Source organism: Stenotrophomonas sp. TWI377, assembly GCF_039674525.1.
Classification (GTDB): Bacteria; Pseudomonadota; Gammaproteobacteria; order Xanthomonadales; family Xanthomonadaceae; genus Stenotrophomonas.
The window spans coordinates 632,280-688,853 of record NZ_JBDJNT010000001.1; the positions used below are offsets into that span (position 1 = coordinate 632,280).

The 56,574-nt window shown below is 66.7% G+C and carries 55 protein-coding genes and 1 tRNA gene (2 of these 56 running past the window's edge); 31 read left to right on the forward strand and 25 right to left on the reverse strand.

The features are described from left to right. Positions 1–43, reverse strand: the 5' portion of a protein-coding gene (locus tag ABE546_RS02715) for a GAF domain-containing protein (protein ID WP_346462621.1). The gene continues 953 nt to the left of window position 1, outside the view; 43 of the gene's 996 nt are visible here — the first part of the coding sequence; its start codon is at positions 41–43; its stop codon lies beyond the left edge, outside the window. Between the two features lie 160 nt (positions 44–203). On the opposite strand from ABE546_RS02715, the gene ABE546_RS02720 reads away from it, so the two are divergent. The 3 genes from ABE546_RS02720 (at position 204) to ABE546_RS02730 (ending at position 4,691) form a co-directional block, all read left to right on the forward strand. Then, the gene (locus ABE546_RS02720; RefSeq protein ID WP_313211127.1) at positions 204–422 is read left to right on the forward strand and encodes a hypothetical protein; all 219 of its coding nucleotides are present in this window, start codon (positions 204–206) and stop codon (positions 420–422) included. A 163-nt stretch (positions 423–585) separates the two neighbouring features. Then, a complete protein-coding gene (locus tag ABE546_RS02725) occupies positions 586–1,800 on the forward strand; it encodes an MFS transporter (protein ID WP_313211126.1) in 1,215 nt (404 codons plus the stop codon). A gap of 146 nt (positions 1,801–1,946) precedes the next feature. Then, positions 1,947–4,691 carry a UvrD-helicase domain-containing protein gene (locus ABE546_RS02730; RefSeq protein WP_346462622.1) on the forward strand — a complete coding sequence of 915 codons (2,745 nt, stop codon included), beginning with the start codon at positions 1,947–1,949 and terminating at the stop codon, positions 4,689–4,691. Between the two features lie 18 nt (positions 4,692–4,709). On the opposite strand, the gene ABE546_RS02735 is transcribed toward ABE546_RS02730, so the two are convergent. From ABE546_RS02735 to ABE546_RS02775, 9 genes are all read right to left on the reverse strand, one after another. Then, a complete protein-coding gene (locus ABE546_RS02735) occupies positions 4,710–5,498 on the reverse strand; it encodes a CHAD domain-containing protein (protein ID WP_346462623.1) in 789 nt (262 codons plus the stop codon). A gap of 55 nt (positions 5,499–5,553) precedes the next feature. Further along, a complete protein-coding gene (locus tag ABE546_RS02740; protein WP_346462624.1) occupies positions 5,554–7,497 on the reverse strand; it encodes a response regulator in 1,944 nt (647 codons plus the stop codon). Next, positions 7,484–8,344: an ATP-binding protein gene (locus ABE546_RS02745; RefSeq protein WP_313218699.1), complete on the reverse strand. Its 861-nt coding sequence runs from the start codon at positions 8,342–8,344 to the stop codon at positions 7,484–7,486. Before ABE546_RS02745 ends, ABE546_RS02740 begins: the two co-directional genes overlap by 14 nt. Beyond that, positions 8,341–9,357 carry an ATP-binding protein gene (locus ABE546_RS02750; RefSeq protein ID WP_346462625.1) on the reverse strand — a complete coding sequence of 339 codons (1,017 nt, stop codon included), beginning with the start codon at positions 9,355–9,357 and terminating at the stop codon, positions 8,341–8,343. The genes ABE546_RS02745 and ABE546_RS02750 overlap by 4 nt, the downstream gene beginning before the upstream one ends. Further along, the gene (locus ABE546_RS02755; RefSeq protein ID WP_346462626.1) at positions 9,348–9,749 is read right to left on the reverse strand and encodes an anti-sigma regulatory factor; all 402 of its coding nucleotides are present in this window, start codon (positions 9,747–9,749) and stop codon (positions 9,348–9,350) included. Before ABE546_RS02755 ends, ABE546_RS02750 begins: the two co-directional genes overlap by 10 nt. Further along, on the reverse strand, positions 9,746–10,117 hold the full coding sequence (locus ABE546_RS02760) for an STAS domain-containing protein (protein WP_019184175.1): 372 nt from the start codon (positions 10,115–10,117) through the stop codon (positions 9,746–9,748). Before ABE546_RS02760 ends, ABE546_RS02755 begins: the two co-directional genes overlap by 4 nt. A gap of 1 nt (position 10,118) precedes the next feature. Then, positions 10,119–10,979: an STAS domain-containing protein gene (locus ABE546_RS02765; RefSeq protein ID WP_313212650.1), complete on the reverse strand. Its 861-nt coding sequence runs from the start codon at positions 10,977–10,979 to the stop codon at positions 10,119–10,121. Between the two features lie 355 nt (positions 10,980–11,334). Continuing rightward, positions 11,335–12,372, reverse strand: a complete 1,038-nt coding sequence (locus tag ABE546_RS02770) for a hypothetical protein (protein ID WP_313212651.1) — start codon at positions 12,370–12,372, stop codon at positions 11,335–11,337. Positions 12,373–12,488: 116 nt separating this feature from the next. Beyond that, positions 12,489–13,121, reverse strand: a complete 633-nt coding sequence (locus ABE546_RS02775; RefSeq protein ID WP_346462627.1) for a hypothetical protein — start codon at positions 13,119–13,121, stop codon at positions 12,489–12,491. Between the two features lie 65 nt (positions 13,122–13,186). Here ABE546_RS02775 and ABE546_RS02780 point away from each other — a divergent pair, with 65 nt between their 5' ends. The 11 genes from ABE546_RS02780 to ABE546_RS02830 all read left to right on the forward strand — a co-directional run bounded on the left by ABE546_RS02780 (position 13,187) and on the right by ABE546_RS02830 (position 26,046). After that, entirely contained in the window at positions 13,187–13,474 is a 288-nt protein-coding gene (locus tag ABE546_RS02780) for a hypothetical protein (protein ID WP_313212653.1), read from the forward strand. After that, entirely contained in the window at positions 13,471–14,820 is a 1,350-nt protein-coding gene (locus tag ABE546_RS02785) for a TlpA disulfide reductase family protein (RefSeq protein WP_313212654.1), read from the forward strand. The genes ABE546_RS02780 and ABE546_RS02785 overlap by 4 nt, the downstream gene beginning before the upstream one ends. Before the next feature lie 116 nt (positions 14,821–14,936). Then, complete coding sequence (locus ABE546_RS02790; protein ID WP_346462628.1) at positions 14,937–15,518, forward strand: YceI family protein; 582 nt, start codon at positions 14,937–14,939, stop codon at positions 15,516–15,518. Continuing rightward, a complete protein-coding gene (locus ABE546_RS02795; protein ID WP_346462629.1) occupies positions 15,515–15,964 on the forward strand; it encodes a protein-disulfide reductase DsbD domain-containing protein in 450 nt (149 codons plus the stop codon). Before ABE546_RS02790 ends, ABE546_RS02795 begins: the two co-directional genes overlap by 4 nt. 13 nt (positions 15,965–15,977) lie before the next feature. Continuing rightward, positions 15,978–16,979, forward strand: coding sequence for a cytochrome c peroxidase (locus ABE546_RS02800; protein ID WP_346462630.1), 1,002 nt, complete (start codon positions 15,978–15,980; stop codon positions 16,977–16,979). After that, the gene (locus tag ABE546_RS02805) at positions 16,976–17,512 is read left to right on the forward strand and encodes a TlpA disulfide reductase family protein (protein WP_346462631.1); all 537 of its coding nucleotides are present in this window, start codon (positions 16,976–16,978) and stop codon (positions 17,510–17,512) included. Before ABE546_RS02800 ends, ABE546_RS02805 begins: the two co-directional genes overlap by 4 nt. Positions 17,513–17,656: 144 nt before the next feature. Beyond that, complete coding sequence (locus ABE546_RS02810) at positions 17,657–20,221, forward strand: TonB-dependent receptor (RefSeq protein WP_346462632.1); 2,565 nt, start codon at positions 17,657–17,659, stop codon at positions 20,219–20,221. A gap of 176 nt (positions 20,222–20,397) precedes the next feature. Then, positions 20,398–22,635: an ATP-binding protein gene (locus ABE546_RS02815; RefSeq protein WP_346462633.1), complete on the forward strand. Its 2,238-nt coding sequence runs from the start codon at positions 20,398–20,400 to the stop codon at positions 22,633–22,635. Then, positions 22,632–23,105 (forward strand): response regulator, encoded by a 474-nt coding sequence (locus ABE546_RS02820; RefSeq protein WP_313212661.1) that lies wholly within the window; start codon positions 22,632–22,634, stop codon positions 23,103–23,105. The genes ABE546_RS02815 and ABE546_RS02820 overlap by 4 nt, the downstream gene beginning before the upstream one ends. After that, positions 23,098–25,521: a PAS domain-containing protein gene (locus tag ABE546_RS02825; protein WP_346462634.1), complete on the forward strand. Its 2,424-nt coding sequence runs from the start codon at positions 23,098–23,100 to the stop codon at positions 25,519–25,521. The genes ABE546_RS02820 and ABE546_RS02825 overlap by 8 nt, the downstream gene beginning before the upstream one ends. A 177-nt stretch (positions 25,522–25,698) precedes the next feature. Further along, positions 25,699–26,046, forward strand: a complete 348-nt coding sequence (locus ABE546_RS02830) for a response regulator (RefSeq protein ID WP_346462635.1) — start codon at positions 25,699–25,701, stop codon at positions 26,044–26,046. A 15-nt stretch (positions 26,047–26,061) separates the two neighbouring features. Here ABE546_RS02830 and ABE546_RS02835 read toward each other — a convergent pair whose 3' ends face one another. Continuing rightward, positions 26,062–28,941, reverse strand: a complete 2,880-nt coding sequence (locus ABE546_RS02835) for a PAS domain-containing protein (RefSeq protein ID WP_346462636.1) — start codon at positions 28,939–28,941, stop codon at positions 26,062–26,064. Positions 28,942–29,224: 283 nt separating this feature from the next. On the opposite strand from ABE546_RS02835, the gene ABE546_RS02840 reads away from it, so the two are divergent. The 3 genes from ABE546_RS02840 (at position 29,225) to ABE546_RS02850 (ending at position 31,321) form a co-directional block, all read left to right on the forward strand. Then, positions 29,225–30,184, forward strand: coding sequence for a cation diffusion facilitator family transporter (locus tag ABE546_RS02840; RefSeq protein ID WP_313212511.1), 960 nt, complete (start codon positions 29,225–29,227; stop codon positions 30,182–30,184). 75 nt (positions 30,185–30,259) lie between these two features. After that, the gene (locus tag ABE546_RS02845; RefSeq protein ID WP_346462637.1) at positions 30,260–31,003 is read left to right on the forward strand and encodes an SOS response-associated peptidase family protein; all 744 of its coding nucleotides are present in this window, start codon (positions 30,260–30,262) and stop codon (positions 31,001–31,003) included. Between the two features lie 147 nt (positions 31,004–31,150). Then, positions 31,151–31,321: a CsbD family protein gene (locus ABE546_RS02850; protein WP_019184192.1), complete on the forward strand. Its 171-nt coding sequence runs from the start codon at positions 31,151–31,153 to the stop codon at positions 31,319–31,321. A 51-nt stretch (positions 31,322–31,372) separates the two neighbouring features. Here ABE546_RS02850 and ABE546_RS02855 read toward each other — a convergent pair whose 3' ends face one another. Both ABE546_RS02855 and ABE546_RS02860 read right to left on the reverse strand, forming a co-directional pair. Then, positions 31,373–32,059, reverse strand: a complete 687-nt coding sequence (locus ABE546_RS02855; RefSeq protein WP_313218723.1) for a class I SAM-dependent methyltransferase — start codon at positions 32,057–32,059, stop codon at positions 31,373–31,375. 60 nt (positions 32,060–32,119) lie between these two features. Continuing rightward, positions 32,120–33,031, reverse strand: a complete 912-nt coding sequence (locus tag ABE546_RS02860) for an NAD(P)/FAD-dependent oxidoreductase (protein WP_346462638.1) — start codon at positions 33,029–33,031, stop codon at positions 32,120–32,122. A gap of 166 nt (positions 33,032–33,197) precedes the next feature. On the opposite strand from ABE546_RS02860, the gene ABE546_RS02865 reads away from it, so the two are divergent. The 6 genes from ABE546_RS02865 to ABE546_RS02890 all read left to right on the forward strand — a co-directional run bounded on the left by ABE546_RS02865 (position 33,198) and on the right by ABE546_RS02890 (position 38,674). After that, on the forward strand, positions 33,198–33,746 hold the full coding sequence (locus ABE546_RS02865; RefSeq protein WP_346462639.1) for a DUF805 domain-containing protein: 549 nt from the start codon (positions 33,198–33,200) through the stop codon (positions 33,744–33,746). 80 nt (positions 33,747–33,826) lie between these two features. Next, complete coding sequence (locus tag ABE546_RS02870; RefSeq protein ID WP_313212506.1) at positions 33,827–34,753, forward strand: DUF6624 domain-containing protein; 927 nt, start codon at positions 33,827–33,829, stop codon at positions 34,751–34,753. Between the two features lie 143 nt (positions 34,754–34,896). Continuing rightward, positions 34,897–36,996: a TonB-dependent siderophore receptor gene (locus ABE546_RS02875; protein ID WP_346462701.1), complete on the forward strand. Its 2,100-nt coding sequence runs from the start codon at positions 34,897–34,899 to the stop codon at positions 36,994–36,996. 8 nt (positions 36,997–37,004) lie between these two features. Then, on the forward strand, positions 37,005–38,135 hold the full coding sequence (locus ABE546_RS02880; protein ID WP_346462640.1) for a PepSY-associated TM helix domain-containing protein: 1,131 nt from the start codon (positions 37,005–37,007) through the stop codon (positions 38,133–38,135). After that, positions 38,132–38,257, forward strand: coding sequence for a hypothetical protein (locus tag ABE546_RS02885; RefSeq protein ID WP_313212503.1), 126 nt, complete (start codon positions 38,132–38,134; stop codon positions 38,255–38,257). Before ABE546_RS02880 ends, ABE546_RS02885 begins: the two co-directional genes overlap by 4 nt. A 54-nt stretch (positions 38,258–38,311) precedes the next feature. Continuing rightward, entirely contained in the window at positions 38,312–38,674 is a 363-nt protein-coding gene (locus ABE546_RS02890; RefSeq protein WP_346462641.1) for a hypothetical protein, read from the forward strand. Between the two features lie 5 nt (positions 38,675–38,679). On the opposite strand, the gene ABE546_RS02895 is transcribed toward ABE546_RS02890, so the two are convergent. Further along, positions 38,680–39,363 (reverse strand): thermonuclease family protein, encoded by a 684-nt coding sequence (locus tag ABE546_RS02895; protein WP_346462702.1) that lies wholly within the window; start codon positions 39,361–39,363, stop codon positions 38,680–38,682. A 139-nt stretch (positions 39,364–39,502) separates the two neighbouring features. Next, the gene (locus ABE546_RS02900) at positions 39,503–40,747 is read right to left on the reverse strand and encodes an MFS transporter (protein ID WP_346462642.1); all 1,245 of its coding nucleotides are present in this window, start codon (positions 40,745–40,747) and stop codon (positions 39,503–39,505) included. A gap of 104 nt (positions 40,748–40,851) precedes the next feature. On the opposite strand from ABE546_RS02900, the gene ABE546_RS02905 reads away from it, so the two are divergent. Then, positions 40,852–41,823, forward strand: coding sequence for an AraC family transcriptional regulator (locus tag ABE546_RS02905; RefSeq protein ID WP_346462643.1), 972 nt, complete (start codon positions 40,852–40,854; stop codon positions 41,821–41,823). Positions 41,824–41,852: 29 nt separating this feature from the next. On the opposite strand, the gene ABE546_RS02910 is transcribed toward ABE546_RS02905, so the two are convergent. Together ABE546_RS02910 and ABE546_RS02915 are read right to left on the reverse strand one after the other, a co-directional pair. Next, positions 41,853–41,942: transfer RNA gene (locus tag ABE546_RS02910), tRNA-Ser, on the reverse strand. Between the two features lie 154 nt (positions 41,943–42,096). Further along, entirely contained in the window at positions 42,097–43,089 is a 993-nt protein-coding gene (locus ABE546_RS02915) for a LysR substrate-binding domain-containing protein (RefSeq protein WP_019184298.1), read from the reverse strand. Positions 43,090–43,212: 123 nt separating this feature from the next. Here ABE546_RS02915 and ABE546_RS02920 point away from each other — a divergent pair, with 123 nt between their 5' ends. Beyond that, on the forward strand, positions 43,213–43,794 hold the full coding sequence (locus ABE546_RS02920; RefSeq protein WP_346462644.1) for an NAD(P)H-dependent oxidoreductase: 582 nt from the start codon (positions 43,213–43,215) through the stop codon (positions 43,792–43,794). Between the two features lie 103 nt (positions 43,795–43,897). Here the strand turns inward: ABE546_RS02920 and ABE546_RS02925 are convergent, their stop codons facing one another. Further along, positions 43,898–44,551, reverse strand: a complete 654-nt coding sequence (locus ABE546_RS02925) for a hypothetical protein (RefSeq protein WP_346462645.1) — start codon at positions 44,549–44,551, stop codon at positions 43,898–43,900. A 320-nt stretch (positions 44,552–44,871) separates the two neighbouring features. On the opposite strand from ABE546_RS02925, the gene ABE546_RS02930 reads away from it, so the two are divergent. Then, entirely contained in the window at positions 44,872–45,231 is a 360-nt protein-coding gene (locus ABE546_RS02930) for an SH3 domain-containing protein (protein WP_346462646.1), read from the forward strand. Between the two features lie 125 nt (positions 45,232–45,356). On the opposite strand, the gene serS is transcribed toward ABE546_RS02930, so the two are convergent. Next, positions 45,357–46,637: a serine--tRNA ligase gene (serS, locus tag ABE546_RS02935; RefSeq protein ID WP_346462647.1), complete on the reverse strand. Its 1,281-nt coding sequence runs from the start codon at positions 46,635–46,637 to the stop codon at positions 45,357–45,359. 112 nt (positions 46,638–46,749) lie between these two features. Here serS and ABE546_RS02940 point away from each other — a divergent pair, with 112 nt between their 5' ends. Together ABE546_RS02940 and ABE546_RS02945 are read left to right on the forward strand one after the other, a co-directional pair. Next, positions 46,750–47,385, forward strand: a complete 636-nt coding sequence (locus ABE546_RS02940; protein WP_313212492.1) for an energy transducer TonB — start codon at positions 46,750–46,752, stop codon at positions 47,383–47,385. A gap of 172 nt (positions 47,386–47,557) precedes the next feature. Further along, positions 47,558–48,112: an energy transducer TonB gene (locus ABE546_RS02945; RefSeq protein ID WP_346462703.1), complete on the forward strand. Its 555-nt coding sequence runs from the start codon at positions 47,558–47,560 to the stop codon at positions 48,110–48,112. A 162-nt stretch (positions 48,113–48,274) separates the two neighbouring features. Here the strand turns inward: ABE546_RS02945 and aroA are convergent, their stop codons facing one another. The 4 genes from aroA to ABE546_RS02965 form a co-directional block, all read right to left on the reverse strand. After that, on the reverse strand, positions 48,275–49,588 hold the full coding sequence (gene aroA, locus ABE546_RS02950; RefSeq protein ID WP_313212490.1) for a 3-phosphoshikimate 1-carboxyvinyltransferase: 1,314 nt from the start codon (positions 49,586–49,588) through the stop codon (positions 48,275–48,277). A 117-nt stretch (positions 49,589–49,705) separates the two neighbouring features. Next, positions 49,706–50,902 carry a prephenate dehydratase gene (pheA, locus tag ABE546_RS02955; RefSeq protein WP_346462648.1) on the reverse strand — a complete coding sequence of 399 codons (1,197 nt, stop codon included), beginning with the start codon at positions 50,900–50,902 and terminating at the stop codon, positions 49,706–49,708. Positions 50,903–50,953: 51 nt separating this feature from the next. Next, the gene (serC, locus tag ABE546_RS02960) at positions 50,954–52,039 is read right to left on the reverse strand and encodes a 3-phosphoserine/phosphohydroxythreonine transaminase (RefSeq protein ID WP_346462649.1); all 1,086 of its coding nucleotides are present in this window, start codon (positions 52,037–52,039) and stop codon (positions 50,954–50,956) included. 252 nt (positions 52,040–52,291) lie between these two features. Beyond that, the gene (locus ABE546_RS02965) at positions 52,292–53,092 is read right to left on the reverse strand and encodes an FHA domain-containing protein (protein ID WP_346462650.1); all 801 of its coding nucleotides are present in this window, start codon (positions 53,090–53,092) and stop codon (positions 52,292–52,294) included. Between the two features lie 121 nt (positions 53,093–53,213). Here ABE546_RS02965 and ABE546_RS02970 point away from each other — a divergent pair, with 121 nt between their 5' ends. From ABE546_RS02970 to ABE546_RS02980, 3 genes are all read left to right on the forward strand, one after another. Further along, on the forward strand, positions 53,214–53,489 hold the full coding sequence (locus ABE546_RS02970; RefSeq protein WP_313210757.1) for a polyhydroxyalkanoic acid system family protein: 276 nt from the start codon (positions 53,214–53,216) through the stop codon (positions 53,487–53,489). Positions 53,490–53,587: 98 nt separating this feature from the next. Further along, a complete protein-coding gene (locus ABE546_RS02975) occupies positions 53,588–54,082 on the forward strand; it encodes a phasin family protein (protein WP_313210755.1) in 495 nt (164 codons plus the stop codon). Between the two features lie 274 nt (positions 54,083–54,356). Then, complete coding sequence (locus ABE546_RS02980; protein WP_346462651.1) at positions 54,357–55,370, forward strand: restriction endonuclease; 1,014 nt, start codon at positions 54,357–54,359, stop codon at positions 55,368–55,370. 3 nt (positions 55,371–55,373) lie between these two features. On the opposite strand, the gene hutC is transcribed toward ABE546_RS02980, so the two are convergent. Beyond that, the gene (gene hutC / locus ABE546_RS02985) at positions 55,374–56,102 is read right to left on the reverse strand and encodes a histidine utilization repressor (RefSeq protein WP_313210751.1); all 729 of its coding nucleotides are present in this window, start codon (positions 56,100–56,102) and stop codon (positions 55,374–55,376) included. A 27-nt stretch (positions 56,103–56,129) separates the two neighbouring features. Continuing rightward, on the reverse strand, positions 56,130–56,574 hold the 3' portion of the coding sequence (locus ABE546_RS02990) for a formimidoylglutamate deiminase (RefSeq protein ID WP_346462652.1). The gene runs 932 nt beyond the window's last position; the window shows 445 of its 1,377 coding nt (coding positions 933–1,377); its start codon lies off the right edge, out of view; its stop codon occupies positions 56,130–56,132.

Here is a 56,574-nt window from a genome sequence, read left to right on the forward strand (position 1 = left end):
GATCAAAGCCGATGAGCGCTGGAAAGCCCGTACTGATAGACATCACAACCCCTATGGCCACATGGCGCAGCCATCGACAGGTGGTGGCTTTGAAGGCAAATTGTCGCACGAATGAGCGAGACTGGCCTTGACCGAAGCCGCCCGAACGGTGCAGCGGCCATCATGCGCGCACGGACATCTCTGCCACTGACAAAGGAATGCACATGCTGGACGGTTTCTCGCTGTTGATTGGCCTCGGCTGGGCGCTGTTCGGGCTGCTGTGGATCTTCGTTCCCTTCGCCATCTTCGGCATCAAGGGGTTGCTGCGGGAGATCCTGGCCGAACAGAAGCGGACCAACGAGATTCTCAGCCGTGCGCATGGGGTCAGCCCCCCGCTGGACACGCCGGAGGGACTGCCGTTCAGGCCCGAGCGCTATCCGTGAAGACGCGACAACAGCCCATCAGCACGGGCGTCCCGGGCTCACCCGGATGCCCTTGCCGCAGGTGCGCAGTGTCCCGCGGATCCAGCGTTCTACCCAAGGGCCTGATTAATGTTGCGCCGCAGCAGTACAATGCCGCGCTCCCCCGATCGACGCCGCCGCCTGCATGAGCTCCTCCTCCGTCCCTCTGGCCGCCCGGCTCTCGCCGCGCGAGCGCACTCTGATTCTGCTGGCCTTGTCGCTGGGCGGCTTCGCCATCGGCACCAGCGAGTTCGCCAGCATGGGGCTGATGCTTGAGATCAGCCGTGGTCTGTCCATCAGCGAAACACAGGTCGGCCACCTGATCAGTGCCTACGCCGTCGGCGTGGTGGTCGGCGCACCAGTACTGGCCTTTGCCGGTGCCGGCTTCGCTCGCCGCAACCTGCTGCTGGCGCTGATGGGGTTCTATGCCATCGGCAACCTGGCCAGCGCGCTGGCGCCGAACTACGGCACGATGTTGCTGGCCCGCTTCGTCGCCGGTCTGCCGCATGGCGCGTATTTCGGCGTGGCAATGCTGGTGGCCGCCGCGATCAGTCCCCCGGCCCAGCGCGGCGCGGCGGTCTCGAAGGTGCTGCTCGGCCTGTCCGTTGCCATCCTGGTCGGCAACCCACTGACCACCTGGCTCGGCCAGCAGCTCAGCTGGCGCACTGCTTTCGCGGTGGTCAGTGTGTTGGCGATTGCCACCGTGGCCATGATCGCGCGCTTCCTGCTGCCCGATCCGGATGAAGTCCGCACCTCGCCGATGCGCGAGCTGCGCGCCTTCAACCGCACCCAGGTGTGGCTGGCGCTGGCGATCGGTTCGGTCGGTTTTGCCGGCATGTTCTGCGTGTTCACCTACCTCGCCCCGACCCTGGTGCAGGTCACCGGCCTGGCCGAATCGTGGATGCCGCTGGCGGTGGGCATTTTCGGCATCGGCGCGATCATCGGCAACGTGGCCGGGGGCTGGCTGGTGGACCGCTTCCAGTTCCGCGCCGCGGCCGTGGTGCTGGTCTGGTCGATCCTGGTGCTGCTCGCCTTCCCGCTGGCCGCGCAGTCGGTGTGGAGCGTGTTCCCGATGATCATTGCCGTCGGCACCATGGGCGCCCTGGCGGCCGTACTGCAGACCCGCCTGATGGATGTGGCGGGCGAAGCGCAGACGCTGGCGGCCGCCTCCAACCACGCGGCGTTCAACACCGCCAACGCACTGGGGCCGTGGTTCGGCGGCATGGCGATCGGCGCCGGCTTCAGCCCGGCGGTGACCGGTTACGTGGGCGCCGCCACCGCGCTGGGCGGCCTGCTGCTCTGGGGCGTGGCGATGCTGGTGGATCGCCGCTCGCGCAGCGTGCCGGTGCTGCAGCAGTAAGCGCACCGCCAGCCCCGTCGGCCAATTCAACTCCCTGCCCAGGCAGGGATTTTTTTTGGTTTCCCCTATCATGGGCATCCGATCAAACCGCGCCACCCGTGCTGTTCCGGCCACGGCCGCAACGATGGCCGCACCTGGATACACCGATGACGTACGAATGGGCCCCGAGCGACTGGGGTCAACGCCTCACGCGATCACCGCACTGGCGCCTGCGCCTGGAAGGCGACCAGCTTGTGCTGACCGTGGACGGCCGCCCCTGCCCCGCGCCGCTGGAGGCACTGCAGGTGCACCCGCGCCTGCCGTGGGCACGGCTTACCCTGCACCGCGACGGGCAGGCCCCGCTGACGCTCGGCGGCCTGAACGCCGCTTCGGCTCGACAGTTGGCCTCCACCTTGGCCGAGCTGCGCAGTGAACAGCGCCAGCGCGACCATGTCGCCCTGTTCCAGCAGGCCTACGCCGCGATCGAGCGCTGGCTTGGCCAGGTGCAGACCGCCACCGAACGGGCCGACGAGGAAGCGCTGTGGCTGACCCACGAGCAACAACAGGCGCTGCTGCAGGCGCGCCCCGCCCTGCCACTGGAGGAAGAGGCGCTGTGGGCGGTGTTCGACAACGCCGCGCTGCGCAGCCAACTCGAGGGTGATCCCGCTGCGATCGAAGCAACCTTGATGCTGTGGCTGGCCGACTGGCCAGCGATGTGGGCACGCCGCAATGAGGCCCATCAGGCGCGCGAGCGGATGGCCAGCCGTGCGTTGCTGGATCACGTGGAAAGCCGCCCGCTCACCGATGAGCAGGCCCGGGCAGTGATCTGCTTCGACAACCGCGTCCAGGTGGTGGCCGCCGCGGGTTCGGGCAAGACCTCGACGATGGTGGCCAAGGCGGCGTACGCGATCGAACGCGGCCTCGTCGCGCCAGAGCGCATCGTCATGCTCGCCTTCAACAAGGAGGCCGCCACGGAACTGCAGACACGCGCCGATCGCGCGTTCCATCGCATTGGCCTGGGCGAGGTCCGGGTGGAGGCGCGTACTTTCCACGCGCTGGGCCGGCACATCATCGCCCAGGCCACGGGGCGGATGCCGCAGGTGCCGGAGTGGGCCGTGGATGCCACGCAGGGCTTTCACCGGCTGGCCGAGATCATCGACCAGCTCAAGGACCGCTCTCTCCATTTCCGTACCCAGTGGGACCTGTTCCGGCTGGTGTTCGGTCGTGATCTGCCCGTCACCGGCGGGCCGCTGGATGCCGAGGAATGGGACAAGGATGGGCAGGGCTACGTGCGTACGCTGCAGGGTGAGCGCGTGCGCAGCATCGAAGAATGCGTGATCGCGGACTGGCTGTTCTACAACGGCGTGGACTATGCGTACGCCCGGCGGCACGCCTTCGATGCCGGCACGGACGAGTACCGCCAGTACCGGCCGGATTTCTGCTACCCGGGCATCGGGCTGAACCACGACCACCTCGCCCCGGATGGACACGGCCCGTCGCCAGCGCCGCCGGATGGCCACCCGCGCTCCCACGGCGCCGAGCGGATCGAGACCTCCTCGCACGAACTGCGCACGGGCGAACTGTTCCTGCGGCTGGGCGATGCACTGTCACAGCGCGGTCTCGAGCTCGACCCGAATCCCGACCGCGAACTGCCCGAGGGCGGCGCGACACCGATGCCGGATACCGACCTGATCGGCCTGGTCCGGACCTTCATCAGCCACGCCAAGAGCAACGGCCTGCACGTGCAGGACATGGTCGAGCGGCTGCGCGGGCTGCCGGACGATCACTTCAAACACCGTTACCGCCTGTTCCTCGAGCTCATCATTCCGATCCTGGACGGCTGGGACGATGCGCTGGTCGCGGAAGGTGGGATCGACTTCGAGGACATGCTCAACCAGGCTGCCGAGCACCTGGAACAGGGTCGCTGTGTCGCGCCGTTCGACCTGGTGATGGCCGACGAATTCCAGGATGCCTCGCGCGCCCGGGCGCGTCTGTGCCGCGCGCTGGTGCAGGCGCCGGGCAAACATCTGTTCGCGGTCGGTGACGACTGGCAGTCGATCAACCGGTTCGCCGGCGCGGACGTCTCGGTGATGACCGGCTTCCTGGATTGGTTCGGCCCGGGCCAGGTGCTCAAGCTTGAACAGACGTTCCGCTGCCCGCAGGCGCTGTGCGATGTCTCCAGTGCGTTCGTGTCACGCAATCCAACGCAGATACCCAAGCAGGTCCACTCGCTCACCCCGGCGTATGGCGCGGTGCTGCAGGCCTTCCAAGTGGCCTCGCGCGACCGGTTGGCCGGCGCGGTCGAGCAGTACCTCGAACGACTGCACCAGCAGCTGCTGACCGGCCAGGTACCCCCAGGCCGGGACGGCAAGGTCACCGTCTTCGTGCTGGGCCGCTACAACGCCGAGCGCGCGATGCTTCCGGCCAGCTGGAACGCGCGTTACGGGCAGCACATGCAGGTCAGCTTCCTCACCGCACACCGGTCCAAGGGCATGGAAGCGGACTACGTGATCCTGCCCGGCATGCTGGATCGCCGCTTCCCCAACGCGCGCGCGGATGACCCCGTACTGGCGCTGGCGATGCCCGACGGCGATGCGTACCCGCTCGGTGAGGAACGCCGGTTGTTTTACGTCGCGCTGACGCGCGCGCGCCGTTCGGTGGCGATGTTCACCGTGCAGGGCCGACGTTCGGCGTTCCTGACCGAACTGGTCAACGACGGCGCGGTACGCGTGACCTCGATGGCCGGAGACACGATCCACGAGCAGGCCTGTCCCGCCTGCAAGGTGGGGGTGATCGTGCCGCGCACCGGGCCGTATGGCGCGTTCCAGTCATGCTCGGCGTATCCACGCTGCGAGTACAAGCCGCCGAAGGCAGGGGGCCATGCCGGCGTGCGTACGGTCGCGGGGGCCTGAGGGATACGCTTGCCTTGCTCAGCCGAGCGCAGCGGCCAGTGCGGCATCGATCTGCGCAAGCAAGCCACGCCGTTCCGGTACGCCCGGCATCACCCGCACCAGGTTGCGGACCATCCGCAGGTCCTGTTGCCTGCCAAGCTGATCACCCAGCGCATGCAGCGCGCGCGCCTGGTGGCCCGGCCCTTTCCGTTTGATCGAGGCCGCAAGCGCACTGTCCAGCGCGGGCATCGCCTCCAGCTGCATCCGCAGGCGACGCACTCTGCGCCGCCAGCGATGCAGGTCCTGCGGATCTCCGGTGCGGGCAGCGCGCTTCTCCGCCTTGGCAGTACGGCGTTCACTGCGGGCCAGACCCCTGCGGAGATCGCGCCCGCTCAGCGCGTCCCATGGCTGCGCCTGGAGTTCGCCGGCGATACGCAGCAGCGCCGCGTGACGACGCGCAAACGCCGGGTCGCGCGCCAGCGCCCGGGCGAGCACTACGTCGCGCCGCGCCATCAACCGCCTGCACACCTCCGTCCACGGCGGGGCGGGCTGCTGCGCGGCGAGGTGCTGGCAGGTCTCCACCACCACATGGGCATCGCGCAAGGCCGACAACCCTTGCCCGAGCCGGCGCAGGCTCGCGTCGGTCCGGCCGGTCTCAAGGTCGCTGCTCTCCAGCACGGCGAGCAGCGCGCGAAGGCGGCGGATCGTCTTGCGCGCCCGATGCACGGCATCGTGGACATCGGGCTGAAGCGCCAGCGCAGCGGCGATGGCCCTGCACTCACGGTCTGCCAGTGCGCGGGCGGCAGGGCCGATGGCGGGTGGCGACATGGCGGTTTCCCCCGGAGGCGTCGGGGGATTGTACCCATGCCGGCGGTCCGCCAGCTCAGCCCGGGTTGAACATCTGCCGCACGCCCCGAAGCAGCTCGTTCACGCTGAACGGCTTGGGCAGCAATGACATGCCCTGCCCCAGGAATTCATTGCGGACGGCTGCACTCTCCGTGTAACCGGTGACGAACAGCACCGGCAAATGCGGGCGCAACACCCGAGCCGCATCGGCAAGCTCACGGCCGTTCATGCCCGGCAGACCCACATCGGACAGCAGCAGGTCCAGGTCACGGTCCGAATGCAGTTCCAACAGGGCCTGCTGTGCGTTGATGGCTTCCACGACCTGGTAACCGGCCTCGACCAGCATCTCCCGGACCATCATGCGTACCGAATCGGTATCGTCGACCAGCAGAATCCGCTCGGCGCTGCCACGGGTCAGCTGTGCGGGTGCCAATGTGTCGTGGGCCGCAGACTGGAGCTGCCCCTCGGGCAGCAGCAGCTCGATCTCGGTGCCCTCGCCACGTTCGCTGGCAATGCGCGCACTGCCACCGGACTGCCGCGCGAACCCGTAGGTCATCGACAACCCCAGCCCGGTGCCCTCGCCCTGCGGCTTGGTGGTGAAGAAGGGCTCGAATACCTTGGTCAACAGCTCCGCGGGTATGCCGACGCCATTGTCGAGCACCGTCACGGTGATGTAGTGGCCAGGCGCCAGCTCATGGTCGCGCTCGATCCGGGCACGCCCGGCGCGGATGCGGATCAGCCCCTGGCCCGCCAGTGCATCGCGGGCGTTGATGACCAGGTTGAGGATCACGTTCTCGAACTGGTTCGGGTCGGCGACCGCGATCAGGGGTTCAACGCCCAGTTCCAGCTCGAGTTCGATGTTCTCACCGATCGATCGCTGCAGCATGTCTTCCAGCGAGCGCACCCGCGCGACCACATCGAAGGTCTGCGGATCGAGCGGCTGCTTGCGGGCAAACGCCAGCATGCGCTGGGTCAGCGCAGCGGCACGGTGTGCCGAGCCCGTGGCGATCTCGACGTAGCGCGAAGCTTTGTCCCATTTACCGCTGGAGGCGGCGATCTCGATCATGTCCAGCCCGGAGATGATCGTGGTCAGCAGGTTGTTGAAATCGTGCGCGATGCCGCCGGTGAGCTGGCCCAGCGCGTCCATCTTCTGCGCCTGCATCAACTCGATCTCGGTGCGCTCGCGCTCGGCGATCTGGAACGCCAGTTCGGACGTGGCGCTTTCCAGTTCCTGGCGCTGCTCGTTGGCGCGCGCATGGTGTTCGGTGGTGTCTTCGATCAGCACCAGGCCCTGCCCGGCGGCCTGGTACGGGGTCACCCGCCATTCGGTCATGCGCAGGACCCCGCCGACCCGAAGGCTGAAGGTACCCCGCCAGCGCTCGCCTTCGGCCAACGCCACTTTCAATGCACTGAGCGGGGCGAGCTGATCCTGCAGCAGCTGATCGAGTTGGCCTGGTCCTGCCTGCTGACCCAGCAGACGGGTAAAGGCATCGTTGGCATCATGGGCGTTGAGCGACGCATCCAATACCGCGATCGGGGCATTGATGTGACGGAAGATTTCGCGGAACCGCGCCTCGGTATCGCGCAGGGCTTCCTCGGCACGACGGGCGCGCAGCAGGCTGCGCAGCGTCGCCAACAACACATCCGGATCGACCGGATGGATCAGATAGGCATCGGCGCCGGCGTTGAGGCCAGTGATCATGTCACCGGTCGCGATGGATGCGGCCGAGACGTGCACCACGGGAAGCAACTGCAGCCGCGCGTCCTCACGCAACTGGCGCACCACATCGAAGCCGCTCATGTCCGGCAGATTCACATCCAGCACCAGCGCGCCGAAATCATGCTCGGCCAGGCGCGCGAGCCCCTCACCGCCGGTGCCCGCTTCCTCGACATGGAACCCGTGGTGCTCGAGTACGCGGCGCACCGCGTAGCGGGTCGCCACATTGTCATCCACCACCAGGATGCGATCAGGGCTGGGCATGCGTGGCCTCCGTGGCCAGTGTCAGCGGCAGTACGACATAGAAGTCCGAGCCTTTACCGACGTCACTCTCGACCCCGACATGCCCACCCAGCAGCTCGGCAAATCGCTTGCACAGGGACAAACCAAGACCGGTTCCGCGCAGGCGCTTCTGCAGCGGGGTATCCACCTGCACGAAATCCTCGAACAGGGTCGACTGGAGTTCGGCGGGGATACCGATGCCGGTATCGCGCACGCTGAAGCGCACGGCGTTCTCACCTTCCAGCCGGGTTGATACCACCACCTGGCCATTGGGCGTGAACTTCAATGCGTTGGAAATGAAATTGCGCAGGATCTGCGCCAGCTTCTTGTCGTCGGTATAGAGCAGCGGCATGACCGGCGGGTCTTCGAATACCAGGTCCACCTGGTTGCCCTCCACCAGCGGGCGGAACATGCCACGCAGCGCAGAGAACAGGTCCATCAGGTCGAACCAGGCCGGTGAAATGGTGATGCGCCCCGCCTCGATCTTGGCCAGATCCAACAGGTCGTCCACCATCTCGCGCAGTTCACTGGTCGAGGCGCTGATGAAACGCACCTGCCGGCGCTGCTCCTCGGTCAGCGGGCCATCCATGCCGTCCTCCAACAGCCGCGTCATGCTCAGGATCGAGCCCAGTGGCGTGCGGAACTCATGGCTCATGTAGGACAGGAACCGACTCTTCAGCTCGGACACCTCGCGCAGCTGCTCGGCCTGCTCGTCCAGCTCGGCATACAAGGCGAGCACCCCCTGATTGGTTTCATCCAACTCAGCGCGCAGCGCATCGGCTTCCAGGCGCAGCCGTTGCAGCTCCTGATCATCGGGTGAAGCGCTCAATGCAGATCTCCAAGACGCAGGGCAACAATGCCGGCGTCATCCCGGCCACGATCGAAATCACGCTGCAGCACCGCCACGATCAATGCCGGGTGGCGGTGCAGCAGACCGGGGTAGTCACGCAGGCTCCAGCGTGCCTGCAGGCCATCACTATGCATGACCAGCAGCGTGCCTGCGGCCGCGTGAAAATGGAATGGTTGTGCCTTGCGGTACTGCACGCCCACGATACCCGGGTGTGACGCCAACCCACGCGAACCGGTGGGCTCGCACAGGCTCGCGGCGATATTGCCGATACCGGCAAACTCCACCTGCAGGGAGGCCACGTCCACGCAGGCAACGGCCGCTGCACCGCCCCGGGTGCCGGACATGCCCGCGTGCAGGACGCCGATCAACGCCGGTGCGCCGGCCGCGGCCGTGTGCGCGACCGCCTCCACGCCGGCCCGCGAGGCATCGGCGGCGGGAAGTCCATGGCCGAGTCCATCGATCACGGTCACCGCCACGGTCTGTCCGTCGGCGCGGATATGCCAGGCATCGCCGCAGGCCAGCTCGTGCCGCATCGGAATGCGCAGCGCACCGTAGGCCACATCGATATCGCGTGGCGCACGACTGGCGTAGATCCGCGCCACCACCACCGCTCCCTTGGCATCGGACCAGGCATCCAGCACGGTGGCCTGGCGCTGGATCGCACCCAGCCCCAACCCCTGGGTGCCCCCGGTCGAGTAGCCGTCTGGAAGACACTCGGCCAGGGAAAAGCCCGGACCGGTGTCCACGGTGCACAGCTCCACGCCGTTACCGCCGCGGCCACAGACCACGGACAGGTACATGCGTCCGCCGCGCCCATGCTTGAGCACGTTGGTCGCCATCTCCGTGGCCACCAACGCCGCGCGGCCGGCGTCCATTTCATCCAGGCCGACATGATCGGCCAGCGCCAGCGCTTCGCGCCGGGCCTGTCCGACCTGGGAGGTTTCTTCGACCAGCACGACCCGCGTTACCTGGCCGGCGAAGTTCAGCTCCATTTGGTGATCGTGATGCGGGTGCCCTGCCCCGGCGCACTCTCCAGTTCAAATTCATCCACCAGGCGACGCGAACCGGACAGCCCCAGGCCCATGCCCGAGCCGGATGACCAGCCATCGGTCAGGGCCTGCGCGACATCGGGGATGCCGGGCCCGCTATCGGCGAAGACCAGCCGGACGCCTTTGCGCAGGCCTTTCTCCACGACCTCCCAGTCCATGGTCCCGCCGCCGCCGTAGATCACGGCGTTGCGGGCCAACTCGCTGGCGGCCGTGACCAGCTTGGTCTGGTCGATCAGACGCAGCTTGCATGCCACGCAGATCTGGCGTGCGGCCTGGCGGGCCAGCACGACGTCCTGCTCGATGCGGATCGGCAGCGAACCACTGGACGCACTCATGAGGCAGCTTCGTCTTCGTCGGTACGCTGCAGCAGCTTCATGCCACGCTCCACATTGAGCGCGGTGCGCACGCCACTGAGCGTAAGCCCCAGCTCCACCAGCGTGATTGCCACGGCCGGCTGCATGCCCACCACCACGGTGGTGGCGTCCATGATCCGGGCCAGCGACGAAATGGTGGCGATCATGCGGCCGATGAACGAATCGACGATATCCAGTGCGGAAATGTCGATCAGCACACCGCGCGCGGAGGTGCTGCGGATCTTCTCGGTGAGGTCGTCCTGCAGCGTCAGCGCCAGCTGGTCATGCATGTCCACCTGGATCGTCACCAGCAGCAGATCGCCCATCTGCAGGATCGGGATGCGCTCCATCTCAGCGGGCGGTCCGGGTGACGGTCTGGCCGGTGCGCTTGAGCGCCAGCGCCAGTGCGTCGGCCAGATTGGCCTTGGTCACGATGCCCTGCAGGTCCAGCCCGAGGTGCACGATGGTCTGGGCGATCTGCGGCCGCACGCCGCTGATGATCGCATCGGCGCCCATCAGGCGGATGGCGGTGACAGTCTTCAGCAGATGCTGGGCCACCAGCGTATCCACGGTCGGCACGCCGGTGATATCGATGATGGCGATTTCAGAACCGGTATCCACGATGCGCTGCAGCAGCGACTCCATCACCACCTGGGTGCGCTGCGAATCCAACGTGCCGATCATCGGCAGCGCCAGCACACCGTCCCACAGCTTCACCACGGGCGTGGACAGCTCAAGCATTTCTTCCTGCTGGCGCTGGATCACGTCTTCGCGAGTTTTCTGGAACACGCTGACCGTGTGCAGCCCGAGCTGATCGATCAGCTCGGAGATCGCCCACAGCTGGTCGCCCAGGTGCGCCGGGTCATTGGCATACCCCTGCTGGATCACGTCGAACAGCGGTCGCTTCAGCGAGAAGATGAAGCTGGCGGTCTCCGCGGAATTGAATCCCTTCAGGACGCGCTCGCGCGACAGTTCCTCCAGGAAACGCCGGATATCCTGCCACTCTGCCCGCGCGACGGCACTCACGTCGGTGGCCGACAGCGCATCCAGGAACAGGCGCCAGAACTCGCGGACCTGGACATCCAGCTCGCGGGAGGAAAGGCGGCCGTCCTGCGCCTGGCTGGTACCGGCCAGATTGCCGGCCCATGCGGCGAGCACAGGCTCCTGGTGGCTGCGGATGAGATCGATCGTGCGCTGCTGCAAAGCCGCCATGGAGAGGGTCCTGGAAAAAGGGGGGATACGGGGGTGACGCGCGACCCATCTCCGATATGAATGGGGGCCGCAATGGTGAAAGCTTAAATGAATTCAGGAAGATTGGGCACGAAGGCCGATGCCCGCAACGTGAAGGTTTTCTCCACCTCCCTGACTCGTTCAGACAGCCACGCCGCAGCGAGCGCCCAGCGCCTCTACACCATCGGGTCCCTACAACGCATCAGGCCGCCCGAAGGCGGCCTGATGGGTGAGCGGTCAGCGCAGCAGCGCGAACAACAGCAGCAGCGGAATCGGAATCCCGAGCATCCACAGCAGAATGTACTTCATGGTGTTTCCTCCCTTGAGGTGGTCAGGATCACAGGTCGCGGCGACGGCCGCCCCAGGTGGCACTCAGGCTGGCGATGAACGCACCGATGAGCAGCGTGATGAACAGCCACAACGCGGCGTAGGCGGTTGCCTTGCGGGCATCGTCAGCCGCCTGCTTGGCCTGCACCTTGGCGTTGTCCAGCGCCGCACGCAGGCGGGTCTGCACATCGGTGACGCGGGCCTGTGCTTCGGCCTGGCTCATGCCGGTCTGCGCCGCCACCAGCTGCCCCAGATACTGGGTGTCGGCCGGGTCCATGGTGTCGGACTTCAGGCTGTTGAGGATGATGCGGTTGACCTCGGTACGCACTTCACGGCTGTCCGGACGACGGTCGGCACCCGGCATCGGGCGCGGCGGCGGCGGTGCACCGTTGGCGACCGGTGCCGGTGCCGACGCGTCGGCCGGGCCGGCCGGCGGCGCGGGCTGCGCAGCGGTCGGGTTGGCACGGAAGAGTGAATCCACCCAGTACTGCACGTCACCCTGGTCGCTGCCCATCGCAGCCGAGCCTGCACCGGCGGCAGCGATACCGCCTGCCGTCGAGGCGGCGGCACCGGCAGTGGCGCCGGCAACCTTGGCACCGGCGCCCAGGATGCCGCCGATGGCCGAGGTCAGCAATGCGGCAGTGAGCAACGTGGCCACCGCCCAGGAGACGAACCCATGCGCGGTGTCGCGGAAGTAGGTCTCATCCCCGTGGATGTTGCTCCACTTCGTGCGCAGGCGGCCAGCCAGATAGCCACCCAGACCGGACGCGGCGATGGCGGTAAAGGTCAGCCACGCGATGCTGGACCAGCCAAACGTTTCTGCCGTCACGCCTTCAAACGACCACGGCGACACCGACGACAGGCCCAGGCCCACGCCGAGAATCACCAGAATCAGTGACAGCGCAGCGGCGGCAATGGCACCGGCCAGAATCGCGCCCCATGACACCGCGCTATCGCGCGGCAGGTCCACCACGGGCGGTGGGGTGACCACGGCGACGGTCGCCGCAGCGACGGGTTCGGGGTGGGCGTAATCGCCTCGGGTATTCATAGCGTATGGCACTCCTTTTCATGCGCTGCGGATGCAGCTCGCATCGGCAGGCTGCGCTTGAGCTCGTGAAATACGCGAGACGCTGAAAACAAGACCGTGTGGACGCGTTGCCCGGCTCAGACCCGTCGGCCGAGCAGCATGAACATCCCGAACAGCCCACCGAGCGCGCCAACGATCGCCAGCTCGATGGATGGCTCACGCAAGCGCAGCGCCATGACAATGCACACCGCTCCAAGCGCCATGATCACCGCACCGATGGCAGCGGCACGCGCGGAGCCGTAGAAGTGCGTGCGGCGGATCGGCTTACTCAGTGCCGGCTGTTTCCGCTGCCAGGCATCCAACGCCTGCTGGAACTCGCGCAGCAAGCGCTCCCGGCTCTGCAGATCGGCAGCGCTGACCATCAGCGTCGCCCGGCCGGGACGCACCAGCTTCAGATAATCATCGGTGCCCCAGCTGGAGAGCGCATCGAATGGCACCGCGTCGCGGCGCGAGAACATCAGTCCGTCGGGCATGATCATGACCTCGTTGCGGGTAGGGAATCCCTGGAAGGCCAGCAACGGCGGAATCACCAGGCACGCCATGGCGACCACGATCGCGACGCCTACCGGCCCACGATTGAGCACGATGAACATGAAACTGCCGGCAGCAAGTACGAATGCCAGCGGCACCGCCAACTGGTGCCAACGGGTGTAGACCGACACCTGGATACCTTCCCTGGGCTTCACGATGACTTGCTCCTCTATCGGCACGCGGCGGCGGTGCTACTCGGCCTGCCTGCGGCATTGCGCCCGGCCAGTGGGCGCTTCAGGCCGCCATGGTCTTCGATGTGGCGGGCGGCGGCAAATACGCAACCCGGCAGCACCGGCGCGTGCTGATATCAAAACGGTTATCAGCCTGCCATCGTCGCGCCGCTGAATATGCTGATGAACATGCGTACCAAGCGGCGATGAACTTTTACGACATTCACGTGGCAATAATCCAGTCACGCCAGGGATGGCACGTGACCGGCCAGGGATGGCCTTTCAGCGGATGCAGTGGAACGGGGGCTGCATCGCCGGCGACTTGGCGCGACCAAGGGGATTATCTGGAAGCACTCTCATGACACTGGCATTATCCGGTCGCGTCGTCGCGACCCTGTTGTTCGCTACAAGCCTGGCCTTCGCCCTGCCTGCCGCGGCCGCCGCCAAAGCACCGTTTCCTGCCGAAGGCGTGTGGCGTGGCGAATTCACCATCGATGGCGACCCCATCCCCTTCAACTTCGAAGTAAAGGGCAAGCGCGCGCAGGACGCGACCTTCACCCTGCTCAACGGCACGCGCACGGACAAATTCAAGGTCACCCCGCGCGATGACGGGACATTTTCGGTGCGGATGAACACCTACGATGCCGTCCTGGAAGGCAAGGTCTCCGAGGATGGCAGACACCTCGTTGGCCAGTACAAGGACCTGGTGCCCAGCCGCAACGGGGCGCGCAACCTTGCCTTCACCGCCGAACAGGGCGCGGCATGGCGCTTCGTCAAGCCAGGCCAGGACGAGGCGCCCGCGGCGGACCTCAGCGGCAAGTGGGCCGTGCAGACCATCGACAAGGCGGCCCGCCAGGACAAGCGCAACCAGGTGGCCCTGCTCAAGCAGGAAGGAAACCGCCTCTCCGGCGTGTTCATGACCGTCGTTGGCGACACCCGCGAGCTGGAAGGCACCGTACAGGGCAACCGCTTCTATCTGTCCGGCTTCAGCGGGCCGAGCCCGTTGCTGATCCGCGGCACGATCGATGAGGACGGCAACATCCAGGGCGCGTTCGGCAGCGGCATTTACAACGTGGTCAAGTTCGAGGCCGAGAAGAGCGACAAGGTGGAGCTGCCCGATCCGTACAAGCTCACCTTCCTCAAGGATGGCCAGGATCGCATTGATTTCAGCTTCCCCGATCTGCAGGGCAAGCCGGTCACGCTTCAGGACGACAAGTACCGCGGCAAGGTGGTGATCGTTGAAGTGATCGGCACCTGGTGCCCCAACTGCACCGACCAGACCTACTTCCTGGCGCCGTGGTTCAAGCAGAACCAGCACCGTGGGGTGGAAGCGGTGGCCGTCGCCTTCGAGCAGGAAGACAACTTCGATTATTTCCAGAAGACCCTGACCACCTTCAAGGATTATTTCGACATCCGTTACGACATCGTGTTCGGCGGTATCGCCGACAAGAAAGTGGCCACCGAGAAACTCAAGGGGCTCAATTACATGGCCGCCTTCCCGACCACGATCATCATCGGCCGCGACGGCAAGGTCCGCGAGATCTATACCGGCTACACCGGCACGGTCACCGGTGAGTATCACCAGGACTACGTGACCCGCTTCAACAGCCTGCTTGATGGGCTGATCGCCGAACCGGATCCGTACGCGGCCAGCGCCGCTGCTCCCGCCGCCCCGGCGACGACCACATCACTGGCGATCGCCCCGTAACCCGCTGCAGCGGCCAGCGCGTCTGGCCGTTGCTCACCCGCTCCTGCGCTGCCTGCCCGGCACGGTCTCTTCGTGATGCCGCGGGCGGCTGCGCGCCACTGCCCAGAGAACCTCACATGCGTACTGCCCTCCTGTTGGCCCTGTTCACCGCGGCCGCCGTGCCCGCCGTGGCGACCGCCGCACCGGTGACCTATCAGCTCGACCCCACCCACACCGATGTGCTGTTCACCTGGAACCACAACGGCTTCTCCTTCCCGACCGGCCGCGCGGCGATCAGCAGCGGCACGCTCATCTACGATGCGGCCAAGCCCGCTGCGTCGCAGGTGCAGGTGGAGCTGCCGCTGGCCGAGCTGGCCACCCACGTCCCGAAACTGGACGAGATCGTCAAGGGCGACAAGCTGTTCGATGTCGCCAAGCACCCGCAGGCCAGCTTCCGCAGTACCTCGGTCGTGCCGCAAGGCACCGGCCGCCTGAAAATCACCGGTGATCTGACGCTGCATGGGGTGACCCGTCCGGTCGTACTCGACGCCACCCTCAACAAGGTGGGTGAGCATCCCAGCCGCAAGGTGCCCACGATCGGCTTCAACGCCACCGCCGTCATCCGCCGCAGCGAGTTCGGCCTGACCGGGTTCCTGCCCAATATCGCCGACGAGGTGCAGCTGCGCATCACCACCGAGGGCCAGGGGGCGAAGGAGTGAGTCGCAGCCTTTCCCCGTGGGTTGCCGCGTTGCTGCTCATCCCGTTCGGCGCGGCCGCCGCCGACACCCCGAAAGTCGCACTCGATCCGCGCGTGGAAGCGCGCCCCGACGGCACCCGTGAGCTGGTGATCGACGCCCGCATCGAACCGGGTTGGATTCTGTATGCCTCCGATTTCGAGCAACCGCAGATCGGCCCGCGGGCGGCGCGGGTGACCCTGGCCGGTGGCGAACAGGCGCAGGGACCGCTGCACTCGGTCGCGCCGCGCGAAGGGCACGGCCGCAGTTTCGCCGGCGAGTATCGCTATACCTACTTCAGCGAACGCGGTCAGCTGCGCCTGCCGGTCGCCGCCGGCACCGGACCGGTAAACGGCACCCTGCGTGCCCAGGTGTGCTTCGAAGAGAGTGGGCTGTGCGAGCTGGTCCAGCAGGAGATCGCCGCGCGTTGAGCGCGGCGCCACCATGCCCCGCCCTGTCCGCTCCCTTGCCCTGCTGGCCGCGCTGATCGGCGTTGCGGTACTGGCGCCGGTGTTCTCCGCCGATGCCCCGACCTACGACGGCGATCTCTCCGACAACCCACGCGCCCAGCTGGGCCGCCAGTTGTTCTTCGATCCCATCCTGTCGCGCGACCGCACGGTGTCGTGCGCCAGCTGCCACCAGCCCGCCCGCGCATTCGCCGATGACCGTGCGCTCAGCCTGGGCGTGGAGGGCCGTGTGGGCACCCGCAATACCCCCAGCGTGATGAACAGTGCCGGGCGGACCCGCTTCTTCTGGGATGGCCGCAGCGAAACCCTGGAAGAGCAGGCCCTGGCGCCGATCGCCAATCCGCTGGAAATGGATCTGCCGGTGGATCAGGCAGTGGCCCGGCTGCTTGCAGACCCGGCGTGGGTCGCGCGCTTCCAGGCGACCTACAATGCCGCACCCAGCCCGCGGACGCTGGGCCGGGCGCTCGGCGCCTACCAGAAGACCCTCAATACCGTGGACAGTCCCTACGACCGCTATGCGCTCGGCCAGGAAGACGCGATCAGCGACGCGGCCAAGCGCGGCCGCCTGCTGTTCATCACCAAGGCCCAGTGCGTGAGCTGCCACGCCGGCGAGGATTTCACCTCGGACCGTTTCAAGAACATCGGCATCTACAACGGCCGCGAGTTCAATGACGAAGGCCGCGGCGGCATCACCGGCGATCCCACGCAGAAGGGCGAGTTCAAGGTACCCGGCCTGCGCAACGTCGCACTGACCGCGCCGTACATGCACAACGGCATGTTCAAGACCCTGCGCGAGGTGATCGTGTACTACGACGACCCCGGCAAGGTGATCCCCGATTCGATCGGCCGTGATGCACAGCTGCGCGATCCGCTGCACCTGACCGAAGCGGAGATCGACGATATCGAACAGTTCCTGCACACCCTGACCGATGACCGCTTCGCGTCGCGTGCGACGTCTTCGACGGCCTCCCCTCCATGACTTCTCCTGCTTCGCATCTGCCGGCGCTGCTGGCCACCGCACTGATGCTCGCGCTGCCCCTGGCATCGCACGCCGCCCCGCCAACACCCGCCGCCCCTGCCGGCCAGGCGGCACCTGCCCTGCACTGGACCGATCTGGACGGCGCCCCGGCGGCGCTGGCGCAATGGCGCGGCCGCCCGGTGCTGCTCAATTACTGGGCCAGCTGGTGCGGGCCCTGCCTGAAGGAGCTGCCGGACCTGCAGCATTTCTCGCAGGCGCAGGCACCGCTGCCGAACGGCGTGCAGGTGGTCGGCATCGCACTGGACGACATCGAGGCTGCCAACGCCCTGCGCGACCAGCTTCAGCTCACCTATCCCCAACTGGTGGAGAGCGACGGCCCCCCCGGTACCGCCGCCTCGTTCGGCAACCGCATCGGCACGCTGCCCTTCTCGGTGTTGATCGATGCGCAGGGCACGGTGCTGCAGGTCCACAACGGACCGCTGCATCCGGCCGATCTCGAGCGCTGGGCCGCTGCCGCGAGGGGCGCGCCGTGATCCACGCCCGGCGCATCGCCGCCGCGGCCGAACGCTGTTGTCCGGGTGCGCTGCGTCACCGCACCTGCTGATCCGGCACTACCGCCGTAGCCTGCCCGCCGCATGCCCCTGCGCATCGGCCTTTCTTCTCCCTGGGGATCTTCCATGCTGTCCACGCACCATCGCCTGCCGTTGGCCCTCGCCATCGTTTCCGCGCTCTCCCTGCCGCTTGCCGCCCACGCAGCGCCGGAGACGAATGCCAGTGCCATCACCGCTACCAGCACCGCCACGCTCGATACCGTCACCGTGACCGGCACCCGCGCGCAAGGCCGCACCGTGCGCGAAAGCGCGTCACCGATCGACGTGCTGTCGGCCGACGACATCCGCGCGGCCAACGCGACGAGCCTGCTGGATGTGCTCAACACCACCGTGCCCAGCTTCAACCTGCCGCTGGAAACCGGCGATCTGAACAGCATGGTGCGCGCCGGACAGCTGCGCGGCCTCAACGCCAGCCACGTGCTGGTGCTGGTGGATGGCAAACGCCGCCACGCCACCGCACTGCTGGGCGCCGGTGGTTTCGGCGGCGCCGCACCGGCCGATCTCGCCCTGATCCCCACCGGGGCGATCGAACGCATCGAAGTGCTGCGCGATGGCGCCTCGGCGATCTATGGCTCGGACGCCATCGCCGGGGTGATCAATATCGTCACCAACAAGGCGGCGCGTGGCGGCAACGTCTCCTACCGCGATGGCACCTACTTCGCCGGCGAGGGTCGCTCCCGCGTGGTGCAGGCCGATGCCGGTTTCGGCATCGGCGACGGCGGCTATCTGCACCTGGCCGCCCAGCTGGACGACCAGCACGCCACCAACTACACCAGCCCCGCCCGCGACACCTTCCTGTACTACTTCCCCAGGGACGCCGCCGGCAATGCGATCCGCCCGGGGGGCAACCAGGCCAGCAACCCGACGCTGCCCGCCGGTGCCACGCCCGATCCGCGCGAAGCGACCCGCGACAACAATGCCTGGCGCAATCGTGGCATCCGCGCGTTCCGCACCAAGACCGCCACCGCCAATGCCAGCCTGCCTCTGGCGGCGACGGTAGAGGCCTACGGGCTGCTGACGCTCGCCCAGCGCGATGCATGGGCACCGCAGAACTTCCGCCAGCCACTGCGCAACGAAGTGGTCCGGGCCATCGATCCGGATGGCTTCGCCCCCACCGAGCACATCGACGAGAACGATGGCGCGCTGACGCTGGGCGTGCGCGGCCAGTTCGGCGAGTGGGATTGGGACCTCAGCAGCGGCTACGGGCGCGATGCGATGGACATCAACCTGCACAACAGCATCAACCCCACTTATGGGCTGGACAGCCAGACCGACTTCTATATCGGCGACCTGCGCTACAGCGCCTGGACCCACAATCTGGATGTGCGCCGCCAGCTGCAGACCGCGTGGCTGGCCGCGCCACTGGAGCTCAGCGCGGGTGCGGAGTACCGCGACGAGCGCTACCGGATCGGCGCCGGCGACGTACAGTCCTATACCCATGGCGGGCAGCGGGTGCTGGATGGTCCGTATGCCGGCACCGTACTGGGCATCGGCCTGGGCGGCTCGCAGGCCCTGCCCGGCTATCGGCCGGAAGATGCGGTGGATGTCAGCCGCGACAGCGGCGCGGTGTACGTGGGCGTCGCTGCCGATCTGGGCACACGCTGGCGCGTGGACCTTGCCGGCCGGCACGAGCGCTACTCCGATTTCGGCAGCGAGAGCACCGGCCGCCTTTCGACCCGCTTTGCCCTGCACCCCCGGCTTGCCCTGCGCGGCACGATCAGCAACGGCTTCCAGGCTCCCTCCTTGGCCGCGCAGGCCTACCGCAACACCTCCAATGGCAATTTCTACACCGACCACATCCTGCAGGCCGGCTCGCCGCAGGCCATCGCCCTGGGCGCGCAGCCACTGCGCCCGGAAACCTCGCGCAGCCTCAGCCTGGGGATCGTGGCCGAGCCGTGGCAGGGCGCATCACTGACCGTGGATGCCTACCGCATCGATGTGGACGATCGCATTGCCCTGTCCACCACCTTCCGCGAGGGCCTGTATCCCGGCTCCGGTGCGCTGGTGACCTCGGTCGGGCTCGGTGCCCAGGACGGTGTGCGCTACTTCATCAATGCCGCTGACACCCGCACCGAAGGCGTGGAGGCGACGCTGGAAGGGCGCTGGGATCTTGGCCGCGCCGGTGCCCTGCGCTGGACCCTGGCCAGCAGCCATACCCGCGCGAAGATCACCGGCCTGGCCCCCACGCCCGCGGTGTTGGCGGCCTTCAATGTGCCGGTCTTCAGCACCGGCTCGCAGAACGAACTGCTGTACAAGGCGCCGAAGTCCCGCCAGGTGCTTGGCCTGGACTGGTCGCTCGGCCGTTACCGGGTCGGCCTGCGCCAGAGCCGTTATGGCGATATCCAGCGCTATGGCTCCCCCACCACGGTGGCCACCAGCGGGCCGTATGCCGGCCAGGCCGAGATCGCGTATGACATCGGCGGCCTGTGGATCACCGATCTGCAGCTGGGCGCCACCCTGCCCGGTGGCTGGGACGTGGCCTTGAACGCCAACAACGTCTTCGACCGCAGGGTCACGAAACTGCCTGAGCCGCTGCTCGCCGCGAACGAATACTACCGGTACGCCAATGGCGGCCCGGTCGATGGCTCGGGCGGGCTGTGGTCGGCGACGGTGCGTTACCGTTGGGACTAGCATTCCAGCAACGCAAGGAACCCCGTCTCATCCTCACGGATCAGGATGATCGCTTATGCAAAAATGAGGGAACTGTGGCACACCGCGTCGCAGTGGACGGTGTGAGCTCCTGACGACCAGGCGACGCCGTGCCATTCGCGCGGTGGTCACCACTGGCAACGAGCAGGAGTCAATGAATGTCCTCGAGGAATTCCGGCGCAAGCGCCTTGGATCTGTCCAGCTGCGCGCGTGAGCCGATCCGCACCCCTGGCGCGATCCAGCCCTACGGATTGATCCTGGTCCTCGATCACTTCACCTTGACCGTCAAGGCCCGCGCCGTCGCGCGACCGGAGCTCATCGAGGTGCTGGGCGATCCGCTGGGCCAGCCCCTGGAGGCAGTGCTCGGCGGTACGCTGGCCCACTGCAGGCCGCTGCTGGTAGCGCTGGAGCAAGGTGCCTCGCAATTCCTCGGCGCGCATCCGGTCGGCACGGCCGGCCACCACCCTACGGTGGCGCACCGCATCGGGGATGACGTCATCATCGAGCTGGAGGCCCCGGTGCCGGGCGAGCCAGGCTCGCTGGAAGACCTCTATCCCTCGATCCGCCGCTTCATGGCTGCGATCGAGCGGGCGCCCACCACGCAGGCCCTGTGTGAGATCGCCGCCGTGCATATCCGCGAGCTGACCGGCTTCGACCGCACGATGATCTACCAGTTCGACCCGGACTGGAACGGTGCGGTCGTGGCCGAGGACCGCAACAGCGTGTTGCCCTCCTACCTCGATCTGCGCTTCCCGGAATCGGACATTCCCGCGCAGGCGCGTGAGCTGTACCGGCAGAACCGGATCCGGCTGATCGCTGACAGCCACTACACCCCGGTGCCGCTGGTGCGCGTGCCCGCGATCGCCGAGGCGCCGCCCACCGACCTCGGCCCGGCCATGCTGCGCAGCGTCTCCCCGGTGCACCTGCAGTACATGCGCAACATGGGCACCGGTGCATCGATGTCGGTCTCGGTGCTGTGCGAGGGCGAACTGTGGGGCCTGATCTCCTGCCACAACCAGCTCGCGCGCCGCGTGCCGTACCACGTGCGCACGGCCTGCGAGTTCATCGGCCAGATCCTGTCGCTGCAGATTTCGCTGAAACAGCGCGCGGTGCTGGTCGAAGAACGCATTGCACGCCGCGCCATCCAGGTGCGGCTGCTCGGCCGGATGGCCGGCGATACCGACTTCATGGCCGCGCTCGGCCGCGATCAACGCAGCCTGCTCGCACTGACCCAATCGGCCGGTGCGGCGATCGTGCACCGTGGCGAATGCATCCTGCACGGCGACTGCCCGAGCCAGCCCCAGGTGATGCAGCTGGTCCAGTGGTTGACCGCCCAGCCGATCGATGGCGACATTTTCTGCACCGACACGCTCGCGCAGCAATGGCAGCACGCCGAAGCCTTCGCCGGCGTCGCCAGTGGCGTGCTGGCCATCTCCATCTCGCAGATCCACGACAGCTTCGTGATCTGGTTCCGGCCGGAGGTCGTCCGCACCGTTCGCTGGGGCGGTGACCCACGCAAGGTAGAGACCGATCAGCCACTGTCGCCACGCACCTCCTTCGAAGGCTGGAAGCAGACGGTGCGCGAGCAGTCGCTGCCCTGGAACGAGGTGGACCGTGATGCCGCGCTGGAGCTGCGCACCGCGATCGTGGACATCGTGCTGCGCAAGGCCGAGGAGATGGCGGCGTTGAATGAACAACTGCTCCGCAGCAACAAGGAGCTCGAAGCGTTCTCCTATTCGGTCAGCCATGACCTGCGGGCGCCGTTCCGCCACATCGTCGGTTACTCGGAACTGCTGTGGTCCTCGGCCGGCGAGCGATTGAACGATTCAGAAAAGAGATTCCTCGAGACCATCGTGGAGTCGGCAAAATCGGCAGGGACGCTGGTGGATGACCTGCTCAGCTTCTCGCAGATGGGCCGCTCGACCATGGGCCAGATCGCGATGGACATGACCGCCCTGGCCGACGACGTGCGCCGCAAGCTCGATATGGAGTACACCGGGCGCGCCATCGACTGGAGGATCGCCGCCCTGCCCAAGGTGCTGGCCGACCCCGGCATGCTGCGGCTGGTCTGGCAGAACCTGCTGTCCAATGCGATCAAGTTCACCCGCGACACGCCCGAGCCACGCATCGAGATCGGACACGAACGCAATGACACGGAAGACATCTTCTTCGTGAAAGACAATGGCTGCGGTTTCGACATGCGCTATGTGGACAAGCTGTTCGGCGTGTTCCAGCGGCTGCATCACGTCGATGAGTACGAAGGCACCGGCATCGGCCTGGCCAACGTGCACCGCATCATCACCCGCCATGGCGGCCGCACCTGGGCCGAAGGCCAGGTAGGCGCCGGCGCCACCTTCTATTTCACCATCCCCTTTGTTACTGGAGACCACCTATGAGAGATCTGCGACCGATCCTGCTCGTAGAAGACAACCCGAAAGACGCTGAGCTGACCATGGCGGCGCTTGCGCGCTGCCAGCTGCTCAACGACGTGACCCATGTGCGCGACGGCGTGGAAGCGCTGGAGTATCTCCGCTGCCAGGGTCCCTATGAAGGCGCCATGCACGGTGGCCCGGTGGTGGTGCTGCTGGATTTGAAACTGCCCAAGCTCAATGGCCTGGAAGTGCTCAAGGAAATCCGCAGCGACCGCGCCCTGAGCAGCACCCCGGTGGTGATGCTGACCTCCTCGCGCGAGGAGCAGGACCTGATCCGCAGCTACGAGCTGGGCGTCAACGCCTTCGTGGTCAAGCCGGTGGACTTCAAGGAATTCCTCGAGGCGATCCAGGGCCTGGGCATGTTCTGGGGCATCACCAACCAGCCGCCACCCCACGGCACATTGTTCGGCGGGAAGAGTAGAAACGATGGCTGAGGCCGCCACAACCAAGACCATCAGGATCCTGATGGTCGAAGACAGTGCACTGGATGCAGAGCTGATCACCGCGCAGCTGCGCCGCGCCGGGATCCCGTTCACGGCCCAACGCACCTGGTCGCACCAGGGCATGCTCGATGCCCTGACCACCGCCTCGTTCGATGTGATCCTGGCCGACCACGTGCTGCCAGGCTTCGATGGCGACGCTGCCCTTGCCCTGGCCAGCGAGATCGCCCCCCAGATTCCCTTCCTCTTCGTTTCCGGCACGCTCACCGAAGAGCTCGCCGTGCAGGCGCTCAAGCGCGGCGCGCGCGACTATGTGGTCAAGTCGCGCCTGCAGCGCCTGCCCGATGCCGTTGTCCGGGCCATCCATGAAGCCCAGGAGCGCCGCCGGCTGCTGCGTATCGAGGCCGAACTGCACGACAGCCACCAGCGGCTGAAGCTGATCACCGATTCGCTGCCCGCGCTGATCGCCTACTTCGGTCACGACCATCGCTACCGCTTCGCCAACAATGCCTATGTCGAGTGGCACGGCCGCACGCCCGACAGCCTGATCGGCCGGCACACCCGCGAGGTCGTCGGCGAGGACACCTTCAACAGCATCCAGCAGCATCTCGACCGGGTGCTGCTGGGGGAGAAAGTCAGCTTCGACATGCTCTCCCTGCGCAGCAACGGTGCCGCCCGCCATGCCCAGGTGGACTGCGTACCCGAACTGGCACCGGATGGGTCGGTGCTGGGCTACTACGCCATGGCGCGCGATATCAGCGACCTCAAGCAAGCGCAGTCGTTGCTGAAGGCCAGCAACGAGTCCCTGGAGCGCCAGGTGGATGAGCGGACCTCGGCACTGCACCGGAGCGAAAGCCGGCTGCAGGCCCTGTTCGAATCCAGTTTCCAGCACCAGAACCTGCTGACCCTGGATGGCCACATCATCGACACCAATTCGGCCTCGCTGGCCGCCATCCTGGCGGACAAGCAGGACGTGCGCGGCAACCTGTACTGCGAATCGGCGTGGTTCGCCGACACGCCCGGCGTTCCCGGCGTGGTCTGCACCGCCATCCTGGAGGCTGCGGCGGGCACGGCGTCGCGCCACGAACTGGAACTGCGCCTGCCGACCGGCAAGCGCACGTTCGATTTCTCCTTCCGCCCCCTGTTCGATCATCAGGCACGGATCACCGCCGTCGTCTCCGAGGCCGTGGAAACCACCGCGCGGCGGCAGGCCGAAGAAGCGCTGCGGCACAGCCAGAAAATCGAGGCGGTGGGCCAGCTGACCGGTGGCATCGCGCATGATTTCAACAACATCCTGACCGTCATCGCCGGCAATATCGAGTACGCCAAGATGCTGACCGACCGGCTCGGCGACACGGCAGGCAATTCCTCACGCGCGCTCGACAACGCGATGAAAGGCGTCATGCGTGCGGCCAACGTCACCCAGCGCCTGCTCGCCTTCTCGCGCCGGCAGCCGCTGAAGAACATGCCGGTGGATCTGAACGAAGAGATGCGCGGCATGCAGGACATGCTCAAACGTTCGCTGGGCGAGCTGGTGCAGATCGACATGGTGCACAGCCCGGATATCTGGTGCGTGGAGATCGATCCGAGCCAGCTGGAAGCCTCGATCCTCAACCTGGCGGTGAATGCACGCGATGCCATGCCCGACGGCGGCCGCCTGACCATCGAGATGGACAACATCCACCTGGACAAGGATTACGCGGCGCAGCACCCGGATGTCCCGCCCGGCCAGTACGCCATGGTGCGCGTCCGTGACAGCGGCCAGGGCATGCCGCCGGAGGTCATGGCGCGGGTGTTCGAGCCGTTCTTCACCACCAAGGAGGTTGGCCGTGGCACCGGGCTGGGCCTGTCGATGGTGTATGGCTTCGCCAAGCAGTCCGGCGGGCACGTTCTGCTCGATTCCACCGAGGGCAGCGGCACCACGATCACGCTGTTGTTCCCGCGCTCGGCCGCCGCCCTGCCGAGCGTGCGCCCGGCCGATGCACAGACGCTGGACGCCTTCGAGGTCGAGGCGGAAACGACCGTACTGGTCGCCGAGGACAACGACGATGTGCGCGCCTACACCGTGGATACCCTGCGCCAGCTGGGCTATCGCGTGCTCGAAGCGCATGACGGCCCCTCGGCGCTGCGGTTGCTGGATCGCACCGACGTCAGCGTGGATCTGCTGTTCTCCGACATCGTGATGCCGGGCATGTCCGGCTGGGCACTGGCCAAGCAGGCACTGGCCCGCAAGCCCGGCCTGCGGGTGCTGTTCACCTCGGGCTATCCGCGCGATATCGACGCAAGCGGCACCGTTGGCCGCACCATCGCCCTGTTGGCCAAGCCCTTCACCCGCAGCGATCTGGCGCGGTCCATCCGCACCGCCCTGTTGGATGAAAGCCCCACCCAGAGCGGCACCGCCTTGAATTGAGGCCATCGCCGGCGGTGCCGTGACGGGCACCCGCCCCCGGTCATGACATGGGGCTGGCACGCGATGCACGGCCGGCTAACACGCACGGGCGCTAAGGTGGAGATCCGCACAAGTGGCTGCACGCCACGAGGATCTCCGCCCGCAATGACTGCTGCACGAACCCACCCACGATGCCGCGTGCTTCTCGTCGAAGACGATGCGCCCATCCGGGAGATGACCAAGGACATCCTCAGCGACGATGGCTTCGATGTCCTCGACGTCGGCGATGCCGAGGCCGCGCTGGGATGCCTCAGGCACGACGGCCCGTTCGACCTGCTGGTCTCCGATGTCGGCCTGCCCGGCATGGACGGCCGCGATCTGGCCACGATCGCCACGACCCTGCATCCGGCCATGCCGATCCTGCTGGTCACCGGCTACGCGGGCCCCGCCGGAGCCCGGCCCGACTTCCGCGGCGAGGACATCAAGCTGCTGCGCAAGCCCTTCACGCTCAAGCAGCTGGTGACCTCGGTCAGGTCGCTGCTCTGACAGCAGCTGACCTGGTCACGACGGGTTCCTGATCGCCAGCAGCGCGCGGGCGCGTCGCTCCAGTTCCGCAGCCGTAAAGGGCTTGGTCAGCACTTCCATGCCGTCCTCCAGCTGGCCCGCGCCCACCGCTGCCGACGCCGCGTAGCCGGTGATGAACAACACCGGCAACGCAGGGCGCACCTGGCGGCCGGCATCAGCGACCTGACGACCATTGAGCCCACCGGTCAGCCCCACATCGGTGATCAACAGGTCGATCGTTTCGTCAGAGCGCAGCAGGTCGATGGCCTGGCCGCCTTCCGGTGCCTGCAACACCCTGTAACCCGCGCCGCCAAGCACCTCGGTCAACAGCGCGCGGATCGCTTCCTCGTCTTCCACCACCAGAATCGTGCCGACGCTGGGCGCTGAACACGCCGGCAGGTCCTGTAAGGTTTCTTCGGCGGCGTCCGCGGGGGTCTCGCCGATGAAGCGCGGCAGATAGAGTTCCACCGTGGTGCCGTGGCCAACCTGGGAATCAATCCGCACCTGTCCGCCGGATTGGCGGGTGAACCCATAGATCATCGACAGCCCGAGACCTGTGCCCTGCCCGATCGGCTTGGTGGTGAAGAACGGCTCGAACACCTTTTCGATCACCGCCGCGTCCATGCCGGTTCCTGCGTCCTTGACGGCCAGCCGGACGTAATCGCCGGGCGGCGTATCCAGCGCCGCCGCACTCTCGCCACGCAGGCTCACGTTGGCCGCGCTGATCCATAGCGGGCCCCCCTCGGGCATTGCGTCGCGGGCATTGATGCACAGATTCAGCAGCGCATTTTCCATCTGCGGCACATCCACCAGTACCGCCCAGGGATCGGACGCCAACTGCGTGGAGATCGCGATCGAAGGCCCCAGCGTGCGCGAGATGATATCCAGCATGCCGCGCACCATCGCATCGGCCACTACCGGCGTGGGTGCGAGCGTCTGCCGGCGGGAGAACGCCAGCAGGCGCTGGGTGAGCGCCGTGGCACGCGACGCGCTGGACTGCGCCATCTCCAGGTAGCGGCCGATGTCGTCATAGCGCCGCTGATCGATGCGCAGCTCCAGCAGCTCCAGCCCCACCGAGATGGCGGTCAGCAGGTTGTTGAAGTCATGCGCCAGGCCACCGGTCAACTGACCCACGGCCTCCATCTTCTGACTTTGCCGCAGCCGCTCCTCGGCCACCTGCAACGCGGCGCTGCGGGTCTGCACGCGCTCTTCCAGGGTCAAGGTCAATTCGCGCAGCTGCTCTTCGGCCTGGCGCCGCTCGGTCACATCCGAGGCGGTACCGAACCACTCGGTGATCTCACCGGCGCTGTCCAGCAAGGGCACCGCACGCATCTGCACCCAACGCACACTGCCATCGGCGAGCAGGGTGCGGTGCTCCAGTTCCAGCGGCAGCCGCTGCGCCATCGCACGCGCAATGGCCTGCTCGAGCAGGGCGAGATCATCGGGGTGTACGTAGCGTTCTCGCCAGTCGGTGACCGCAGGCAGGCTCTCGTCCTGTGCCACCGGCCCGGTCGCCAGAATCTGACGCATCTCGCGCCAGTCCGCGGTGACCGCATACAGTGACTGCGAGGAGGCGCTCACCAGCGCGCCGAGGCGGCGCTCGCTGTGGGCCAGTTCATCGCTGGCGCGGCGCTCCTGGGTGCGGTCGCCCAGTACCTTGACGAAGCCCAGCACGGCGCCATCTTCATCGCGCAGCACGGTCATCGCCCCGCTGGCCCAGAAGCGCTCGCCGGACCTGCGCGCCAGCCAGCGCTCACCACTGACCCCACCCGATGCGATCGAGACGCCCTGGTTGTGCCGCAAGCGCTGGGCCTGGATATCGTCAGCGGTGTAGATCACCTCCACGTTCTGACCCAGCATCTCCGCCTCGGTCCAGCCGAAGATGTGCTCGGCCCCGGCATTCCACAGGGTCACCCTGCCCTGCAGGTCCGAGGCGACGATCGCGTAATCGCTGGCGCTGTCGATGATCTGGCGATTGCGCGCCTCCACCTGCCGCATCGTGCGCTGCAGCTCGATGTGGGAGGTGACGTCCAGGCCCTGCACGAAGACGCCTGCCGTATTGCCATCCTCACCCGCCACCGGCTGGAAGACGATATCCAGCATGCGCCGGGCCGAGGACGGATCGCTCGGGAACGGCGCCTCGTACACCACCTCGCTGCCGATATACGGCTTGCCGGTGCGGTACACCTCGTCCAGCAGCGGCAGGAAGCCCTGCTCGACGATTTCCGGCAGCGCGTCCCGGATCGACTTGCCGAGCACATGGCGATTGCCAACCAGCCGTTGGTAACCCGGATTGGCCAACTCGACCCGATGCTCGGGCCCACTGAGGAAGGCCATGAACATCGGCGACTTGTCGAACAGCGCGATGAGCCGCTCGTTCTCCTGGGCCAGGCGCTGCTGGGCCACGATGATGCTGGTCACCTCGTTGGTCACGCAGAACGCGCCGCCGACCCTGCCATCATCGAGGAAGATCGGCGAAAACGAGAACGTCCACCAGGTCTCTTCAGGCACGCCCTGGCGGCTCATTGACACCGGCAGGTTCTCGTAACGGGAGGATTCACCGGCGAAGGCGTTCTCGATCGGCGCGCGTACAGCGTCCCAGGCATCGGCCCACAGCTCCCTCAACGGCGCGCCCAGCGCGCCCTCCAGGCGGGGCCCCAGAATCGGGCTGTAGGCATCGTTGAAGAAGAATGTCAGGTCATCGCCCCAGACCACGTACATGCTTTCGGGCGAGGCCAGGATCAGATTGACCGCATTGCGCAACGCGCCCGGCCAGGTCTCGATCGGCCCCACCGGTGTCGCCTGCCACGCCAGTGCACGGACCTGCTCGGCCATCGGCCCGGTGCTGCCGGGAAAGCGCCCCGCCACTGCGCTCATGCGCACCGCTCCAGCACCACCGGGGCGCGCGTGCCGCGCAGCTGCGCGGCAGACCAGGGAAGGATGGACATCATCGGGGCACCGAACCTTGAACTGAAGGCATTGCAGGAGCTGGGGGAACGGCAGGCAGCGGGGGCCAGCCGGAAGGCGGAAAGCAATGTAAGCCAAGCGGGGCAAATCCATGTCAAGGCCGGGAGCCGGTGCCAGCGTTTGGCGGGATGTGCACGCGCCCGGGACGCACCGTTGGCGATGATGCGCGCACCCTCCCCACCCCACGACTGCCATGGCCAAGCCAACCGGCTCCCGTCTCGTCATCTATGCCGCCCTTGCCGGCAACCTGGCCATCGCCATCGCCAAGTTTGTCGCCGCCGGCATCTCCGGCAGCTCGGCGATGCTCAGCGAGGGCGTCCACTCGCTGGTGGACACCATTAACGAGCTGCTGCTGTTGTACGGCCTGCGCCGTGCCGAGCAGAAGCCGGATACGCTCCATCCCTTCGGCTACGGGCGCGAGCTGTACTTCTGGAGTTTCATCGTGGCGCTGCTGGTGTTCGCAGCCGGTGCCGGTGTATCGGCCTATGAAGGCATCCAGCACATCCGCCACCCCGAGCCGGCCACCAACCACCTGATCAGTTACGTGGTGCTGGGCATCTCCTTTGTCTTCGAAGGCACCTCATGGTGGATCGCGCTGCGCGAGTTCCGCGCCACCAAGGGGGCGATGGGCTACTTCGAGGCGTTCCGCCGCAGCAAGGATCCCTCCACCTTCACCGTGCTGCTGGAAGACAGCGCCGCCCTGCTCGGCCTGGCTTTTGCGCTGGTCGGCCTGCTTGCCGCGCAGTTGCTGGACATGCCGATCCTGGATGGCGTGGCGTCGCTGTGCATCGCCGGCGTGCTGGCGGTCACCGCCTTCCTGCTTGCCCGCGAGACCAAGGGCCTGCTGGTCGGTGAGCCCGCGCACCCGAGTGTCGCCAAACGCATTCTGGCCGTCGCCACCCACGATGCGGACCTGCGCCGCGCCAATGGCGTGACCACGATGCAGATGGGCCCGGACCAGGTGGTCGCGATGCTGAGTGCGGAGTTCGAGGACGATCGCACCACCCCGCAGATCGAGGCCTGCATCACGCGGATTGAAAAGACGGTGAAAGCCGAGTACCCCGAGCTGGTCGCGCTGTTCGTGAAGCCGCAGACGCCGGAAGTGTTCCAGGCGCGGCGGGCAGCGTTGGGGGAACCCCATCCCGACACGTGACCCCCGTGCAACGCGTGCAGCATCGCAGGCGGTGCGCACGACACCGTCACGGATGCCGTTGGATGCTCACCTGCCATGCGCCGTTTCGCACAAGCCATCGCTGATAGCGAGTCACTTCCCGCTGGCCTTCCTGCTGCGCTGGCGCGGACGCTGGCGGCCGCGCCGGACCACTACAACATCGCCAAGGGTGGCGTGGCCACGGTGCTCGCGCGCGACCATGACGGCTCCATCGCCGTGGCCGACATGGTGTGGGGCTTGGTGCCGCGTTGGTCCAAGGAGCCGGCCACGCCGTATACCACGGTGACCGCACGGCTTGACCGCGCGCCACGCAGCCGCATCTACGCGCAGGCCTGGGCGCAGCGCCCGTGCGTGCTGCCCATGACCGGCTACTACAAATGGGATCGCGAGCGCCGCCCCCCCTGGCCTCTGTTCGTGCAGCGCAAGGATGGCCGCGCCCTGCTCGCAGCGGGCTTGTGGGAGCACTGGGAAAGCGACGACGGCCAGCAGCTGGACAGCTTCACCGTATTGACCGGCCCCAACAGCGCGATCCCCTCCCCACTCACACCGGACGGGCCGATCTTCATCGCGCCGGCCACCGCCCTGGACTGGTTGAGTGGCGCCTTCCAGACGCCTGCGGCATTGCGTACCCACGCCTCCACCCCGGCGTTGGAAGCCTATCCGGTCAGCCGCGCGTTTCGTGATCCTTCGCGTGACGATTACACCCTGTTGGAGCCTGTCGATCCGGATACCACCGTAGCCGGCACCGAACCGCAGCCATGGGATGGCGATGGATGGGATGAACGCGATGCGGAGGAGTGACGTGCAGCGCACGTGAGCATCAACCTTTCCGGCGCTTGAATGGATTCCGCGCCCGCGGCGAATTTCACCTTCGCGCCACCGCTCTGCCGTCAGGGTGGAGATGCCCAGCAACACGGGCCCTCTCTCTAACCAATCGTGGAGTCAACCATGGACAAGAATCGCACTGAAGGCGCCAAGAACCAGGTCAAGGGCACCGTAAAGGAAGTCGTGGGCAAGGTCACCGGCGACAAGACGAAAGAAGTGGAAGGCAAGATCCAGAAGGGTGTTGGCGAAGTCCAAAGCGACGTGGGCAAGGCGCGCGACGACGCTCGCCGCTGAGTCTTGACCCCACCGCTCTCTGACCCACCTCGGGCAGAGAGCAGTGGGAGGTTAGCCGTGTGCATCGCCGGCGTACGCCACCCAACCTCTGAATGACAGCGCGGCATAGAACAGATCCGGCCGCTCGAATCCCGCCTCCTCCAGCATCGCGACCTCTTGCTCCGGCGACAACGTGGGCAGCCGGCTGGCGATGCTATCGGCACGTGCAGCTGCCGTCTCTCCCACCGGACCGCGCGCCGCTACGAAAGCAGCCCAGCGCTGGAACCACCTGTGTTTCTCTAACGGATCGCTCGGCACGCTGTGGTGCGCGATGATCAACGGTGCACCTGGCTTGAGGCGGCGCCTCAGTGCGCACAGCGTCTCGAGACGGTCTTCCGCTGACAGGAAATGCAGCGTCAGCAAGCAGGTGGCACCATCGAACGCGGTATCCGGCGTGCTGTCGATATAGCCTTCGATCATCTCCACGCGGGCAGACAGTTCGACTCCCAAGACGCGCTTCGCCAATCCAAGCATCTCGGCGGACGGATCCACGCCGGTGAAGCGCCAGCTGGGACTCGCTTCCGCGAATGCCTTCAGCTCCATGCCACCGCCCGCCCCCAGGACCAATACGCGCCCCTGCGGTGGCACGTGTTCGGCCAGCAGGACGTGGGTCATCTGGTGCAGCGCGTGGACGCCGGGCACCTGACGGACCAGGTTGTCGGCGTACTGGGCGACGGCATCAGGATCAGAGAAGGACATCCGGACCACCTTGGTTGCAGCGAACCTTAATGTAACACACTTAGTTACATTAAGACTGCGTCACTCCAGCAGCCCCATCAGCGAGTGGTGCACCGCCACACCTGCCAGCGCGCCCTCGCCCACTGCCAACGCGATGCTGCCCGCCATCCGGGCCGCATCGCCGCAGGCAAACACGCCCGGCACCGTGGTCTGTTTGGCCGAATCGGTGGTGATGCAGCCGCCATCCTTCAATTCGCAGCCCAACTGCTCGGCGAGATCGGTAGACAGCCGCGAGTGCGGCGAGATGAACAGCGCATCCACCTCCACCCGCCGCCCATCGGCGAGCACCACGGTGGCGGTGTCCTCCACGCGCTGCACCTGGGCCGACTCGATCACGACGCCGCACGCCTCCAGCCGTGCATGCTGCTCCGCATCGATCCTGGCGGATGCCTGGCTGCAGAACAGCGTGATCCGACCCCAGTCGCAGAGCAACAGGGCCTGGGCCGCGCCGCCATCCTTCGCACAGCCAATCACCCCGATGCGCCCTTCGAACACCTCGTAGCCGTGGCAGTACGGGCAATGAAAAACGCTCCGGCCCCAGCGTTCGCCGATGCCGTCGATGTCGGGCAGGTCGTCGGTCACCCCGTGGGCCAGGATCACTCGATCCGCCACGAATGTCTGGCGGTCTTCGACCGTGACCTGGAACCTTCCGCCGTCATCGATCACCTGTGCCGACACCGCTGTATCGGTGAGCCACGTCAGGGTGGGATAGCGCAGCAGTTCGTCGCGGGCCTGGGAGGCAATGTCCGCCGGCGGCAGGCCTTCCCTGCCGAGGAACCCATGGGCGACGCGCGCATTCCGGTTGCGCGGTTTTCCCCCGTCGATGATCAACACCTTGCGCCGGGCGCGGACCAGCTGCAGCGCTGCGGACATGCCGGCGTAGCTGCCGCCGATGATGATCACATCCAAACGATCAGGAGCCAGATAGGCCATGGCGCTGTCCTGCGATCTCGCAGAGTGACGAATGCGCCAGAGTGCGTGAGGCAGGATCAACGCCGCGCGTACAGCGTGTGAGCCCCTGCATCACAGCGGGCCGTCGAGCCGAACACCGAGGCGCCCCTACCGCCGCTGGGTAGTTCAGCAGGCACTGGAATTCACCATGCTATACAACCGAACAAGCACCGCCTCGGGCGTCGCACAACCCGTCCCGAAGGCAAGCGACAGCACGTATCTGCGCAATGCCGTGTCGCCAACATGCCATTTGGATGAAGCCCGCATGACATCGATCTTTTCTACGACACCTCTCCGCTGGCCGGGCGTAACCCGCGGCATTGCACTGGCACTTCTCCCGATGAGGCGCTACAGCACGTTCTCCGGCCGCGCCAGCCGCAGGGAATTCTGGGCGTTCGCGCTGCTTGCCTTCGGCGTGCTTGGCGGTTGCTACGCCATGATGATGTGGACCTACAGTGCCGGATGGGTCATCACGGGCATGGTGCTGGCGGCGCTGCTGGCCCCTGTGCTCGTGATTCCCCTGATCGCCGTCACGATCCGGCGGCTTCACGATATCGACGAGTCCGGTTGGCTGGCGCTCCTCGTCCTCGTGCCGTTGGGCGTGTTCGTGTTCTTCCCGTTGATGCTGCTTCCCCCTACGCCGGGATCGAACCGCTTTGGCTCGCGTGAACCAGACCTCATGCAACCGGACGCATGACCCAAGCGGCGGGACGAGGGCTTGAATTCTCTGTCAGGTAGCGGCTACGTTTCCTGTACGCCCTTCATGGAAGAACTGCGATGCGTTCAAGGTCGATACGCTCTTACCCTGCGACCCGCGCGGCGACGCTCACCTTCGCCATCCTTGCAGCGACCACCGTCGCAGCTGAGCCGCCCAGCTTCTTCACGGCGCTGGACCAGTATGGAAACAACGACTATGCCGCGTGCAGCAGCACCTTGAGTGACCTGCACCGGCAAGGTATCCCGTTCCCCGAGGGCGGCGAACTGTTGCTGGTCGAGTGCACGGCGGCCGCGGGCGATCATGCAGCGGCTTTCGCGTACATCGATGCGCTGCTCGCCAGCGGTCGCCTGCCGCTGGACGATCTGCGCATGAAAGAACGCCCCGGCCTGGATGCGCTGCGTGCCGATCCCGCGTGGCCGGCGGTGCTGAAGCGGGTGATGGCCGAAGAGAAAAAACACGATGCGCTGCGCGATGCGCCACTGCGGCAGGCGTTGCTCGCACGCGAGGCGAAGGATCAGGCGGCGCAACATGCCGCCATCGCGGCAGGCGGCGGCGATGCATGGCGGCAAACAACTCCGGTGAGCGAAGCCAATGCAACTTGGCTGAAAGCCGTGATCGCCGAGAAGGGCTGGCCCGGCATGGCGCGCGTCGGCCGCGATGGCGCCAAGGCGGCGTGGCTGATCGTGCAGCATGCCGACCATGACCCTGCGTTCCAGGCGCACGCGTTGGCGTTGATGCAGAAGGCCAGCGAGGCGGGTGATGCCGACCCTGCGGACATGGCACTGCTGACCGATCGGGTGTTGCTGGCGCAGGGGAAGCCGCAGCGCTACGGGACCCAGTTCGCGGACGCCGGGCATGGGGTCATGGAGCTTCGGCCTACTGAGGATCTGACAACCTTGGATGCACGGCGGAGGGCGGTTGGGTTGCAGCCGTTGGACGCGTACAAGGCGATGCTGTCGGAGATGTACGGCAAGCAGGTCAGATAGGCTGCCGCAGGATCAGCGGCGGTGACGAGCAACCGTCCCTACACCTCCCTACATGTTAATATTTCTCATTCGCACCTACCCCCTCCCCGCGCCCGATGACCCGCCCATCGCTTCGTCTCTCTGCCCAGGGCCTGGCCCTGACCGTGGCCTGCGCGTCGGCCCATGCGGCCCCGCCCTCCTCCCCCTCCTCGCCCGATGTGCGCCAGCTGGACGCCGTGCAGGTGCTCGGTCGTGCCCAGACGCTTTACCGGGTGGACGACGCCACGGTGAGCACGCGGACGGACACGCCGTTGGCGCTGGTGCCGCAGTCCATCCAGGTGGTGCCGCGTGAGCTGATTGAAGACCAGGCGGCCCGCCAGATCACCGACCTGTACCGCAGCATCAGCGGCATCAGTTTCTTCAGCTATGCCGGCGTGACCCTGCGCGGCTTCCGCCAGGAAAACGTGCTGTATGACGGCCTGCGCGGCGACCCCTATGCCGGCTTTTCGGTGCCGCAGCTGTTCAACATCGAGCGTGTGGAAGTCCTGAAGGGACCGGCCGGCGCCCTGTACGGCGGCGGTGACGCTGGCGGCGTCATCAACTACGTGACGCGCAAGCCCAAAGCCACACCCGAGCGCCGTATCGAACTGCAGGCCGGCAACAACGATTTCCGGGCAGCATCGATCGAGGCCACCGGGCCGCTGAACACCGCGGGCAGCGTGCGTTACCGCGCCGGGCTGTATGGCGACACTGAACAGGGTGTGCGCTGGAACGCGGACAGCGAAAGCGTGATCGGTGATGCGTCGCTGGCCTTCGACGTGGGCGACACCGGCGAGTTGACCCTGCAGTTCACCGACATCACCCAGAACCTGGGCGGCAACCGCCTGCGTGGCGTGCCGGTGGACGACAACGGCAGTTTTCTCACCGACCGTCGTTGGAACCACAACGAAGCCACCGACTTTCTCGACATGCGGGCCAAGGTTGCGCTGGCGCAGTACCGCTTCTCGCCCAGCACCACCCTGGACGTGGATGTCGGTGCACGCTGGTTCGAGAACAACGAGCACCAGATCTATCACGAGCCGATGGGGCTGATCGACCGCAACCGCGACGGCGTGCCCGAATGGATGACCCGCCAGCTGCGCAACCAGATCCGCGACAACGATGCATTCACCGCCAACGCCAATGCGGTGTGGCGCGTCAGCACCGGCAGCATCGAGCACAAGGTGCTGTTCGGTGCCGATGTCTACCAGCAGGATGCCGACTTCACCGCGCAGACGGCCAACAGCGCGGATCTGGCGCGGGGTGCCGGCCCAGTGCCGGGCATCGACCTGTTCAACCCGGTGTATGGCGCAAGTTCGTGGCGCGACTACAACCTGGCCGCCCTGCCCTGGCGCAGCACGAGCACGCGCAGCAAGCGCTATGGCGGCTACCTGCAGGACGAACTGACGCTGACCGAGCGCTGGCATGTGCTGGCCGGACTGCGTTGGGATGGCTTCAAGGACGATGACCGCATTGCCGGCACCGCCGTGGATGGCAACGACATCAGCTGGCGGCTGGGCAGCACGTACACCGTGCGGGAAGGCGTCAATGTCTACGCCAATATCGCCAGCGGTTTCATGCCCCAGAGCGCGGCCAACCAGAGCGCCGAAGCGGGCGGCCCGTTCGATGCAGAGCGCAGCAAACAATGGGAAGTCGGGTTGAAATCCCTGCTGGCCGAGCGCGTCACCCTGAACCTGGCCGCGTACCGGATCGACCGCAGCAATATCGTGCAGGCCACCGGCGAGATCGTGGACGGCGTCAACCAGCTGGCCGCCCTGGGCCTGGTGCGCAGTACGGGCATGGAGCTGGATCTGCTGGCCGATGTCACCGACCGCTGGGTGCTCAACCTGACCTACGCCTACAACGATGCGCGGGTGAAGGATGCCGGCAGCAACGGCATAACCAATGCTTCGGGTGATCGCTTCGCCAATGCGCCGCAGAACAAGCTCGGCCTGTGGACGCGCTACGATCTGCCGGCGATCAACTCCGCCATCGGCTTCGGCGCGGATTACGTGGATGAGCGCGTCAGCCTGGATGGCCAACGGGTCAAGCCGTACACCGTGTTCGACATGAGCTGGAAGACGCAGTGGCAGCAGTGGCAGTTCCAGGCCAACGTCAAAAACCTGTTCGACAAGGTCTATGCCGCCAGTGGCTTCACCGAGCGCACCGGCCACTTCCCGGGTGAGCCGCGCCGCGTATACGTGCAAGCGGCGTACGCCTTCTGAGCCTGCCCATGCGACAGCCTACGCCAGCGCATCCCAACCGCCCTGCACGCAGCGGGAGTGGGCGCCGGCTGTGGTTCGACCTGCACAGTTGGCTCGGCCTGAAGCTCTGCCTGTTCATGGGCTTTGTCTGCCTCACCGGCACGCTGGCGGTGTTCTCGCAGGAGATCGACTGGCTGCTGCACGCCCCCATGCGCGTGGCCGATGGTGGTGAGCACGCCGGCTGGGGGCCGGTCATCCATGCCGCGCAGGCGGCACATCCGGACTGGGAGCTGGAAGGCATCTCCGCCGGCCACACGCGCCTGTTCGCGGCGCGCGCGCAGATGCGCCTGCCCGATGGCAAGCGGCGCTTTGTCTGGATCAACCCCTACACGGCGCAGGTGACCGGCGACACCGGTTGGTTCAATACCCAACGGCTGCTGCGCAACACCCACCGCCACCTGATGCTGCCGGTGGCCTGGGGCGTGCCGCTGGTGGCGGCGCTGTCCATCCCGTTGCTGCTGTCGCTGTTGAGCAGTCTGTATATCTACAAGAAGTGGTGGCGCGGTTTCTTCAAACGGCCCGACCCCTCACGACCGCGCCGCCTGTGGGGCGATGTCCATCGCTTGGGCGGGGTGTGGTCGCTCTGGTTTCTGCTGCTGATCGGGCTGACCGGGGCGTGGTATCTGATCGAATCCCTCGGCGGCGATGCACCGGCCGCGCCGACCATGCAACTGGCCAAGGGCGATGACCGCGCTGCCGCCGTCGACCCGGCCGCCGTCGACGCCGCAGTGCAGACCGTCCGCCAGCAATGGCCCCGCCTCGACATCCTCGGCGCCATTCCCGCACGCGATGGCGGCAGCATCCTGTTCCTGGGGGAGGCCGACGCCTGGCTGGTGCGGGAGCGGGCGAACAATATCGCCGTGGACCTGCACACCGGGCACGTGATCGGCATGTATGACGGCCGTGCGCTGGGGGTCCACCAGCGCATCGCCGAAATGGCTGACCCCCTGCACTTCGGCAGCTTCGGCGGTTGGTCCATCCGACTGCTGTGGTTGCTGGCCGGCACGCTGTTGACCGGCCTGTGCTTCACCGGCGTGTATCTCTACGGACTTCGCACAGTGGATTCGCTGCGATCGGCAGCCACAAGGCGGCAGACATGAGTCATGGAAAGCTGCCCGGCCCTTGGCGCGCGGCGTGGCACGGCATGGGTCGCTGGCGCTGGCTGTGGCTGGCCCTCCTGCTGGTGTGGGCATCGCTGGTGCCGCTGGAGGCAATGAAGTAGACGCGCTCGCCCGTCGAACAATGGCATGCTGGATGTTCGTGCAGGAGAGCAACGATGCGGATGACGGGAAATCTTCTTGCAGCCAGTGCTGTCACGCTGAAGGTCGGCGTGGTGTTCTGGGTGCTGGTAGCCTGGCGGACGCCCGGCGGTGAGCCTTGGGACGCGCCTGCGTTCTGGACCGTCATCTATCCCATCGCACTGGGCATCGCTGCAGTGCTAGGCGCCTGTTTCCCCCGGAAGGCGTGGCTATGGGGACTGTTGCTCATGGCGCTGCAGGTGCCGGTGGTGGCCGTGATGTCCGGCGTTGGACCGTTGCTGCTGGCCGGGCTGGTATATGCCCTCGTCCTGGCCTTGCCGGCGATGGTGATCGCGGCAGCGGCGGGCGCGCTGCGTCGCCGCCTGTATGGGAGGGTTTGAGACGCTCAGCGCTTCGCCGGCTGCCACCCCGCTCGCAGTGCATCCGACGCGCTGCAGAACATGCGCTCGCCGTGGCTCAGGTCGATGCTCGTGCGCGCGTAGTCCCGCTGGCCGGGCACGTGGTAGATCTTCCTGCCTTCGCGGGAGATGTTGCCCTTGATGCGGCATCCGCCCGGCGCCGGCTGCGCGGCCACCGGGGCTTGTCGTGCCGTCTGCTCACGTTTGCTGCGACGATAGTCAGCTGGCATCTGGAACGTCCCCTGCCAGAGGTTCCGCTGGTGCTGGCGCGCGTCGGCTTCGTCTGCGATGAATGCCGTCGCGTATTGGCGATACGCGACCGCCCAACCGGCGCGCACCATCCGCTGATTGACCGACTGCCCCTGTACAAAGCACTCCGCCACCACCCGACCGTAGCGGTCCGTGTCCTTGGGCTGGCAACGAACCGTCTTGTCCAGCACATAGCCGTCCAGCGCAGCAGCGGACCGTCGGCCACAGGGCCAAGCACGTCCGTCGTTGGTGGTGCATTGCTGGGCGCTTTCCGGCGCATCGATGCCCCACAGGCGAATGCGCTGCTTCGCCACGATAAGGGTGTCCCCGTCCGTGACCGTCGCGCGGCCGACCAGCTGTGCTGCCACACCAGAAAACGACGCAGAAACCAAAAACACCACCACCAGACCTTTCACCACCATCAACAACAACGTCCTTCAAGTGCACGCTCGGGAGCGAGCGCCAGTTAAAACAAGGCCGAGCACTTTAGCGGAAGCGGAGACAGGACGCCGACTACATCGACAGTCCTTCACTCCCGACGTGCATTCCTGGTGTGGTCGCCTAGATATGAAACGCCGGACCTGCCGACAACGCCGACGAGCTCACCCTGACCCGGAACGCAATGAGCAGGCTGGCGAGGAGCATCACCGTCGCGGCAACAGTAAGGACTGCGACGATGCCTCCCAGTCCGAACACCAGGCCGCCCAAGGCGGCGCCCGCGGCGATGGAGGACTGCACTGCAGCGACCACCATCCCGCCGGCACTCTCAGCCTGATCGGGTACCGCACGGGCGACCCAGCTCGACCAGGCAACCGGCACGCCGCCGAAGGCCAGACCCCACAGTGCTACCAGGATCGACAGCCCACCGACGCCCACCGGCAACAGGAGCATGCCCAGCGCGGCTACGCCAACCAAGGCAGGCATGAGCACCAGCGTGACTTTCAGACTGCGCTCCATGAGCCAACCGGCCAAGAGAGTGCCAACGAAATTCGCCACACCGAACCCGAGCAGGATCAGCGCCAGGCCATCGGCGCTCATCTGCCCCAGGCTCTCCAACGTTGGGCGGATGTAAGTAAAGAGCGAGTACTGACCGGTGTGCGCCAGGACGCAGCCCAGCATGCCGACCGCAACGCCCGGACGGCGCAGGAGCGCCACCACCGACTCGGGGACAGCCGCCTGGCGCGGGGCCATCCGGGGCAGCGTGAACCACTGGAACGCAAACGTGAGTCCACCGACCGCCGTCGCCGCCCAAAAGGCGCTGCGCCAGCCCAGCAGCCCGCCGAGGTAGCTCCCCAACGGAACCGACACCACCGTGCCGACCGCAATCCCGCTGAAGATGATGGACAGCGCGCGAGGCACGCGCTGGGGCGGCACCAACCGCATGGCCACGGCCGCTGCCATGCTCCAGAAACCGCCCAGCGCGATGCCCAGAAGGACGCGCATCACCAGCAGGACCGCCATGCTGGACGACAACGCTACCAAGGCGTTGGAGAGGATCATCAGAGCCGTGAAACCCAACAGCACTAGGCGCCTGTCCATCGAACGGGTCAGCCGGGGCACAAGCAGGCCGGCGAACAGGGCCACAACAGCCGTGACCGTGACTGCTTGACCGGCCAGCGCCTCCGATACTCCAAGGTCCGCCGCCATCGGCGTCAACAGGCTGGCAGGCAGGTATTCCGCCGTGAGCAGCCCAAAGACACCCATGGCCAGCGAAAACACGGCCACCCATGCCGATGAAGACGGCTCCCCCCTACCCCTGTCCACAGAATCAAGCGCGGCTGCGGCCTCAACTACGTTATTGCTCATCACAGATCCCAGTGCATTCGTGCAGCCGAGAGTCTAGGGAGCCAGGTCAGGATGATCTATGATTGTTCAACCTGTATTTTTGATCGCAACCCCGGGCCGCCTCAGTGAGCCACGCTCCACACCCGTCCCAGTCCTCCGACCTGATCAGCGAGCTGCTGACCGGCATGCGGCTGCATGGCGTTCAATACCGACGCATCCAGACCGGGCCGACCTTTGGGCTTGGATTTCCGCCGAAGCCAGGCCATGCCTACTTCCATTACCTGGCCGTGGGCACTGCGATTCTTCGTGGCGCGGACGGCAGCCAATACCTTCTCTCCGCCGGGGATGTCGTGCTTCTTCCACGTGGAGACGGCCACGCGCTGCTGTCGGGCGAGGACCATCCCGTCCAGTGTCTGGAAACGATAGACGCCGCCCCACTGGGCGAGGCGGTGAGCGGGATAGACACGTGCCCGAGTACACATGCCGTGCCAAGCGCTGTGCTTTTCCACGGATGCATGGTGTTCGATCTGGGTGGCATGCAAGCGTTGAGCAAGGTGATGCCGGCGGTGATGCTGGCCGATGGCAACGCCACTCCGTTCACCGGGCTGTTGCCGATGGTCGACGCGATGAAGCGCGAGGTGTGCTCCGGACGCATTGGCTATGCAGGAATACTCGCCCGCCTCGCGGATGCAGTCGCCGCCATGATCGTCCGTGACTGGGTCGAGCGCGGTTGCGACGGAACTTCGGGCCTAGTCGTGGCCATGCGCGACCCTCGTCTGTCGCTGTCGTTGCTTGCCCTGCACAGACACCCTGGGCGTGACTGGACTGTCGAAGCACTGGCTGCGGAATCGAACATCTCGCGTTCGGTCTTTGCAGACCGGTTCCAGAGCGTCATTGGGACCGCGCCTCTGCGATACGTGACTGAGCTTCGCATGCAATTGGCGAGTCAATGGTTGAGCCAACAGAATCTATCCATCGAGGTAGTGGCAGAGCGTCTTGGCTACGCGTCGCAGGCTGCTTTCAGTCGGGCGTATAAGCGTGTCATGGGGCACTCGCCTGGCGCGACTCGGCGGGGTCGCGCCTTGGCCTCTCCGTAGGGGGCAGCGCAAGCCCTGTGTTCGAACATTGGCGGAGAGAGTGGGATTCGAACCCACGGAAGGAATGACCCTTCGCCGGTTTTCAAGACCGGTGCCTTAAACCGCTCGGCCATCTCTCCGTATCGGCAGCGCTTCCGCGCCCCGCGTGCCCAGGTCATTGCAACCCAGGCAACCGGTCGGGGCAGCGCCCCGTCCGGCATGGCTCCCCGGCATGGGCCGGGGGTCGCATTCTCGCATTTCAGGTGGGATTTGCCCACCCGCCAGCGGTCGGGCTCAGCCCGCATCCACCGCCAACGCACCCAGCGCACTGGCCTTGATCTTCTCCTTGGCCCGCTCGCACGCGCCACCGCAGTCCAGACGCGAAGCCTCCAGCTGCGGCGGCAGGTGCTCGGCCAGGAAGTCGATGAACACGCGCACCGCCGGCAGCAGACCGCGGCGGGAGGCGAAGACGGCGTGGCAGATGCCCTGCGGCAGCGACCAGTCCGGCAGCACTACTTCCAGTTCGCCATTGCGCACGGCGTCGGCACAGACGGTCTCCGGCAGCATGGTGATGCCGAAGCCGTCCTTGACCATGCTCTGCAGCAGCGGGAAATCGAAACCGGCCACGCGCGGCTGCAGGTCCACGCGGCGGACCGCGCCCTCGGGGCCGTGCAGTTCCCAGCGCTGACGGGCTTCGTCTTCGCTGATGCTCAGGGTGACGTGATTGGTCAGCTCGTCCGGGTCTTTCGGGCGGCCGGCGCGATCGAGGTACTTGGGGCTGGCCACCAGCAGTTCCTGCACCTGGCCGAAGCTGCGCATCACCAGGCTGCCATCGTCATCCAGGCGAGAGCGCACGCGCAGGGCGACGTCGTAGCCTTCGTTGATGATGTCCACGCGGCGGTTGCTGATGTTCAGCTGCAGCCGCACCTTGGGGTACTGCGCCAGGAAGATCGGCAGCAGCTTGGGCAGCTGCATCTGCGCGAGCGAGACCGGCACGCTGGCGCGGACGAGGCCACGTGGCTCGGCGCTGAGGCGGTCGACCACCTCACGCGCGGCCTGGGCCTCGGCGAGCATGGTCTGCGCGTGGCGATGCACGCTGGTACCGACGTCGGTCACCGCGAAGCGGCGCGTGGAGCGCTGCAGCAGGCGGACGCCCAGATCGGTTTCCAGCTGGCTGATACGGCGGCTCAGGCGGGATTTGGGGATGCCGAGCGCGCGTTCTGCTGCGGCGAAGCCACCATGATCCACCACCATGGCGAAGTAGTAGAGGTCGTTGAGGTCTTGCATACCGAAGTTCCAGATATAGAACAATACGTGGTATTCAACCACCTTTATTCCAAACAGGCAACAACCTAACCTGATCTCCGTCGGCGGCATCTACCGCCCCTCCCCCAGAATCAGGTGATTGCCATGAAGCTTCTTCACATCGACGCCAGCGTGCTTGGCGAAAACTCGGTCTCCCGCCAACTCTCCGCCGCCGTGGTCCAGCAGTGGCGCGACCAGGTCCCGGGCCTGGAGGTGAGCTACCGCGACCTCGACGCCCAGCCCGTTGCGCACCTGCGCAGCTCGTCCCTGGCCCAGTCCGACCCGGCCGAGGTAGCCGACGCCGAGCAGGTGCTGGAGCAGTTCCTGGCGGCCGACGTGGTTGTCATCGGCTCCCCAATGTACAACTTCAGCGTCGCCTCCACCCTCAAGGCGTGGATTGACCGCCTGGCCGTGGCCGGGCGCACCTTCAAGTACACCGAGAACGGCCCGGTGGGCCTGGCCGGCGGCAAGCGCGTGATCGTGGCAAGCAGCCGCGGCGGCCTGCACACCGGCGCCCCGACCGATTTCCAGGATCCGTACCTGCGCCAGGTCTTCGCCTTCTTCGGCATCGACAACGTCGAATTCGTGCGGGCCGAGGGCATCGCCTACTCGCCGCAGCACCGCACCGACGCGATTGCCCAGGCCCTGGCCGCGCTGCCGCAGCCGGAAGCACTCGCCGCAGCCTGATCCACGCGGGACCCACACCGTTCCCTCCCCCTCGTCGTGACGGTGTGGGTGTGGCAGAGATGGCCCCTTCCGGGGCCATCTTTTTTTTGAACGCGGCCCCGCCCTACTGGAGTTCGCAGTCGCGTGTCACCGGTGATCCCAGGATCATGCCGTTGCCCGTGCAGGCCGCGAGCACAGTGTCGCCTTTGCCGAGCGCGCCGGCCTCTTCCCTGGAGAGGCCGGAGATCATCACCTGGTTGACGCTTCCGGCCTTCAGCTGCACCTGCGGCTTATCCATCAGATCTGCCTGGATGCTGGCAACTTCACCTGAGATCAGCAGTCGCTTGCCTTTGTACAGGACGTCGGCGGCGACCTCATTGGCCTCGTAGTCCCGAGAGAGCTGGCGCGCCGTGATTTCGACAGGCGCGACGGGCGCGACCGCGGTGTCCTGCTGGCTACCCTTGTCCGCGTGGGTTTGGGCATCGGGGGCCGGCTGACTGATCGCGCTGACGGCGCCGGCGAATACCACGACGCCCACCAGGTAGACCACCGGGGAGGCGACAAGGGACAGCAGGAGCTGGGCGATGCCTTTGCCGGCGCCACCCTTGGACATCGCCACGACAGCCAGGATGAAGGCCACCAGATTGAGCGGCCAGCCGAGGAAGAGCCCGAGCCCCGGGAACGGGATCAGGAAGCACAGCCAGGCGATGCCCAGCATCAGCCACGCGGCGATGCCGGCGGGATTGGAGGATGGGAGGGGTGCAGCCGCTGTATTCACCGGGCGTCCTGTGGAAGTAGAGGTCGGTGCCCAGCCTGTTCGCTGTGTGCCGCAGGAAATGGGCGTCGATCACACCGCTACGTGCGGGCCGTGCGGGCCGCCACCGGATGCTCAATCCGCGAAGCCCCGTGCCTGCCGTCTCTGCGGCCCTCCACGCCGCGTGCCGCCCACTTGGCCGTCAACTTCTCCTACATTTCATCAAGGCGCTTTCTGATCTGCCTCTCTTCCTTTCTGGAAGCCGCACCGATGACGCAATCAACGCTGCAGCGTCGCGGGAATGGCCGCTAAGCTGGGGGCCCTTTGCACACAGCTGATTCCGCATGGATTACCGCGTCGTCCAGACCCACCGCAGTGAGTTCCCCCACCCGATCACCCTGCAGCCCGGCGATCCGCTGCAGGTCGGCGAGCGCTACCAGGGGCCCGAAGGCTGGGACAACTGGTATCTGTGCGAGACACCGGGCCAGGCTGCAGGCTGGGTACCGGCGCAGGTGATCGGCAGGAACGCGCAGGGCGATGCGATGGCGGCCGAGGCTTACTGTGCGCGCGAACTGGATGTGGACGTGGGCCAGCACGTGCGCGGTGAGCGCGTGCTCAACAGCTGGGTGTGGTGCGAGCTGGTTGGCGGCACCACGTCCGGCTGGGTGCCGCTGGGCGTGTTGGCGCCGATGACGGACGGGTAGAGCCACCCCATGGGTGGCTGCAGGTGATGCATGACCGGAACGGCAGCCACCCATGGGGTGGCTCTACCGGGCGCCAACAAAAAACCCGCCGTTCGGCGGGTTTCTTCATGCGTCACGGCGCTGGATCAGCCGATGACGTCCACGCCGCCCATGTAGGGCTTGAGCACGTCCGGCACGGTAATGCTGCCGTCGGCGTTCTGATAGTTCTCCATCACCGCGATCATCGCGCGGCCAACCGCCACGCCCGAACCGTTGAGCGTGTGCAGCAGCTCGGGCTTGCTGGTCTCCGGGTTGCGCCAGCGGGCCTGCATGCGACGGGCCTGGAAATCACCGCAGTTGGAGCACGAGGAAATCTCGCGGTAGGTGTCCTGCGAGGGCAGCCACACTTCCAGGTCATAGGTCTTGATGGCCGAGAAGCCCATGTCGCCGGTGCACAGCAGCACCTTGCGGTACGGCAGGCCGAGCTTTTCCAGCACGACTTCCGCACAGCGCGTCATGCGCTGGTGCTCTTCATCGCTCTGCGCCGGGGTGCACGCGGCGACCAGCTCCACCTTCTCGAACTGGTGCTGGCGGATCATGCCGCGCACGTCGCGGCCACCGCTGCCGGCTTCGGCACGGAAGCACAGCGAATGGGCGGTCATGCGCAGCGGCAGCTGCTCAGCGTCGATGATCTCATCGCGCACGATGTTGGTCAGCGGCACTTCCGAGGTCGGGATCAGGTAGCGCGTGGATTCGCCCACGGCCGTCTTGAACAGATCGTCCTCGAACTTCGGCAGCTGGCTGGTACCGCGCAGCGACTCGGCATTGACCAGGGCGGGCACGTTGGTTTCTTCATAGCCGTGCTCGCCGGTGTGCAGATCGAGCATGAACTGCGCCAGCGCGCGGTGCAGGCGCGCGATCGGGCCACGCAGCACGGTGAAGCGCGATCCGGACAGCTTGGCCGCGGTCTCGCCATCCAGCCAGCGGTTGCGGGCGCCGAGCTCGACGTGATCCAGCACCGGGAAATCGAACGCGCGCGGGGTGCCCCAGCGCTTCTGTTCGACATTCTCGGATTCATCCTTGCCGGCCGGCACATCCTCGGCGGGCAGGTTCGGAATGCCCAGCGCGATCGCTTCGATTTTCTCGCGCAGCGCATCCAGGGCCACTTCCGAGGCCTTCAGCTCATCGGCGAACGCGGCCACCTCGGCCATGATCGCCGAGACGTCTTCGCCCTTGGCCTTGGCCTGGCCGATGGCCTTGGAACGGCTGTTGCGCAGGCTCTGCAGCTCCTGCGTGCGCACCTGGATGCGCTTGCGATCGGCTTCCAGCGACTCCAGCCCGGAGACATCCAGCTCGAAACCGCGCGAGGTGCGCAGGCGTTCGGCAAGGTCGGCGGGCTGTTGGCGGAGCAGGGCTGGATCGAGCATGGCGGCAGAGGGGTCTACGGATTCGGAGGGGGATTATCGCCTGTTATGCGTTTTTCTGCCGCCGGTTCATCCCGGGCGTGGCAGAATCGCGGTGATCCATACGGTATGCCCCATGTCTGCTCCCCGCTCGACTTCTGGCAAGAACATCACCTTCCACCTGCCCCGCCGCAGCCTCGTGATCGCCGCGATCGCCTTCGGCGTGGGCCTGCTGTTGTTCCTGGTGGTATGGCTGAGCAGCCGCAACAACGACTTCTACAAAGCCGACCCGGCCGCGCAGACCCCCGCCCAGGTGGCCGAGGTGGTGCCGCTGCCCGAGCCGTTGGCCGCTGCCGCCGGCTCCAGCGACATGCCCGACGCCAAGGCCCCGCCGGTCAACGAGGAAAAGCCGCAGCTGGTGGAGACGGCCCCGCCGCCACCGCCGGCCGCCCCGGCTGCGCCCGCCGCACCCGCCGCGCCCACGGCCATGGCGCCGAGCGACCGCCCGCAGCCGATTGCTGACCAGTCGCCGCCGCCGAGTTACCCGCCGGCCGCCTTGCGTCGCGGTGACAGTGGAACGGTGGTGGTGCGCGTGGATGTGGATGCCACCGGCTATCCATCGGCCGTGACGTTGATCCAGCGCAGCGGTTCACGCGATCTTGACCGCGCAGCGTCCGATGCGGTGCGTCGCTGGCGTTTCCAGCCGGCGCAGAACAACGGTGTGCCAGTGCCTGGCAGCCTGGAAGTGCCGTTCGACTTCACGCCGCGGTGATTCATCGCCGCCACGTGCGGCGATTGTGCAACGGCTCAGGAAACTGAACCTCGATGGGAATGCAGTCGTCGCGTTGACGGTGCGCTGACACATCCGCAACCGTGTCCGGGCAAGACTGCGGGTGTCACATCGACACCAGGAGTCAGCCATGAGTGTTACCCATGCCCCGGACATGCCCCGCTCGCCGCATCATCAGCGCGACGTGATCGATGAGCCCGCCCATCGCCGTACGTCACCCTGGTTGTGGGTGGCGTTGATCGTCGCGATGTTCGCCGCTGCGCTGGTGTGGCTGCGTTATGCCACCCCGGGCGATACCAACGAGGCGCCGGTGGGCCAGCGCATGTTGCCCGCTACCGAGACCGCACCGGTGGCGACCACGCCGGCACCCGCTGCGCGCCAGGCCGCACCGGCCGCCGAGCAGCGCAAGGCGACGCCGGCCGTACGCAACCGTGAGGCCCGCCCGCTGGCGAGCAATGCCAAGCCGGTCTACCCGCGTACGGCGCTGCGCAGCGGCGTGCAGGGCAGCGTGGTGGCCAGCCTCAACGTGGATACCCGTGGCCAGGTGACCGACGCCAACATCGTGCAGCGCAGCGGTACGCGTGATCGCGATCTGGATCGTGCGGTGCTGACCACCGTGCGCGACTGGAAGTTCGAGCCGGCGATGAATAACGGCCGCGCAGTGGCGAGCGTGGTGCGCGTTCCGGTGGACTTCCGTACGGAGCGCTAAGCGGATGCACTGCGGCGGAAACGAAAAGGGAGGCCAATGGCCTCCCTTTTTTGTTGTGCGAAGCACCGCGTCCGCGCGAGGTCAAGGTAGTGCCGGGCGCTGCCCGGCAACCACGCATACCTGACATCTGGAAGCAGCAGCCCGGCAGAACCCGTCGCTACCTCAGCCGGCGCGAAGCCCGAAACCTGCACCGGTCGCCAGGCCATCGAAATCCGGGAAGGACGTCGCCACGTTGGCGATGTCATTGACCCGCACTTCGCCGCTGCTGAGCTGGCCGGCAATCGCGAAGGCCATCGCGATGCGGTGGTCGCCGTGGCTCTCGATGGTGCCGCTGCCAAGCACGGCGCCACCGTGGATCGTGGCGCCATCATCGGTTTCATCGACCTGCACGCCCAGCGTGCGCAGGCCCGTCGCCATTGCGGCCAGACGATCCGATTCCTTGACCCGCAATTCGGCCGCACCGCGCACCACGGTGTTGCCCTGTGCCGCCGCCGCCGCGACGAACAAGGCCGGGAACTCGTCGATCATGTCCGGCACCAGCGCTTCGGGAATCTCGGCGCCGTGCAGCGGCGCATGCCGCACCACCAGATCAGCCACCGCTTCCCCACCCTGCTCGGCATGGTTTTCTTCGGTAATGTCCGCGCCCATCAGGCGCAGCGCCGCGAGCAGCCCGGTACGGCGCGGGTTGAGGCCCACCGCACGCAGGCGCAGCTCGGAGCCTGGGATCACGCTCGCCGCCACCAGGAAGAACGCCGCCGAGGAGAAATCGGCCGGCACCACGATATCGGTCGGGCGCAGCCGCTGGCCGCCACGCAGGCGTGCCTTGCCCGGCGAAAACTCGATATCCACACCGAATGCACGCAGCATGCGTTCGCTGTAATCGCGGGTCGGGTGCGGCTCGGTGACAGACGTTTCGCCATCGGCATACAGACCGGCCAGCAGCACGGCGGATTTGACCTGCGCGCTGGCCACCGGCGAGGCGAATGCAATGCCGTGCAGCGTTTGGCCACCATGCACCCGCAGTGGCGGGGTGCCATCGGCCTCGGTATCGATCTTCGCACCCATCTCGGCCAGCGGACCGGTCACGCGGCGCATCGGGCGGCGCGACAGCGATTCGTCGCCGACCATCACCGAGTCAAACGGCTGTGCAGCCAGCAGCCCGGCCAGCAGACGCATGCCGGTGCCGGCATTGCCGCAATCCAGCGGGGCGCCCGGTGCCTTCAGGCCATCCACGCCGACGCCGTGCACGATGCGCTGCGAGGGCGACGGGGTGTCGATGCGCACGCCCATCTGCGAAAAGATCGCGGCGGTGGCGCGGGTGTCTTCGCCCTCCAGGAAGCCATCGATGCGCGACACGCCATCGGCCAGCGCGGCAAACATCACCGAGCGGTGCGAGACGGACTTGTCACCGGGAATGGTCAGGCTGCCCTGCAGGGGCTGGCCCTTGTGGGCGATCCAGTACGGAGATGCGGTCATCGGAAATCCTAGGGGGCGGGCCGCCGCAGCGGCGATGCAACGGTGTACGGGAGGGGCCACAGCGCCCACACGGGCGCCGGGCCGGGCGCAGCGCGCGAGGCGGCTGCGCCGTTCGGATCAGGGCACGGCGACCGGATAGGAGCCGAGGATCTTGATCTGCGCCGAGTGGGCTTTCAGTTCGGCCAGGGCCGCCTGCATCGCCTCGTCCTCGACATGGCCGGCCAGATCGATGAAGAAGCCGTACTCCCACTTGGCATTGTGCGAGGGGCGCGACTCGATCCGGTTCATGCTGATGCCATGCCGCGCGAACGGGCTGAGCACGTCGAACAGTGCACCGGGCTTGTCGTGGATGAACACCAGCACCGAGGTGCGGTCGTGGCCGGAGGTGGGGAAGATGTTGCGGCCGATGACCAGGAAGCGCGTGGTGTTGTCCGCATCGTTCTGGATCGGCTTGGTCACCACCTTCTTCAGGCCGTACACATGCCCGGCACTCTCGCCGCCGATCGCCGCGGCGTCATCGGCATTGCGGGCGCGGCGCGCGCCTTCGGCGTTGCTGGAGACCGGAATCTTCTCGGCCTTGGGCAGGTTGGCGCGCAGCCACGAGGAGGTCTGCATGAACGACTGCGGGTGGCCATACACGCGCTCGACATCCTCCAGCCGACCACTGCGCGACATCAGGTACTGCTGCACGCGCAGCTCCACTTCGCCACAGATCTTCAGGTTGGAGGTCAGGAACATGTCCAGGGTGATCTGGATGGTGCCCTGCCCCGAGTTCTCCACCGGCACCACGCCGAAATCGGCGTTGCCCGCTTCCACTTCCTGGAAGACTTCCTCGATGCTGGCCAGCGGCAGACCCAGCGCCGAGCGCCCGAAGTGCTTAAGCACGGCTTGCTGGCTGAAGGTGCCTTCCGGACCGAGGTAGCCGATCTTCAGCGGCTCCTGCTGGGCCAGGCAGGCCGACATGATTTCGCGGTAGACGTGGACCAGCACTTCATCGCTGAGCGGGCCCTCATTGCGGTCCACCACCATGCGCAGCACCTGCGCTTCGCGCTCGGGGCGGTAGTAATCCACGGCGGCAGCGAGCTTGCCCTTGGCCTTGCCGACCTGGTGGGCGAAGTTGGCGCGCTCGGCGATCAGCGCCTGGATGCTGCGGTCGATATGGTCGATCTTGGCGCGCACGTCCGACAGCACGGGCGCGGCAACGGCCGGCGCGGCATCGCGCTTGGCGGCCTTGGCCTTCTTCGCGGGGGCAGCCGCCTTGGGCGGGGTCGGCGCTGGCTTGGCAGCCTTGGGCTTGGCGGGTTTGGTGGCCATCTGGGTTCCAATTGCGGTGGGGCGGCGAGCGCCCCGGGAAAAACGAATGCGTCAGCCGTTGCGCTGCTGGAAATCGCGCATGAAGGCGGCCAGCGCCTGCGCGCCCTCCACCGGCATGGCGTTGTACAGCGAGGCGCGGATGCCGCCGACCGCCTTGTGGCCCTTCAGCGCCAGCAGGCCGGCCGCTTTGGATTCACTGACGAAACGCGCGTTGAGCGTGTCATCCGGCAGGAAGAACGGGATGTTCATGCGCGAGCGTGCGGCCGGGACGACTTCATTGCGGTAGAAGCCGCCGGACTGGTCGATCGCCCCGTAGATCAGGCCCGACTTGACCGCGTTGCGGCGGGCGAATTCTTCCACGCCGCCTTCGGCCAGCATCCACTGGAACACCAGCCCGGCCAGGTACCAGTTCCAGGTCGGCGGGGTGTTGAGCATGGAATCGCGCGCGACGTGCGAGCGGTAATCGAAGATGTCCGCACGCGGCTGGCCGCTGCGCTCGAGCAGGTCGCGGCGCACGATCACCACCGAGACGCCGACCGGGCCGAGGTTCTTCTGCGCGCCGGCATAGATCAGGCCGTACTGGCTGACATCCAGCGGCTCGCTGGCGATCGAGGAGCTGAAATCGGCGAACAGCGGCACGTCACCCACGTCCGGCGTGTCACGGAACTCGACGCCGTGGATGGTTTCGTTGGCGGTGATGTGCACGTAGGCCGCGTCATCGGAGAGCTGCCAACCGGCGCGCGCCGGGATGTCGTGGAAGCCATTGGCTTCGCTGCTCGCGGCGACGTTGACCGTGACGTAAGGGCTGACCTGCTTGATCGCGGTCTTGCCCCAGTGCCCGGTGAGCACGTAATCCACGGTCTGGCCGGGCTGGGCGAAGTTGAGTGCGAGCAGGGCCTGCTGGGTGGTCGCGCCACCGGCCAGGAACAGCACCGCGTAGTCGTCCGGGATGCCGATCAGACGACGCAGATCGGCCTCGGCCTGGGCGGCGACGGCCATGAACTCCGGGCCGCGGTGGCTCATTTCGACAATGGAGGCGCCCGCGCCGTTCCACTCCAACATCTCTTCCTGCGCCTGGCGCAGGACCGATTCCGGCAACGTTGCAGGGCCGGCACTGAAATTGAACGCGCGCGTCATGTCACACCTCTGGGGCAAGACCCCTAGTATGCCGCAGCGCACCAGCCTTTAGGCCTTGCAGGACAAGGCGAATTTGGTTGCAAACGAATCTATCCAGGGTCCGGCTGTCTGCCAGAGCCACCGCCATATGTCTGGAGGCGAGCCCCCTGAGTCAGGGGGCGCCGCGACGCGGCGGGGTCTGGAAGCAATGTCACGCGGGGGCCCGTGGTTTGCGTAGCAAATCACGGGGCATCAGCGCGGATGCGATGACGTTTACCGCGCCCCGAACCAGAGCAGGCCGCTGAGCGCTGCGGCCAGCAGCAACGCACTGGCCAACAGCCACGGCCAGCGGCTCACCCGTTTGGGCGCAGCCACCGGTTCCGGGCGCTGGCGTGCCTCGAAGCCGTCGTCCTCTTCGTCGATCACGATGCGCTTGCGGCCGTCGTGTGGGACTTCGAGCACGAAGCGGTGCTGGGCATCGAAGACCAGCTGATCGCCCGGCTGCAGCCAGCAATGGCGAACGGTGACGCCATTGACCCGCGTGGACTCGCCGGCGCCCAGGTCGCGCAGCAGCAGGCGCTCCCCATGCTGCTCCAGGCGGGCGTGCTGTTCGGCGAAGGCAGGGTCGTCGATGACGATGTCCGCCTCCGGCCCCCGCCCGATCACGCGCGGACGATCCAGGGTGAAGCTGCGCCCGTGGTGCTGGCCGCCGACCCCGCGCAACAGGCGCTGGTCGTCGCTGCCATCATCGCTGCGTGGCGGCGCGTGCGCGACAGCTTCGCAATCGCCCTGCACCACCATCTCCACGCCGTCGGCGTAGACGGCGTCGCCTGCACGCAGCAGCGCCATCCGGCGCACCGGGCGGCCGTTGACGTGGATGCCGCGGATGCCGTTGGCGACCTGCAGCCACAGGCCGCGGTCATCCAGGCAGAACTGGGCCAGCAGCAAGGTGCCGGGGGCGTCATCGCAAAGCCGGACGGTGCCCGATGCATGACGCACGATGCGCTGCACCCCGGGCCGCAGGGGCTGGTCGGGATGTTGGCGTTGAGTAAAGTGAACTAGCAGGTTCTGCACGCGGCGCAGCCTAGCAGGTTGAATGTCAGGGAAGAAGAAGTGTGACGCAGACCTTGGAGTTGTGCCTGAGGATGCGCACAATGCACGCCCAAATCCGCGCCGTTGTCCGCCAGGAGGCTGTATGTCCACCATCGATATCCGTCACGCCCACTCCCTGCCCGCCGAAAATGCGCGCAAAGCCATCGAAGAAGTCGCCGCCAAACTGTCCGAGCGTTTCGGTCTGCAGTCCAACTGGGTGGGCGACGTGTTGAATTTCAGCGGCTCCGGCGTGGACGGCGCGATCGCGCTGCAGCCCGGCCAGGTGCAGGTCACCGCCAAGCTCGGCTTCCTGCTCTCGGCCATGAAGGGCATGGTGGAAAGCGAGATCCAGCGCGTGTTGCAGGAAAAGCTCGGCTGAACCGACGCCCGGCCCGGCGCTGCACAGGCGCCGGCCATCACACCGCTTGAAGCCGGCGATGCATACGATCCAAGGGTGTCCACCCAAGGGATCGCCCCATGCATTCACCCAACGACTTCGACGATCGCATCCCCGGCGAGAAGCCCTCGCTGCAGGATCAGGCCGAGCGCTTCTCGCGCAAGCTGACCGATTCGGCCCAGCAGATATGGCTGGCGGGTCTGGGCGCCTTCGGGCGTGCGCAGGCCGAAGGCAGCCGTGTCTTCGACAACCTGGTCAAGGAAGGCGAGAACATCGAGGCCCGCAACCGCGAGCAGACCGGCGATACACCGCGCTGGCGCGACAATGTCGAGGAACACCTCGGCGAGGCCCGTGAAAAGGCCAGCGGCACCTGGGACAAGGTCGAGAAGGCCTTCGATGACCGGGTCCAGGGCGTGCTGAAGCGTCTGCACATCCCGACCGCCGAGGATGTCGCCGCGCTCAATGCCCGGATCGATGCGCTCAACACCCGGGTCAACCGTGCCGAGGCCCGCAACGCCTCGCCGTCGGCCGATCCATCGCCGGGTACGCACCAGTCGCCGACCTCCGATGCCTGACTGAACTGATCCGACCACGTTTGTTGCAAAGCAGCACGACTTTGTTGACAATCGAAATCGACCCGCCAATCGCTTCCACCGCCGTTTGTTCCCTCCCCTCACGGCTCTGGATTGGCGGGTTTTTTGTGGGCGCTGCTACCGCAAGGCCCCGCAAAGTGAGACGGCCGTCACCGACGTGACCGCCGGATGCGAACCGGCTCGAAAACGACGCGCCGCTGACGTGCAAAGGCGCATATAAACTGTCTATCGCACTTCCCTGTTCATATCCCCCTGCATGCTCTCCTGGATTCTGGCCCTGCTGTTGGCCCTCATCGCCTGGTTCCTGGCCACGGCCTACTTCTGGCTGATCAAACGGAAGCGCAAGGAGACCCAGCTCGGCCTGAATGCCTTGGCCGGCATGCACTGGCGCGAGTTTTCCCTGATCGTGCGGCGCGCGATGCACGAGCAGCGCGGGCTGCAGGACGTGCCGGACGAGGCCGTGGACAGCCGCGAACCCCGCAGCGATTTCCTGATGCACGACGGGCCGCAGCGCTGGCTGCTCTCCTGCAAGCACGGGCGCGCCTACCGGATCGGCACGGCGGCGGTGAACGAACTGGGCGCCGCCGCGCGCCTGGCCGGTGCGCGTGGCGGCATCCTGATCACCGAGGGCAAGGTCGAGCGCGATGGACGCATCGCCGCTGAAAAACAGAGCGTCGAGGTCCTCGACGGCCCGCTGCTGTGGCCGTTGCTGAAGCCCTACCTGCCGGGCGACATGGAGGCCCGTGTCGAGGCCGGTGCCCGTGGCGAAGCCCTCCGCCGCATCTCGATCGCGGCACTGGGCGCGGCGACGCTGGGCCTGATGGTCGGGCTGGGCTCGCTGACCGCCGGGCTGGAAACGGAGTGGGCCGACGACGAAACCGCGGCGGCCGCGCCGGCTGCAGCGAAAACACCCGCGCCGGCCGGCACCCAGCCCACGCCTGCGACACCGGCCCCCGCGGCCCCCGAGACCGCTGGCCGCGCTGCCGACGCCGCCCCGCCTGCAATGGAAGCGAACCCGGACGACGCCACGCTGGACCGCTATCAGCAGGAACTGTCACGCAACGTGGCCAGCCGCCCCGGCGTGGCCAGTGGCATCTGGCTGACCCGGCAGACGCTGGCGATCAACCGCACCGGCGAAATCGATACGATCTGGCCGCTGATCTGCGAGGAAGTGACCCGCTACCCGGCGCTGCGCACCGTGCGCATCCAGCTCAACCCGCGCCCCGGCGTGGATGAGCCGGTCCGCTGGCGGCAGTGCACCACACTGTAAGGCTCAGCGCGCGCCCGGCGAGAAACGGGCAACCAGATCGTAGGCATCGCCCAGGAACATCTGCCGCACGCAGGTGATCGGCTGCTCGCCGCGCCAGGTAAGGCGGTCGATGACCAGGCACGCCGTGCCGGGTTTGACCTGCAGCAGCGTGGCGGCCGCCTCATCCGCGCCCCAGGCACTGATCCGGTGCTGGGCGCGTGTCCACGAGACGTTCTGCAGCAGCCAGCTGCCCGGCGCCGTGGTCTCGAAATCCACCGCCAACACCTCCGGCACGCCGACCGGGCTGATCAGGCGGTGCTCCAGCGCCAGCGGCCGGCCATCGGCCAGGTGCAGGCAGCGGATCGCCAGCAGCTTCTCGCCGCCGGCCAGGGTGGTTTCCTCCGCAACCTGCTCGCGCGGTCGCCGGTAGGCACGCTCCAGCAGCTGGTAGCCATAGACGTGCCCGCGCGCTTCCACCGCCATCGCGATGTCGGGAATCTCCAGCGCCACCTGTTCCAGGTGCGGCGGCTGGCGCGCGACGAACGAGCCCGCACGGCGGCGGCGCTCGATCATGCCGCTCTCGGCCAACGCGGTCAGCACCTTGTTCACGGTCATCCGCGAGCAGCCGTACTGCTCCATCAGCTCGTGTTCGTAGGGGATGCGGAAGCCAGGCTCCCACTGTCCACTGAGGATGCGGCTTTCCAGATCAGCACGGATGCGCTGATTGAGGGTTGCTGCTTTCTTGCCCGTCACTCTGGATTCCTGCATGGGAGGGTCTGATCAGACCCTCAACAACGGTCGAAGTGCCGCGGCGAACCGTGCGGCCACCGCCTCGCGTTGCGGGTGGCGACCATCACGGACCCACTGGCGCCCTTGGCGCCACACCGATCGCACGGCGCCATTACGTGCGGCGAACACCCAGCTGTCAAGCAAGGCGTCGCCGTCGCGGGCGATCAGCGCCGGGTGATCCGGATCGAGTTCGACCAGGTCGGCCGGCGCACCGGCCTGCAGCCCGGTGGTCACGCCCAGCGCCTGCGCAGCACCGTTCAACGACTGTTCGTACAGCCAGCGGCCGGTGGACTGACCATCGCCCGGGGCCAGCACATTGCGCCCGCGCAGTTGCAGGCGCTGGCCGTACTCGAGCAGGCGCAGTTCTTCGGCCGCGTCGATCAGCACGTTGGAATCCGAGCCCACGCCGAACCGGCCACCGGCACGTGCGAAGGCC

Excerpts from the sequence above, each read along its gene's own strand:
- ABE546_RS02970 (WP_313210757.1), top strand. The coding sequence starts at position 53,214 with ATGTCCACCATCGATATCCGTCACGCCCACTCCCTGCCCGCCGAAAAT.
- pheA (WP_346462648.1), bottom strand. The coding sequence starts at position 50,902 with ATGGCCACCAAACCCGCCAAGCCCAAGGCTGCCAAGCCAGCGCCGACC.
- ABE546_RS02735 (WP_346462623.1), bottom strand. The coding sequence starts at position 5,498 with ATGTCGCCACCCGCCATCGGCCCTGCCGCCCGCGCACTGGCAGACCGT.
- ABE546_RS02840 (WP_313212511.1), top strand. The coding sequence starts at position 29,225 with ATGGCCAAGCCAACCGGCTCCCGTCTCGTCATCTATGCCGCCCTTGCC.
- ABE546_RS02835 (WP_346462636.1), bottom strand. The coding sequence starts at position 28,941 with ATGAGCGCAGTGGCGGGGCGCTTTCCCGGCAGCACCGGGCCGATGGCC.
- ABE546_RS02820 (WP_313212661.1), top strand. The coding sequence starts at position 22,632 with ATGAGAGATCTGCGACCGATCCTGCTCGTAGAAGACAACCCGAAAGAC.
- ABE546_RS02780 (WP_313212653.1), top strand. The coding sequence starts at position 13,187 with ATGGTCTTCGATGTGGCGGGCGGCGGCAAATACGCAACCCGGCAGCAC.
- ABE546_RS02940 (WP_313212492.1), top strand. The coding sequence starts at position 46,750 with ATGTCTGCTCCCCGCTCGACTTCTGGCAAGAACATCACCTTCCACCTG.
- serC (WP_346462649.1), bottom strand. The coding sequence starts at position 52,039 with ATGACGCGCGCGTTCAATTTCAGTGCCGGCCCTGCAACGTTGCCGGAA.
- ABE546_RS02740 (WP_346462624.1), bottom strand. The coding sequence starts at position 7,497 with ATGCCCAGCCCTGATCGCATCCTGGTGGTGGATGACAATGTGGCGACC.
- ABE546_RS02920 (WP_346462644.1), top strand. The coding sequence starts at position 43,213 with ATGAAGCTTCTTCACATCGACGCCAGCGTGCTTGGCGAAAACTCGGTC.
- ABE546_RS02980 (WP_346462651.1), top strand. The coding sequence starts at position 54,357 with ATGCTCTCCTGGATTCTGGCCCTGCTGTTGGCCCTCATCGCCTGGTTC.
- ABE546_RS02765 (WP_313212650.1), bottom strand. The coding sequence starts at position 10,979 with ATGGCGGCTTTGCAGCAGCGCACGATCGATCTCATCCGCAGCCACCAG.
- ABE546_RS02915 (WP_019184298.1), bottom strand. The coding sequence starts at position 43,089 with ATGCAAGACCTCAACGACCTCTACTACTTCGCCATGGTGGTGGATCAT.
- ABE546_RS02770 (WP_313212651.1), bottom strand. The coding sequence starts at position 12,372 with ATGAATACCCGAGGCGATTACGCCCACCCCGAACCCGTCGCTGCGGCG.
- ABE546_RS02870 (WP_313212506.1), top strand. The coding sequence starts at position 33,827 with ATGCGTTCAAGGTCGATACGCTCTTACCCTGCGACCCGCGCGGCGACG.
- ABE546_RS02945 (WP_346462703.1), top strand. The coding sequence starts at position 47,558 with ATGCCCCGCTCGCCGCATCATCAGCGCGACGTGATCGATGAGCCCGCC.
- ABE546_RS02790 (WP_346462628.1), top strand. The coding sequence starts at position 14,937 with ATGCGTACTGCCCTCCTGTTGGCCCTGTTCACCGCGGCCGCCGTGCCC.
- ABE546_RS02880 (WP_346462640.1), top strand. The coding sequence starts at position 37,005 with ATGCGACAGCCTACGCCAGCGCATCCCAACCGCCCTGCACGCAGCGGG.
- ABE546_RS02815 (WP_346462633.1), top strand. The coding sequence starts at position 20,398 with ATGTCCTCGAGGAATTCCGGCGCAAGCGCCTTGGATCTGTCCAGCTGC.
- ABE546_RS02900 (WP_346462642.1), bottom strand. The coding sequence starts at position 40,747 with ATGAGCAATAACGTAGTTGAGGCCGCAGCCGCGCTTGATTCTGTGGAC.
- ABE546_RS02725 (WP_313211126.1), top strand. The coding sequence starts at position 586 with ATGAGCTCCTCCTCCGTCCCTCTGGCCGCCCGGCTCTCGCCGCGCGAG.
- ABE546_RS02750 (WP_346462625.1), bottom strand. The coding sequence starts at position 9,357 with ATGGAGCTGAACTTCGCCGGCCAGGTAACGCGGGTCGTGCTGGTCGAA.
- ABE546_RS02865 (WP_346462639.1), top strand. The coding sequence starts at position 33,198 with ATGCTATACAACCGAACAAGCACCGCCTCGGGCGTCGCACAACCCGTC.
- ABE546_RS02850 (WP_019184192.1), top strand. The coding sequence starts at position 31,151 with ATGGACAAGAATCGCACTGAAGGCGCCAAGAACCAGGTCAAGGGCACC.
- ABE546_RS02720 (WP_313211127.1), top strand. The coding sequence starts at position 204 with ATGCTGGACGGTTTCTCGCTGTTGATTGGCCTCGGCTGGGCGCTGTTC.
- ABE546_RS02885 (WP_313212503.1), top strand. The coding sequence starts at position 38,132 with ATGAGTCATGGAAAGCTGCCCGGCCCTTGGCGCGCGGCGTGGCACGGC.
- ABE546_RS02805 (WP_346462631.1), top strand. The coding sequence starts at position 16,976 with ATGACTTCTCCTGCTTCGCATCTGCCGGCGCTGCTGGCCACCGCACTG.
- ABE546_RS02975 (WP_313210755.1), top strand. The coding sequence starts at position 53,588 with ATGCATTCACCCAACGACTTCGACGATCGCATCCCCGGCGAGAAGCCC.
- ABE546_RS02845 (WP_346462637.1), top strand. The coding sequence starts at position 30,260 with ATGCGCCGTTTCGCACAAGCCATCGCTGATAGCGAGTCACTTCCCGCT.
- ABE546_RS02755 (WP_346462626.1), bottom strand. The coding sequence starts at position 9,749 with ATGAGTGCGTCCAGTGGTTCGCTGCCGATCCGCATCGAGCAGGACGTC.
- ABE546_RS02860 (WP_346462638.1), bottom strand. The coding sequence starts at position 33,031 with ATGGCCTATCTGGCTCCTGATCGTTTGGATGTGATCATCATCGGCGGC.
- ABE546_RS02895 (WP_346462702.1), bottom strand. The coding sequence starts at position 39,363 with ATGGTGGTGAAAGGTCTGGTGGTGGTGTTTTTGGTTTCTGCGTCGTTT.
- ABE546_RS02825 (WP_346462634.1), top strand. The coding sequence starts at position 23,098 with ATGGCTGAGGCCGCCACAACCAAGACCATCAGGATCCTGATGGTCGAA.
- ABE546_RS02785 (WP_313212654.1), top strand. The coding sequence starts at position 13,471 with ATGACACTGGCATTATCCGGTCGCGTCGTCGCGACCCTGTTGTTCGCT.
- serS (WP_346462647.1), bottom strand. The coding sequence starts at position 46,637 with ATGCTCGATCCAGCCCTGCTCCGCCAACAGCCCGCCGACCTTGCCGAA.
- ABE546_RS02855 (WP_313218723.1), bottom strand. The coding sequence starts at position 32,059 with ATGTCCTTCTCTGATCCTGATGCCGTCGCCCAGTACGCCGACAACCTG.
- ABE546_RS02810 (WP_346462632.1), top strand. The coding sequence starts at position 17,657 with ATGCTGTCCACGCACCATCGCCTGCCGTTGGCCCTCGCCATCGTTTCC.
- ABE546_RS02800 (WP_346462630.1), top strand. The coding sequence starts at position 15,978 with ATGCCCCGCCCTGTCCGCTCCCTTGCCCTGCTGGCCGCGCTGATCGGC.
- ABE546_RS02890 (WP_346462641.1), top strand. The coding sequence starts at position 38,312 with ATGCGGATGACGGGAAATCTTCTTGCAGCCAGTGCTGTCACGCTGAAG.
- ABE546_RS02730 (WP_346462622.1), top strand. The coding sequence starts at position 1,947 with ATGACGTACGAATGGGCCCCGAGCGACTGGGGTCAACGCCTCACGCGA.
- ABE546_RS02760 (WP_019184175.1), bottom strand. The coding sequence starts at position 10,117 with ATGGAGCGCATCCCGATCCTGCAGATGGGCGATCTGCTGCTGGTGACG.
- ABE546_RS02930 (WP_346462646.1), top strand. The coding sequence starts at position 44,872 with ATGGATTACCGCGTCGTCCAGACCCACCGCAGTGAGTTCCCCCACCCG.
- aroA (WP_313212490.1), bottom strand. The coding sequence starts at position 49,588 with ATGACCGCATCTCCGTACTGGATCGCCCACAAGGGCCAGCCCCTGCAG.